General features: G+C 62.3%; 59 protein-coding genes and 2 tRNA genes (1 of these 61 running past the window's edge). 41 read left to right on the top strand and 20 right to left on the bottom strand.

The window, feature by feature from the left end:
- Positions 1-15: 15 nt before the first annotated feature.
- From RR_RS18655 to RR_RS18620, 8 genes are all read left to right on the top strand, one after another.
- The gene (locus tag RR_RS18655; protein ID WP_011224725.1) at positions 16-1056 is read left to right on the top strand and encodes an ABC transporter permease; all 1041 of its coding nucleotides are present in this window, start codon (positions 16-18) and stop codon (positions 1054-1056) included.
- A complete protein-coding gene (locus tag RR_RS18650) occupies positions 1056-2513 on the top strand; it encodes an ABC transporter permease (protein ID WP_079891014.1) in 1458 nt (485 codons plus the stop codon). The genes RR_RS18655 and RR_RS18650 overlap by 1 nt, the downstream gene beginning before the upstream one ends.
- A complete protein-coding gene (locus RR_RS18645; RefSeq protein ID WP_011224723.1) occupies positions 2510-3730 on the top strand; it encodes an ABC transporter ATP-binding protein in 1221 nt (406 codons plus the stop codon). Before RR_RS18650 ends, RR_RS18645 begins: the two co-directional genes overlap by 4 nt.
- Positions 3723-5060, top strand: a complete 1338-nt coding sequence (locus tag RR_RS18640) for an ABC transporter ATP-binding protein (RefSeq protein WP_049939099.1) — start codon at positions 3723-3725, stop codon at positions 5058-5060. The genes RR_RS18645 and RR_RS18640 overlap by 8 nt, the downstream gene beginning before the upstream one ends.
- On the top strand, positions 5053-5460 hold the full coding sequence (locus tag RR_RS18635) for a DUF7555 family protein (protein ID WP_011224721.1): 408 nt from the start codon (positions 5053-5055) through the stop codon (positions 5458-5460). Before RR_RS18640 ends, RR_RS18635 begins: the two co-directional genes overlap by 8 nt.
- A 37-nt stretch (positions 5461-5497) precedes the next feature.
- Positions 5498-6022, top strand: a complete 525-nt coding sequence (locus RR_RS18630) for a DUF7529 family protein (RefSeq protein WP_011224720.1) — start codon at positions 5498-5500, stop codon at positions 6020-6022.
- A gap of 148 nt (positions 6023-6170) precedes the next feature.
- Positions 6171-6255, top strand: a tRNA-Leu gene (locus RR_RS18625).
- A gap of 217 nt (positions 6256-6472) precedes the next feature.
- Positions 6473-6985 (top strand): DUF5813 family protein, encoded by a 513-nt coding sequence (locus tag RR_RS18620; protein ID WP_011224719.1) that lies wholly within the window; start codon positions 6473-6475, stop codon positions 6983-6985.
- 39 nt (positions 6986-7024) lie between these two features.
- Here RR_RS18620 and RR_RS18615 read toward each other — a convergent pair whose 3' ends face one another.
- Positions 7025-7255 (bottom strand): Lrp/AsnC family transcriptional regulator, encoded by a 231-nt coding sequence (locus RR_RS18615; RefSeq protein WP_004593869.1) that lies wholly within the window; start codon positions 7253-7255, stop codon positions 7025-7027.
- Between the two features lie 2 nt (positions 7256-7257).
- Positions 7258-7944 (bottom strand): potassium channel family protein, encoded by a 687-nt coding sequence (locus RR_RS18610; RefSeq protein ID WP_004964130.1) that lies wholly within the window; start codon positions 7942-7944, stop codon positions 7258-7260.
- A 140-nt stretch (positions 7945-8084) separates the two neighbouring features.
- Here RR_RS18610 and RR_RS18605 point away from each other — a divergent pair, with 140 nt between their 5' ends.
- Positions 8085-8315 (top strand): Lrp/AsnC ligand binding domain-containing protein, encoded by a 231-nt coding sequence (locus RR_RS18605; RefSeq protein WP_004964133.1) that lies wholly within the window; start codon positions 8085-8087, stop codon positions 8313-8315.
- Between the two features lie 52 nt (positions 8316-8367).
- Entirely contained in the window at positions 8368-8688 is a 321-nt protein-coding gene (locus RR_RS18600) for a hypothetical protein (protein WP_004964136.1), read from the top strand.
- On the opposite strand, the gene tmk is transcribed toward RR_RS18600, so the two are convergent.
- Complete coding sequence (gene tmk, locus RR_RS18595) at positions 8685-9272, bottom strand: dTMP kinase (RefSeq protein ID WP_011224718.1); 588 nt, start codon at positions 9270-9272, stop codon at positions 8685-8687. The two genes, RR_RS18600 and tmk, sit on opposite strands and share 4 nt — an antisense overlap.
- Before the next feature lie 140 nt (positions 9273-9412).
- Between tmk and RR_RS18590 the strand changes: the two genes are divergently transcribed.
- The 7 genes from RR_RS18590 (at position 9413) to cofG (ending at position 16686) form a co-directional block, all read left to right on the top strand.
- Positions 9413-10312 carry a complex I NDUFA9 subunit family protein gene (locus RR_RS18590; protein WP_011224717.1) on the top strand — a complete coding sequence of 300 codons (900 nt, stop codon included), beginning with the start codon at positions 9413-9415 and terminating at the stop codon, positions 10310-10312.
- 137 nt (positions 10313-10449) lie between these two features.
- Positions 10450-11631 (top strand): tubulin/FtsZ family protein, encoded by a 1182-nt coding sequence (locus tag RR_RS18585; protein ID WP_004593875.1) that lies wholly within the window; start codon positions 10450-10452, stop codon positions 11629-11631.
- A complete protein-coding gene (locus RR_RS18580; protein WP_004964147.1) occupies positions 11609-12385 on the top strand; it encodes a hypothetical protein in 777 nt (258 codons plus the stop codon). Before RR_RS18585 ends, RR_RS18580 begins: the two co-directional genes overlap by 23 nt.
- Positions 12385-13011 carry a 2-phospho-L-lactate guanylyltransferase gene (gene cofC, locus RR_RS18575; RefSeq protein ID WP_011224716.1) on the top strand — a complete coding sequence of 209 codons (627 nt, stop codon included), beginning with the start codon at positions 12385-12387 and terminating at the stop codon, positions 13009-13011. Before RR_RS18580 ends, cofC begins: the two co-directional genes overlap by 1 nt.
- Before the next feature lie 83 nt (positions 13012-13094).
- Entirely contained in the window at positions 13095-14681 is a 1587-nt protein-coding gene (gene htr1 / locus RR_RS18570) for a sensory rhodopsin I transducer Htr1 (protein ID WP_049939098.1), read from the top strand.
- Positions 14681-15391: a sensory rhodopsin I gene (gene sop1, locus RR_RS18565; RefSeq protein WP_004964156.1), complete on the top strand. Its 711-nt coding sequence runs from the start codon at positions 14681-14683 to the stop codon at positions 15389-15391. The genes htr1 and sop1 overlap by 1 nt, the downstream gene beginning before the upstream one ends.
- A gap of 188 nt (positions 15392-15579) precedes the next feature.
- Positions 15580-16686, top strand: a complete 1107-nt coding sequence (cofG, locus tag RR_RS18560; RefSeq protein ID WP_007189144.1) for a 7,8-didemethyl-8-hydroxy-5-deazariboflavin synthase subunit CofG — start codon at positions 15580-15582, stop codon at positions 16684-16686.
- 199 nt (positions 16687-16885) lie between these two features.
- On the opposite strand, the gene cofH is transcribed toward cofG, so the two are convergent.
- Both cofH and RR_RS18550 read right to left on the bottom strand, forming a co-directional pair.
- Positions 16886-18238 carry a 7,8-didemethyl-8-hydroxy-5-deazariboflavin synthase subunit CofH gene (gene cofH, locus RR_RS18555; RefSeq protein WP_011224713.1) on the bottom strand — a complete coding sequence of 451 codons (1353 nt, stop codon included), beginning with the start codon at positions 18236-18238 and terminating at the stop codon, positions 16886-16888.
- 114 nt (positions 18239-18352) lie between these two features.
- A complete protein-coding gene (locus RR_RS18550) occupies positions 18353-19369 on the bottom strand; it encodes a sodium:calcium antiporter (RefSeq protein WP_004964164.1) in 1017 nt (338 codons plus the stop codon).
- 151 nt (positions 19370-19520) lie between these two features.
- Here RR_RS18550 and RR_RS18545 point away from each other — a divergent pair, with 151 nt between their 5' ends.
- Complete coding sequence (locus RR_RS18545) at positions 19521-20555, top strand: phosphoribosylaminoimidazolesuccinocarboxamide synthase (protein ID WP_011224712.1); 1035 nt, start codon at positions 19521-19523, stop codon at positions 20553-20555.
- 82 nt (positions 20556-20637) lie between these two features.
- Positions 20638-21198 carry a phosphatase PAP2 family protein gene (locus RR_RS18540; protein ID WP_011224711.1) on the top strand — a complete coding sequence of 187 codons (561 nt, stop codon included), beginning with the start codon at positions 20638-20640 and terminating at the stop codon, positions 21196-21198.
- A gap of 288 nt (positions 21199-21486) precedes the next feature.
- Here RR_RS18540 and RR_RS18535 read toward each other — a convergent pair whose 3' ends face one another.
- A complete protein-coding gene (locus RR_RS18535) occupies positions 21487-22467 on the bottom strand; it encodes a formyltetrahydrofolate deformylase (protein WP_049939097.1) in 981 nt (326 codons plus the stop codon).
- Positions 22468-22587: 120 nt separating this feature from the next.
- Between RR_RS18535 and RR_RS18530 the strand changes: the two genes are divergently transcribed.
- The 8 genes from RR_RS18530 to RR_RS18495 all read left to right on the top strand — a co-directional run bounded on the left by RR_RS18530 (position 22588) and on the right by RR_RS18495 (position 28859).
- Positions 22588-23463, top strand: coding sequence for a GAF domain-containing protein (locus RR_RS18530; protein WP_011224709.1), 876 nt, complete (start codon positions 22588-22590; stop codon positions 23461-23463).
- Complete coding sequence (locus RR_RS18525; protein WP_011224708.1) at positions 23463-24122, top strand: DUF7504 family protein; 660 nt, start codon at positions 23463-23465, stop codon at positions 24120-24122. Before RR_RS18530 ends, RR_RS18525 begins: the two co-directional genes overlap by 1 nt.
- Positions 24123-24173: 51 nt before the next feature.
- Positions 24174-24428 (top strand): phosphoribosylformylglycinamidine synthase subunit PurS, encoded by a 255-nt coding sequence (purS, locus tag RR_RS18520; protein ID WP_004964181.1) that lies wholly within the window; start codon positions 24174-24176, stop codon positions 24426-24428.
- 52 nt (positions 24429-24480) lie between these two features.
- Positions 24481-25158 carry a phosphoribosylformylglycinamidine synthase I gene (gene purQ / locus RR_RS18515; RefSeq protein ID WP_007189149.1) on the top strand — a complete coding sequence of 226 codons (678 nt, stop codon included), beginning with the start codon at positions 24481-24483 and terminating at the stop codon, positions 25156-25158.
- A 441-nt stretch (positions 25159-25599) separates the two neighbouring features.
- Positions 25600-26562, top strand: coding sequence for a substrate-binding domain-containing protein (locus RR_RS18510; RefSeq protein WP_004964188.1), 963 nt, complete (start codon positions 25600-25602; stop codon positions 26560-26562).
- A 32-nt stretch (positions 26563-26594) separates the two neighbouring features.
- Positions 26595-27281: an ABC transporter permease gene (locus RR_RS18505; protein ID WP_007189150.1), complete on the top strand. Its 687-nt coding sequence runs from the start codon at positions 26595-26597 to the stop codon at positions 27279-27281.
- Positions 27281-28045, top strand: coding sequence for an ABC transporter ATP-binding protein (locus tag RR_RS18500; protein ID WP_004964194.1), 765 nt, complete (start codon positions 27281-27283; stop codon positions 28043-28045). The genes RR_RS18505 and RR_RS18500 overlap by 1 nt, the downstream gene beginning before the upstream one ends.
- An 85-nt stretch (positions 28046-28130) precedes the next feature.
- Positions 28131-28859 (top strand): TOBE domain-containing protein, encoded by a 729-nt coding sequence (locus RR_RS18495; RefSeq protein WP_011224706.1) that lies wholly within the window; start codon positions 28131-28133, stop codon positions 28857-28859.
- Between the two features lie 28 nt (positions 28860-28887).
- Here RR_RS18495 and RR_RS18490 read toward each other — a convergent pair whose 3' ends face one another.
- From RR_RS18490 to arcS, 4 genes are all read right to left on the bottom strand, one after another.
- Entirely contained in the window at positions 28888-29049 is a 162-nt protein-coding gene (locus RR_RS18490; protein ID WP_232508540.1) for a hypothetical protein, read from the bottom strand.
- A gap of 77 nt (positions 29050-29126) precedes the next feature.
- Positions 29127-30203: an archaeosine biosynthesis radical SAM protein RaSEA gene (locus RR_RS18485; protein ID WP_007189154.1), complete on the bottom strand. Its 1077-nt coding sequence runs from the start codon at positions 30201-30203 to the stop codon at positions 29127-29129.
- Positions 30204-30241: 38 nt separating this feature from the next.
- On the bottom strand, positions 30242-30649 hold the full coding sequence (locus tag RR_RS18480) for a VanZ family protein (RefSeq protein WP_011224705.1): 408 nt from the start codon (positions 30647-30649) through the stop codon (positions 30242-30244).
- Positions 30650-30732: 83 nt separating this feature from the next.
- Positions 30733-32520, bottom strand: a complete 1788-nt coding sequence (gene arcS / locus RR_RS18475; protein ID WP_011224704.1) for an archaeosine synthase subunit alpha — start codon at positions 32518-32520, stop codon at positions 30733-30735.
- A 391-nt stretch (positions 32521-32911) separates the two neighbouring features.
- On the opposite strand from arcS, the gene RR_RS18470 reads away from it, so the two are divergent.
- Both RR_RS18470 and RR_RS18465 read left to right on the top strand, forming a co-directional pair.
- Complete coding sequence (locus tag RR_RS18470) at positions 32912-34057, top strand: alginate lyase family protein (RefSeq protein WP_011224703.1); 1146 nt, start codon at positions 32912-32914, stop codon at positions 34055-34057.
- Between the two features lie 65 nt (positions 34058-34122).
- Positions 34123-34998 carry an NAD-dependent epimerase/dehydratase family protein gene (locus RR_RS18465; protein WP_011224702.1) on the top strand — a complete coding sequence of 292 codons (876 nt, stop codon included), beginning with the start codon at positions 34123-34125 and terminating at the stop codon, positions 34996-34998.
- Between the two features lie 25 nt (positions 34999-35023).
- Here RR_RS18465 and tgtA read toward each other — a convergent pair whose 3' ends face one another.
- The 3 genes from tgtA to RR_RS18450 form a co-directional block, all read right to left on the bottom strand.
- A complete protein-coding gene (gene tgtA, locus RR_RS18460; protein ID WP_004964214.1) occupies positions 35024-36496 on the bottom strand; it encodes a tRNA guanosine(15) transglycosylase TgtA in 1473 nt (490 codons plus the stop codon).
- A gap of 120 nt (positions 36497-36616) precedes the next feature.
- Positions 36617-36874: a hypothetical protein gene (locus RR_RS18455; protein WP_007189160.1), complete on the bottom strand. Its 258-nt coding sequence runs from the start codon at positions 36872-36874 to the stop codon at positions 36617-36619.
- A 44-nt stretch (positions 36875-36918) separates the two neighbouring features.
- A complete protein-coding gene (locus RR_RS18450) occupies positions 36919-37464 on the bottom strand; it encodes an NUDIX hydrolase (RefSeq protein WP_007189161.1) in 546 nt (181 codons plus the stop codon).
- Between the two features lie 94 nt (positions 37465-37558).
- On the opposite strand from RR_RS18450, the gene RR_RS23030 reads away from it, so the two are divergent.
- Entirely contained in the window at positions 37559-37684 is a 126-nt protein-coding gene (locus tag RR_RS23030; protein WP_255458677.1) for a hypothetical protein, read from the top strand.
- A 15-nt stretch (positions 37685-37699) separates the two neighbouring features.
- Here RR_RS23030 and RR_RS18445 read toward each other — a convergent pair whose 3' ends face one another.
- The 3 genes from RR_RS18445 to RR_RS18435 form a co-directional block, all read right to left on the bottom strand.
- Positions 37700-39805 (bottom strand): hypothetical protein, encoded by a 2106-nt coding sequence (locus tag RR_RS18445; protein ID WP_049939196.1) that lies wholly within the window; start codon positions 39803-39805, stop codon positions 37700-37702.
- Positions 39806-39934: 129 nt separating this feature from the next.
- Complete coding sequence (gene trmY / locus RR_RS18440; protein WP_004964221.1) at positions 39935-40531, bottom strand: tRNA (pseudouridine(54)-N(1))-methyltransferase TrmY; 597 nt, start codon at positions 40529-40531, stop codon at positions 39935-39937.
- Positions 40532-40621: 90 nt separating this feature from the next.
- Positions 40622-41671, bottom strand: a complete 1050-nt coding sequence (locus RR_RS18435) for a Gfo/Idh/MocA family protein (RefSeq protein WP_049939094.1) — start codon at positions 41669-41671, stop codon at positions 40622-40624.
- Positions 41672-41895: 224 nt separating this feature from the next.
- Between RR_RS18435 and RR_RS18430 the strand changes: the two genes are divergently transcribed.
- The 3 genes from RR_RS18430 (at position 41896) to RR_RS18420 (ending at position 44493) form a co-directional block, all read left to right on the top strand.
- Positions 41896-42360: a nucleoside deaminase gene (locus RR_RS18430; protein ID WP_011224697.1), complete on the top strand. Its 465-nt coding sequence runs from the start codon at positions 41896-41898 to the stop codon at positions 42358-42360.
- Positions 42361-42423: 63 nt separating this feature from the next.
- Entirely contained in the window at positions 42424-42840 is a 417-nt protein-coding gene (locus RR_RS18425; RefSeq protein WP_004964229.1) for a CBS domain-containing protein, read from the top strand.
- 132 nt (positions 42841-42972) lie between these two features.
- Positions 42973-44493 (top strand): hypothetical protein, encoded by a 1521-nt coding sequence (locus RR_RS18420; RefSeq protein WP_011224695.1) that lies wholly within the window; start codon positions 42973-42975, stop codon positions 44491-44493.
- Positions 44494-44545: 52 nt separating this feature from the next.
- On the opposite strand, the gene RR_RS18415 is transcribed toward RR_RS18420, so the two are convergent.
- Positions 44546-44618, bottom strand: a tRNA-Pro gene (locus tag RR_RS18415).
- A gap of 104 nt (positions 44619-44722) precedes the next feature.
- A complete protein-coding gene (locus tag RR_RS18410; protein ID WP_049939093.1) occupies positions 44723-44998 on the bottom strand; it encodes a hypothetical protein in 276 nt (91 codons plus the stop codon).
- An 84-nt stretch (positions 44999-45082) separates the two neighbouring features.
- Here RR_RS18410 and RR_RS18405 point away from each other — a divergent pair, with 84 nt between their 5' ends.
- The 6 genes from RR_RS18405 to RR_RS18380 all read left to right on the top strand — a co-directional run bounded on the left by RR_RS18405 (position 45083) and on the right by RR_RS18380 (position 51590).
- Entirely contained in the window at positions 45083-46255 is a 1173-nt protein-coding gene (locus RR_RS18405; RefSeq protein ID WP_011224693.1) for an NAD-dependent epimerase/dehydratase family protein, read from the top strand.
- A gap of 2 nt (positions 46256-46257) precedes the next feature.
- On the top strand, positions 46258-47190 hold the full coding sequence (locus RR_RS18400) for an NAD-dependent epimerase/dehydratase family protein (RefSeq protein ID WP_011224692.1): 933 nt from the start codon (positions 46258-46260) through the stop codon (positions 47188-47190).
- Positions 47183-48178, top strand: a complete 996-nt coding sequence (locus tag RR_RS18395) for an NAD-dependent epimerase/dehydratase family protein (protein ID WP_011224691.1) — start codon at positions 47183-47185, stop codon at positions 48176-48178. The genes RR_RS18400 and RR_RS18395 overlap by 8 nt, the downstream gene beginning before the upstream one ends.
- A gap of 48 nt (positions 48179-48226) precedes the next feature.
- Entirely contained in the window at positions 48227-50560 is a 2334-nt protein-coding gene (locus RR_RS18390) for an STT3 domain-containing protein (RefSeq protein WP_011224690.1), read from the top strand.
- Positions 50561-50629: 69 nt separating this feature from the next.
- Positions 50630-51103 carry a hypothetical protein gene (locus RR_RS18385; RefSeq protein WP_049939092.1) on the top strand — a complete coding sequence of 158 codons (474 nt, stop codon included), beginning with the start codon at positions 50630-50632 and terminating at the stop codon, positions 51101-51103.
- Complete coding sequence (locus RR_RS18380; RefSeq protein ID WP_011224688.1) at positions 51096-51590, top strand: metal-dependent hydrolase; 495 nt, start codon at positions 51096-51098, stop codon at positions 51588-51590. The genes RR_RS18385 and RR_RS18380 overlap by 8 nt, the downstream gene beginning before the upstream one ends.
- Positions 51591-51595: 5 nt before the next feature.
- On the opposite strand, the gene aglM is transcribed toward RR_RS18380, so the two are convergent.
- Positions 51596-52903, bottom strand: a complete 1308-nt coding sequence (aglM, locus tag RR_RS18375; RefSeq protein WP_011224687.1) for a UDP-glucose 6-dehydrogenase AglM — start codon at positions 52901-52903, stop codon at positions 51596-51598.
- A gap of 88 nt (positions 52904-52991) precedes the next feature.
- Between aglM and aglF the strand changes: the two genes are divergently transcribed.
- The gene (gene aglF / locus RR_RS18370; protein ID WP_004964383.1) at positions 52992-53747 is read left to right on the top strand and encodes a UTP--glucose-1-phosphate uridylyltransferase AglF; all 756 of its coding nucleotides are present in this window, start codon (positions 52992-52994) and stop codon (positions 53745-53747) included.
- A gap of 356 nt (positions 53748-54103) precedes the next feature.
- A complete protein-coding gene (locus RR_RS18365; RefSeq protein WP_049939195.1) occupies positions 54104-55519 on the top strand; it encodes a sugar transferase in 1416 nt (471 codons plus the stop codon).
- Positions 55520-55967: 448 nt separating this feature from the next.
- On the opposite strand, the gene glmS is transcribed toward RR_RS18365, so the two are convergent.
- On the bottom strand, positions 55968-56322 hold the 3' end of the coding sequence (gene glmS, locus RR_RS18360) for a glutamine--fructose-6-phosphate transaminase (isomerizing) (RefSeq protein ID WP_011224685.1). The gene runs 1436 nt beyond the window's last position; 355 of the gene's 1791 nt are visible here — the last part of the coding sequence; its start codon lies off the right edge, out of view; it ends in the stop codon at positions 55968-55970.

Here is a 56322-nt window from a genome sequence, read left to right as displayed (position 1 = left end):
GAGACAAGCTAAGCCATGAGCCGCGCTACGTATATGCTCAAGCGCTTGGTACTGTCAATCCCTGTTATCATTTTCGGGACGACAGTAACGTTTGCAATCATTCGACTGGGGCCGCTCAGCCCCGCAGCGGCGATCCTCGGGCCGCAAGGCGATGCGCGCGCGATTCGACAGATCGAGCAACGATTGGGACTGAACGAACCGCTCTGGGAACAGTACTTCGAGTTTATGAGTGACCTGTTCTTGTTCGATCTGGGCCAGTCGTGGGTGGTCAACTCCGGGACGCCGGCCATCGACCTCATCATTAGCTACGCACCGCGGACGATCTGGCTCGGATTCTGGGCGGTCCTGATCGCCCTTGGAATCGGCATTCCGCTTGGCTTCTACGCCGGCCTGAATCCGAATACGTTCTCGGATTACTTCGCCTCCTTCGGTGGGATTGTCTGGCGAGCGATGCCGAACTTCTGGCTCGCGGTCATTCTGGTGACGGTGCTCTCGCAGTCGGAACAGCTGTTCGGGTTCAGCTGGACCAGCTTCATCGTGGAGACGAACGTCGTGACCTCGCCGAACCTCGCCGTGCTCAAGAATCCCACGAGATTGATAACTGACCCGGGACAGGCATGGACCAACCTCGCGAAAGCGACAAAGCAGATACTGCCGCCCGCACTGGTGCTCGGGTCCGCGTCGATGGGGACAGAGATGCGTATCGGCCGAACTGCCGTGCTCGAAACGATCAACTCGAAGTACGTCGAAACGGCCAAGGCCAAAGGCGTCTCACCGCGAGTACTGGTGTGGAAGCACATCTTCCGAAACGCCCTGATTCCGCTCGTGCCGGTGATCACTGCGGAAGCGTTCATCCTGATTGGCGGGTCAGTACTCGTCGAAACTGTCTTCTCGATTAACGGTATCGGTCTTCTGTTCTTCCGGGCGGCAGAGCAGGGTGACCTCCCGCTTGTTGGAACACTGATGTATCTGTTTATCCTCCTTATCGTCGGGCTGAATATCGTACAGGACTTCGCGTACACAATTATCGACCCACGCGTGGGGTACGACGCATGATGGAGACAGAACTCACCGAAGACATCGATCAACCGTTGCGGGACCGACTCAAGGCCCACCCCAGGCCGGCACTGCTGTGGGGGGCCGGGCTCTGTCTCCTGTTGTTGCTTGAGGGACCGACGTACCTCGATGGGCTGCTCGGCGCGATTGGCTTCGGACTCGGGCTACTTCCGGGCGCGCCCGGTGCCGAGGCGTTCGCCAGTGCGTCGGCGTTCTTCAGCGAACTGCCGCACCTGCTGAGCCGCGAACTGATACCCAACCGAGGATACTACGACGGGAGCGCCTGGCAAGGCACGTTCCTCGGCCTTGAGCCGAAGTACGCATGGCTCATTCGCTTCCTGCTGGTGTACGTATACGTTGCAGTCTTGCTGGGCTGGCTGTGGTACGGGTATGTGACGTTCCGCCGGCACTATCGCGCCGCTGACTGGACGCCGACTGACGACGTCATCGACCGACTCCGAAGCCACTACTGGGGCCTGTTCGGACTTGCGGTCGTCGTCTTCTTCATCACGATGGCCGCGTTCGCGCCCGTTGTCGGCCCAACGACGGCCGAAGAGAATATCGAGGGACCGTACTCCCACGATATGCAGTACTACGACGCGGACACGGAAACAGTCGAAACAATTACGATCGGCGAGGCGAATCTCGGTTCCGCTTCCCGCGGGAGCGGTGACAGCAACGTCGGAATCTGGAGTTACGACGACTTCGGGCGGTTCCATCCCGTCGGAACGCTCGTCAGCGGCAAGGACCTGTTCACCTTCCTCGCCTTTGGTGCACGGGTGTCGCTGTTCATCGGCCTCGGATCGATGGCGATTGCAGGCTTTATTGCGACGACGCTGGCATTAGTTACCGCCTACTACAAGGGGGTGACTGACCTCATCGTGGTACTGACCAGTGACTCCGTGCAGGCAATGCCAGCATTGTTGCTGGTGATTCTTGCGACAGTGGTGTTCAAGAATCACTGGATAGCAGAGCTGTACAACGGGGCGATGCTGTTCATCCTCCTGTTCGCGTTAATACGCTGGCCGGGGCTATGGCGAGCGGTGCGTGGCCCTGCGTTACAGGTCGGGGAACAGGAGTGGGTCGACGCGGCAAAGAGTTACGGCCAGCGACCCACTGTGATCATGCGGAAACATATGGCACCGTATATCCTCGGCTATCTCTTGGTTTATGCCTCGCTAACACTGGGCGGGGTCATTATTTCCGTCTCTGCCCTCTCGTTCCTCGGACTCGGGATTACCGCCCCGACTCCTGAGTGGGGGCGGGCGATCAACATTGGACAGTCGTACATCGCCAGTCAGTCCTGGCACATCTCGCTCATTCCGGGTATCCTGATTACGCTGGTCGTTACCGGGTTCAACGCACTGAGTGATGGGATTCGTGACGCTATCGACCCACAGAGCGAGGGTGCTGAAGGCGGTGCAACTGGCGCGGCCGCCGGGGGTGGTGGCGGATGAGCCACACCGAAGACGGCGAGCCACTGCTGGCCGTAGACAACCTCCGGACAGTGTTCCACAGCGACCGAGAGGAGATCCGCGCTGTCGACGGGGTGTCCTTCGAAATTGCTCGCGGCGAGACACTCGGTATTGTCGGCGAATCCGGCTCCGGCAAGAGTGTCACCGCGCGCTCGATAATGGGACTGGTCGAAAGTCCGGGCGAAATCCGCGAGGAGTCGTCCATACGATTAGACGGGAGAGAGTTGACGGCGCTTTCAGAGAAGGAGTACCGGTCAGTTCGTGGCGGGGACATCGCGATGGTGTTTCAGGACCCGCTGAGCTCACTCAACCCGGTGTACACTGTCGGGAACCAGATCATCGAGGCGCTAGAGCTCCACCGCGATATGGAAGGTGCCGAAGCCAAGTCGGAAGCCATCGAACTGCTGCGTGCAGTCGGCATCCCCGACGCGGCGCGGCGTGTCGATGAGTTCCCACACGAGTTCTCCGGCGGGATGCGCCAGCGAGCCGTCATCGCGATGGCACTGGCCTGTGACCCTGACCTGCTCATCTGTGATGAGCCGACGACAGCGCTCGATGTCACTATTCAGGCCCAGATTCTGGACCTGTTGCAGGAGATTCAGACGGAGCGTGACATCGGCATCATGTTCATTACGCACGACATGGGCGTCATCGCGGAAGTTGCTGACCGCGTCGCCGTGATGTACGCCGGCGAAGTCGTTGAGCAAGCACCCGTCAAGGAACTGTTCGCAAACCCACACCATCCATACACGCAGGGACTTCTGCAGAGTATTCCCGGCCGGAACCCCAGTACGGATCGGCTGCCCACTATCGAAGGGGACGTGCCGACGCCGCACGAATCGGCGTCGTTCTGCCGATTCGTCAGCCGGTGCCCGAAGGGCTTCGACGAGTGTGAGCGGGTCCATCCCGCCCACGTCGAGGTCGGCGACTCAGCAGACCACACCGCCGCCTGTCTCCTGTACCCCGAAGATATGCCTACCGACGACACTGTGACACAGCACGAAGCGAACGCAGACCAGACAGGTGCCGAGGCAGACGAAGCGCTGTCGGCAGACGACTGGCCGGCTGCGAAGCGAAACGCCGGAGAGGATACCAGTCCGGTCGGGTCCGACGACAGCGATGCCCGGGCTGATGGTGGCCACGGCCACAGTGCCGGGGACACCGGCGGACACAGTGAGGGAGGTGACCCAGATGAGTGAATCAGTCGTCGATACCGTGTCGCACCAAGCCGACGAGACGTTGCTCGATGTACAGGACCTGAAGACGTACTACGAAGGCGGTGGACTGCTCGGGGGAGACCCGGTGAAAGCCGTCGACGGCGTGAACTTCGAAATCTCACGCGGCGAAACATTCGGGCTAGTCGGTGAATCCGGCTGTGGCAAGACAACTCTGGGTCGGACGCTCATCCAGTTGGAGACGGCTACGTCTGGGACGGTCTCCTTCGATGGAACCGATATAACCGAGCTCAGCGGCGGCGACCTCAAGCAGTGGCGCCGCAACGCCCAGATGGTGTTTCAGGACCCCGAGTCGAGCCTCAACGACCGGATGACTGTCGGCGAGATTATCCGCGAACCGCTGGACGTTCACGAACAGGGCACGGCCCGCGAGCGTCGGGAGAAAGTGCGGACACTGCTCGATCAGGTCGGGCTCATGCCGGAGCACTACTACCGATATCCCCACCAGTTCTCCGGCGGGCAGCGACAGCGCATCGGCATTGCTCGCGCACTCGCACTCGAACCGGAGTTCGTCGTCCTCGACGAACCCGTTTCGGCACTCGACGTGTCCGTTCAGGCCCAGATACTCAATCTGCTGGAGGAGCTCCAAGAGGAGTTCGGTCTCACGTACCTCTTCATCGCGCACGACCTGAGCGTGGTCCGGCACATCTGTGACCGCGTCGGGGTGATGTATCTCGGGAACCTCATGGAAGTCGGGCCGACGGAACAGTTGTTCCAGAGCCCAGAAAACCCCTACACGCGCGCATTGCTGTCGGCGATTCCAGAACCGGATCCGACGGTTCAGGTGGATCGGATCACCCTGCCGGGCTCACCACCGAGTCCACGGGATCCGCCGCAGGGGTGTCCCTTCGCAACGCGGTGTCCCGTCCGGATCCGCCCGGAAGACATCGAAGCCAGCGACGCAGTGTGGGACCGGATTCGAGAGTTCCGTGATGTCATTCGCGAGCGGTCGCGCGCGGAACAGTCGATCGGTGAGCGGCTCAAGGAACGACTCGGGTTCGACACCGCACTGGCCGACAGTGAGGAAATCGTCGAAGAGGAGTTCAGCGACGTGACCCTTCCGCCGGACGTACAGGAGCACGTCGAGCAGGCGGCGTCGTATCTCAGTGATGGCGACCCCGACGCCGCTCGTGCCTACCTCAGAGAAGTGTTCGGCAGTCAGTGTGACACCGAAACGCCGCAGTACTACGATGTCGACGATGGACGGATGAGCTTCTGTCACCGCCACGCACAGGAGCACGTCTCCCCTGGCGACGAACTCCGCCAACGTGGCTACGACACGCACGATGGATAACCTGGCGGGAAAGATACTCGATCTGCTGTGGTACGCCCTCGGCGTAACGCTCACAGCGACGCTTATCGGTGGCGTGCTCTCGCCGCTCCGTGGCGGTGGCTGGGTGACAGTGAAATTCGCACTGTTTTTTATCGGCTTCGCGCTGTTTGGCTACGCCTCGGTCACACTGTGGCGTGCGCCATCTCTCGATTCCGATGAGTCCGATGAATCAGACGTGTCGTTTGGCGTGTCAGCGCGGGAGCGGACGCCGTTCGAGTCGGTGCTGGCTCGTGCCGTGCCACCCCTCGATACGCTCGCCCCACCCGAAGACCGATTCTCGCCGCCAGTGAAACTCTTTGTTGCGAGCCTGTTCGTCCTCGGGCTCTCTCTGAGCATGGAAGTCGTCTTCGGCGTCCGGTGACACCACCATTTACCTCCCACGGGCGTAACGACTGGATATGGTTAAGACAGGTGGCGAGGGGACGGACGACCTCGAACGGCTTGCCGCTGGTTCGGACGAGCGCAAGGCATCGTGGAAACAGACGCTAGAAGAGACACAGGCACTGGCAGACCAGCGGCGGTCTAACGGCCGCGAGGCCGTCGTCGTCCCGGCCGGGGATGCGGGCCTGCAGACAGTCGACGACGGTGACGGGCTCGAACTCGTGTTCGTCATTCCGGGCAACAAGGCCGAAGACGTGACGCGGCTAGTCGAATCGAACCCCCTCGAAGCGTATGACGTGTATCGGCGGACGGTCGGAGAACAGGTATTTCTGGCTGTCGAGTACTTCGACCCAGACGCCGCCTCGTTGTTCATCGCTGGCGCGTACAAGCTCCAGGATGCCGGGAACACGGTTACCGCTGCGAACGACGGCGCGACGTTCCAGACGATGCTCAGAAAACTGGACGGGACCCCGGTCGCAACGTTCAACCACGCGGACCGGACGAAGTTCCTCCCAACAGACAGGCTCCCTGTCGACGAGTAGGTATCGGCATCGGAGAGAGTGACAGCCACGTCGATGTGTCACGGTCCGTATCCAGTGTCGCCGACGTGACGGCGGTGGGACACGATAAGGCATCTCGCAGCCCGAGACCGAAAGGACCATTCACTAGCCCCCGCAGAGTTCAATCTGCGCGAGGGTAGCCGAGCTTGGCCAAAGGCGGTGGGCTTAAGACCCGCTCCCGTAGGGGTCCGTGGGTTCGAATCCCATCCCTCGCATTCTGCGACGAGTGGACATGAGGAGCGATATTTGCCACAGTAGTCCACAAGAGACAACCCTGACCGCTCGTCTGTGACACACTCGACAGTCCGACTTGGCCCAGATGTGGCACAGCCTGTGTGGGTTAGGGCTTCGGGTACGGCAGTGACAGGCGATTCGACCGGAGAGTGTCCGGACACGACGCGTTTTTGCACCTCTGTGGCCTATACCGGCGTAATGACTGATGTGCCAGATGACGTTGCCGAAGCGTTCGACCGACACGATGCACTCGTCTCGGCTGGAGATAGCTACGCGGTCGAGACGACGAACTTCGACGGCCGCGTGACCGCGTCTGAGGGCGAAGAGTGGCGGACAAACTACGAGGTGACGGTCAGAGCGCCGTCGCTACAGGCCGCGACAAGCGATGAGGTTGGTGACGCCGTCGTCGATGGCTGGCTTGAGACGCTGGAGCGACGGCTTGAGGACGCGCCGAAAGCGACCCGAACCGCTGTCGAGCTGGACGATTACAGCGTCGTTGAGGCCGGCGAGCAGGTCGTGGTCACGTTCCAGTACACAATGGGTGGCGAACGGCAGGCCGCGGACGTCGCCAAAACCTTCGTCGAGTACGTCGAGGGGACGTACGTCGAGGGCGTCATTCCCGGCTACGACTATGTCGGCGTCGTGGCTGACCTGCTCAATTCGGCGAGTACCGGCGGGAGCGAGGGGTCTCGCGGCGGGACACCACTGTAGTTGTACATGTCGAGCACGGAAACAGGGTAACAGCCAGCCTCAGTCCATCGCGATATAGGTCTGTGTCGTTTCGACACCCTGGATTTCCTGGATGTGTGTCGCTGCGACATCCTTGACTTCGGCGGGCGTCTCCACGTTCACTTTTGCGATAAAGTCGACGTCACCAGCGACGATGTGGGCCTCGACAACGCCGTCAACGGCTTCGATGTCATCCTTCAGACGGTCCGCGTCACCAGTGTGGGCTTTGACCATCACGTAGGCAATGACCATGTTCAGGCACCTCCAAGCGCAGTCGCGCGTTCTGATTCACCGACAACGATACTACGAACGTCAGAGAGCGTCCCGAAGTCGGCCAGTATCACGACCCGGTCGCCGGCCTCCAGCGTTTCGTCCGGGTCGGGAATGGCGAGCGGGTCCTCGCCTTTCCCGTGCGCCATTAGCCGGGAATCCGATGGCAGCTCCAGCTCCGACAGCGAGTACCCTTCCATCGGCGATTGTCTCTGAATAGTAAACTCCACGAGCTGGAGGTTCTGTGCGATGTCGGCGACCGCGCGGATGTTGCCGCCAAGCAGCGCGTTCTTTGCGGCGATAGCACCCAGCCGTTCGGGGTAGATGACCTCGTCAACGTCGGAGGCGTAGCGTCGGTAGATCTCCTCGCGGTAGTCCTCGTCGATACGCATAACGGTTCGACAGCCGTGTTCCTTGGCGATCATACAGGCAACGAAATTGTCGTTCAGGTCGCCGGTGAGCGCGCCGAGCGCGTCGGCAGCTTCGAGGTCGGCGTTGCCGAGCGTCTCCTCGATAGCGCCGTCGCCCGCAATTACCTCGAAACCAGCCGTTCGCGCGCGTTCGACGGCGTTCTCATCGCGCTCGATGAGGACAACTTCGTGGCCACTCTCTTGCAGGACGCGAGCCGTCCGCAATCCGACACGACCTGCACCCACGATAACGAATCGCATACACCCTCCTATGGGGCGGGGGTGAATAAAAGTACCCACCCGGTGGAACCACCGGACGCCTTGACCACGATATCAAACAACAAGGCTATTGTTGTCGACTGACGGAAGCTTTTTCGTGCTATGACACGACACACCACAATATGGTTAGCGCGTTTATTATGATCAAGACCGCTGCTGGCAAATCCGAAGAACTCCTTGCGGCAGTTCGTGACGCCGAGGGCATCACCGAGGCACATATCGTCGCCGGGCAGTACGATATCATCGGCGAAGCGACGGGTACGGAAGTGTATGATATCATGCAGTCGGTCTCGGGTCACGTCCGAGACCTCGACGGCGTCGCCGACACGCGCACGTACATCTGTTTGGAGTGAGCGCCCCGCGTTGTTCCGACACGGCAAAGGGACTTGCCACCCTACGGGGAACATGGTCAGTGTCGCCGGTATTATCGGCCTGCTCGTCATCGTGCTGGTCAACAGTGCTGTGACGGCGCTCATGACGCGCTTTTTCCGCGTCCGCTTGAACACGCGGTGGGGGAGCCTCGTTTACTCGCTGCTCCTCTGTCCGGTAGTCATGGTCGTCATTCTCATCGTATTGAGCGGAGTGTTCAAACTCGGTGCAAATCTCGGGAGCCAGACGGCTGTCCTCCTCGTGACTGTCGTTATTCCACTCGCTACCGGGATTACGTTCGATTACTTCTGGATGCCAGCCCCCGACGAGGTCGAACTGCCGGCGTCGATGGATTAATCGAGAATCGCTGCCCGGACCCGTTCGTACACCGTGTCTGGGTCGGCGGTTGCGTCGACGCGAACGAACCGCTCCGGGTCGGCTTCGATAAGTCGCTCGTAGTTGTCACGAACCGTTGTGAGATACTCGGCGGTCTCAAACTTGTTCGTCGCGCCGCTTCGCCGTGCGGCGGTTTCGGGATCGAGGTCGAGATACACGGTCCGGTCCGGCGGGCGGGTCCAGGGGGCATGGACTTCTCGGACGTACGATAGCGGGTCGTCGAACGTCCCACTACCTGCGAGTGTCGCACCCTGATAGGCGTACCGCGAGTCACTGTAGCGGTCGGAGACGACGAGCCGACCCTCGTTGAGTGCCGGTCGGACCGTCTCCGAGAGGTGTGCGGCGTGGTCTGCCGTATAGAGGAACAGTTCGGCCAGCGAGTCCGCGTCGTCGTTGTCGATGGAGCGCTGGACGGCGTCTCCGTACCAGGTATCCGTCGGTTCGCGCGTGAACACAGTTTCGCTGGGGACAGCGTCGTCGCTCCGGAGCCGTTCCCACACGGTCGTCTTGCCGCTCCCGTCCAGTCCTTCGAGCGTGACGAGCATACCTCACAATCTGTGTGGGGGGACGTAAGCGCCCCGACCTGGTCGGTGCATCCGTAGACTGACACAAGTGACCGGACTGCGGGCCGGTCGGGCAAAGAAATACGCCCACCTTTACGGTTCTACCGACCGTATCGGAATCCATGGATGTACTTGTCGTTGGCGGGACCGGATTTATTGGACAGCACCTGTGCCGTGCGCTTGACGAACAGGGACACGCTGTCACTGCGCTGTCCCGGTCTCCGGAGGACGCGACACTCCCAGACGGTGTCGAAACCGTCGCCGGAGATGTCACAGACTACGGTAGCATCGAGAGCGCGTTCGAGGGTCAGGACGCGGTGTATTATCTGGTCGCACTGTCGCCCCTGTTCAAGCCGGATGGCGGCGATAAGATGCACGAACGTATCCATCTCGGCGGGACCGAAAACAGCGTACAGGCCGCAGAAGAGCACGGCGTCAACCGATTCGTCCAGCTGAGCGCACTGGGTGCAGACCCTAATGGCGACACGCATTACATCCGGTCGAAAGGACAGGCCGAGCAAGTCGTTACGGGGTCCTCGCTGGACTGGACCATCTTCCGACCATCAGTCGTCTTCGGCAAGGGCGGGGAGTTCGTCTCCTTCACGAAGCGCCTCAAAGGGATGTTCGCGCCGGGTGTCCCGCTGTATCCGCTTCCCGGCGGCGGTAGTCAGACAAAGTTCCAGCCCATCTGGGTCGGTGACCTCGTGCCGATGCTCGTCGACAGCATCGAATCCGAGGAACACGTCGGCGAGGCCTACGAGATCGGTGGGCCGGAAGTACTGACACTCAGAGACGTGACCAATCAGGTGTACGATGCAGAGGGGTCGTCGGTAAGCATCGTTCCCCTTCCGATGCCGCTCGCGAAGGTCGGCCTCTCTGTCTTGGGAAGCGTTGGCTTCCCGATGGGCGCTGACCAGTACCGTTCGCTCAAATTCGATAACAGTCCGGCAACAAACGATATCGACGCGTTCGGCGTCAGTAGTGGCTCTTTAACGACACTCAGCGGATACCTCCGCGGATAATCACTGGTAGTAGCCTCCACCTATAGGGGTTTGTGTCAGAATAGATTTGTTTTCAAGCGTGGCTTTCAGGACTGAGAGCCGGGCAAAACACTTATACTCGCCATCGCTCTTTGACCCTTTAAGCGGAGAACCATATAATGAAACTGGCGATGATCGGCTTCGGGCAGGCCGGTGGCAAAATTGTGGACAAATTTCTCGAGTACGACAAGGAAACCGGCTCGGGAATCGTCCGCTCGGCTGTTGCGGTTAATACAGCAAAAGCAGACCTGCTTGGGCTAGAACACATTCCGGAAGAGAATCGAGTGCTCATTGGCCAGGCCCGCGTCAAGGGCCACGGCGTGGGCGCGGACAACGAACTCGGCGCGGAAATCGCCGAAGAGGATATCGACGAGGTGCAGGGTGCGATTGACAACATCCCTGTCCACGAAGTCGACGCCTTCCTCATCGTCGCCGGTCTCGGCGGCGGGACCGGATCGGGCGGGTCGCCGGTCGTCGCAAAACACCTCAAGCGCATCTACACCGAACCGGTGTACGGCCTGGGCGTCCTGCCGGGCAGTGACGAGGGTGGCATCTATACCCTCAACGCCGCCCGCTCGTTCCAGACGTTCGTGCGCGAGGTGGACAACCTGATGGTGTTCGACAACGACGCCTGGCGACAGACTGGCGAGTCCGTCGAAGGCGGCTACGACCACATCAACGAGGAGATCGTCCGGCGCTTCGGCGTGCTGTTCGGGGCTGGTGAGATCGAGGCTGGCGATAACGTCGCCGAAAGCGTCGTCGACTCCTCCGAGATCATCAACACGCTCGACGGCGGCGGCGTGTCCACCGTCGGCTACGCCTCCGAGGACGTCGAGGTATCCTCTGGCGGCGGCGGCCTGCTCTCGCGGTTCAAGGGCGACGACTCGTCAGACGATAGCATGGATACGGCTAACACGACGAACCGTATCACGTCGCTCGTTCGGAAAGCCGCGCTCGGCCGGCTGACACTCCCCTGTGAGATCGAAGGTGCAGAGCGTGCCCTGCTCGTGATGGCAGGGCCGCCAGAGCACCTGAACCGGAAGGGGATAGAACGCGGCCGGAAGTGGCTCGAGGAGCAGACCGGTTCGATGGAGGTCCGCGGTGGCGACTATCCGACTAACGCCCCGAAAGTGGCCGCATCCATCCTGCTGGCTGGCGTTCACAACGTTCCACGGATCAAGGAACTCCAGCAGGTCGCCATCGAGGCACAGGACAACATCGACGATATCCGTAACCAAAGCGAAGATAACTTAGAGGACTTGGTCGAAGACGACGAAGATGAACTTGATCCGCTATTCTAATAAGACCGCCGTACTCCTCTGTGTCGTCGCACTGCTCGCGACCGCCGGCACAGCGAGTGCATTCTCTGTCTCTGCCGACGGGGTGCCAACCGAGAGTGCCGTCGGCGAAGAGGTGTCGGTGACGTACACGATAGACGACCCGTTCACCGACGCACCGAACGAGTGGACGCTCGCCGGTTCGACCGAACTTCAGAACGTTAGCTGGACGGTCACTGTGTTGCGTGCGGGGAATCAGGTGAATCAAGAAACCTACGGCGACCAGTCCTTCGAACAGGATCTGGAGATCGATAATAACGGTGACCAAGTTCGCGTCGAACTTGTCGGCACGACGCCGGCCATCTCGAACTACACGTATGAGCCGGCGCAGAACTATCAGGTCGCCGCGCTCAGTCGAGTCAGCGGCAACAACGAAGAGGAGTTCCGCAGCGACACCGCCCACCACTACACCGAAGAGAGTCAGGCGGCCAGGCAGGCAATCGACGACGCACAGGCTGCAATCGACGCGGCCGGTGGGAACGAAGGCGCTGAGGAACTGGTCAGCAGCGCTATCTCCTCATACGAGAACGGGAACTTCCAGAACGCTCAGGACCTCGCCGGGCAGGCCGAGAGCCAAGCACAGCAGGCCCAGCAGAGCGCTCAGACCCAGCAAACGCTGCTGCTGGTCGGTGGCGGACTCATCGTCCTCCTGTTGCTGGTCGGTGGCGGCTACTACGCGTACGCCCAGATGAGTGAGGACGAATACTCCAAGCTGTAATGCGTCTCGCCGTCCCCGTCTCGGGGTCTACCCCTAAAACGCGACTCGCATCCGTTCTTTCTCCCGACGAGCGCCGTGATTTTACCGAAGCGATGCTTGCAGACGTCGTCGACGCAGTGACATCAGCGGGCCACGAACCCGAAGTCATCTCGACAGCGCCCCTCGACTGTGCCGTTCCGGTCACCGTCGACGACCGCGGGCTTGATCCGCTCGTCAACGACCTGCTCGCGTCGACGGTGACTGACGACGAAGGGGCACTTGCCGTCGTGATGGCCGACCTCCCGCTTGTGACCCGGGAAAGCATCGAACGACTGCTTGCTCCCGAAGCCGATGTGGTGCTGGCTCCGGGTCTAGGCGGTGGGACGAACGCCTTCGTCTGTCGGCATCCGGAGTTCAGGGTCGACTACCACGGCGCGTCTATCCGCGACCATCGGGAGACCGCCCGAGACGTGGGAGCCAGCGTTACCGAAGTTGACTCACGGCGGCTTGCGACCGACATCGACGAACCGGACGACCTCGCTGAGGTGCTGCTACACAGCGACGGCGCGGCCGCCGACTGGCTCAAACAGTCAGGATTCGAGCTGACAGCCACCGGTGGACGGGTCGACGTGGAGCGATTTCGGTAGTTTGACCGAGGTCTCAGCCGCCCTAGTATCAATACTGATACTTCCGAGTTTACATTTAGGTAGTTGCAGACTACTATCCATATGTGACTATTTCTAGTGTCAAGCAGAGCTATGGGGCCAAGCTCGGTGTCGGATACATCGCAACGGCTACCCTGCTTATCACTGTCGGGGTGGTAACACAAGATGTTGCATCGACAGTCGTCGCCGGCATCGCCGGTTTACTGACGCTTGGCTCGATCAACGCAGCCGAAACGGTTGCCAGCATCACCGAGTTATCAGCACAGACACAACGGGTGGCAGACGGAGACCTCGATATCGAAATCGACTCGACGCGTACCGACGAGTTCGGGGACCTTGCTGACTCTATCGAGCAGATGCGCGTCTCGTTGCGCGATCGACTGTCAGAGATGGAGGCCGCGAGGGCAGACCTCGAACAGGCACAGACTGACGCAAACGAGGCACAGGCAGAGGCAGAGGCTGCTGAGGAGGAAGCCAAGGAACTCGCCACAGCCTACCAGGACATTGCAACAGAGTACGGGACAGTCATGGCAGCCGCCGCAGACGGCGATCTCACGCAGCGTGTCGATGTGGCCACTGAGTATGACGCTATGGAGACCGTCGGCCAGTCGTTCAATAGGATGATGGATGAGTTACAGGAGACGATCGAGACGGTCACCGCCGTTTCGAAGCGTATCACAACTGAAACTGACGAGATAACCGAAACGAGTCGGCGAGTCCAGCAGGAGGTCGACGCGGCTGTCGAAACGGTCGCCGATATCCAGACGCAAGCAACCGACCAGCAGACAAAACTCGAATCAGCTGCAGTCGATATTCAAGACGTGAGCGCGTCAGCAGAGGAAATTGCCGCAACAATTGACGACCTTGCCGACCGGAGCAGTGAGGTCGAGGAAGCCAGCAGTGACGCTCGGACAGCCTCGGAAACAGCCCTGACGGAGATGGACCAGATACAGGCTGATGCAGCTGACGCTGTCACACAGGTCGAAACCCTCCAGCAGCGAATGGCCGAGATAACGGACATCGCGGATATCATCTCAGAGATCGCGGAGCAGACAAATATGCTGGCACTGAACGCGTCGATAGAGGCCGCTCGCGCTGGTGGACAGGGCAGCGGTGCGGACGGGAACGGGTTCAGCGTCGTTGCAGACGAAGTCAAGTCACTTGCGGAAGAGACGCAGTCGCGGGCTGACGAGATAGCAACGGTCATCGCGGAGGTATCTGAGCAGACAGAGGAGGTGACTGACTCGATACAGGCGACGGAGACGCGAGTCGAAACTGGTACTGAGACCGTCGAATCGGCCCTGTCGGAAATTGCGACAATCGCGGAGGCCGTCGACGACATCTCAGCCTCCATCGAAGAGATGCGAGAAACTACCTCGGAGCAGGCAGACACCGTTCAAGCGACGGCCGACTCGATAGCGGATGTCACCGAAGCAAGCGCGGAGACAGCGACGACTGCGGAAGAAATGTCGACACAGATCCGTCGGCAGCGGGACGTCGTCAAGTCGATTTCCGACTCACTCGATTCCTTCCGTGAAACCGCGGTTGACGACCTCGAATCTCGAGTTCGACTGTTTACCATTAACACAGATACCACAGCGGCAAGCCAGACGCGCGCCGTAGGGTCGCCGTCAATTGGAGGTGACGACTGATGGACGCCGTTTCAGTCGTGTACGGGATAACCGCCGCTGGCTTTGCGGTCGGTGTCGCCATTGTCGGGTTCCTCTATGCGTCGCTTGAGGGGTCCGACGAACGGCCAATTCTGGCGGCACTAGCGCTTATACCCGGGGTTGCAGGTATCTCGTACGTTGCGATGGTGTTCGGTATTGGTACCGTAACCATCGGCGAGACGACGCTTGTCGGGTTCCGATATCTCGACTGGGTGGTGACGACGCCGCTGCTGGTCGGGTTTATCGGGTATACTGCCGGCGCGTCGCGACGCGCGATTTTCGGGGTCATGGCGGCAGACGCCCTGATGATACTTGCAGGCGTCGGGGCGGTCGTCGCCGCCGGGACACTGAAATGGGCACTGTTCGGCGTCTCGGCAGTGTTCCACATCTCGCTATTTGCCTATCTGTACCTCATCTTCCCGCGCTCGGTTCCGGACGACCCACAGCGTATCGGCCTGTTTAGCCTCCTCAAGAACCACGTCGGGCTGCTGTGGATCGCGTATCCGCTCGTCTGGCTTGCTGGCCCCGAGGGACTTGGATTCGCGACCTACGTCGGTGTCAGCATCACCTATGCGTTTCTCGACCTGCTGGCGAAGGTCCCTTACGTGTACTTTTTCTACGCCCGACGGCAGGTGTTCGCCACGAAACTGCTTCGGGATTCGGGTGACACCACAGTGACGCCGGCGGACTAAGCAGTAGCGGGCACCGAGGTGTCGTCGATCACGCGGCACTTCGGAGCTGATAACGGTTCACAAGTAACCGGCGTGTCACGACACACTGATTCTGTTGTCATGTGGCCAGTTTCGACCGTCCACAACTACTGGCACAGGCCATCACACACGACTGAAGGTTTTTGTCCGTGGGGTGCCCACCCCGGGACGTGATACCCGGCACGGACGCGTATGACATCGCTATCGAGATTTCGGACGCCGACATTGAGCGACTGCTGTCGGTGATGCCCGAAGATGTCGAGGCCGCGTCGGCGCTGTCCTACTGCCGGAACGTGTTCTTACCCCTGACGACCGCCTGCCGCTACACCTGCACCTATTGCACGTACTACGACCCGCCGGGGCAGGCAGAGCTGATGGACCGCGAAGAGATCCGGGAGACCTGCCGCCGCGGGGCCGACGCCGGCTGTACCGAGGCGCTGTTTACCTTCGGCGACGACCCGGACGACCGCTACACCGCGGTCCACGACCAGCTCGCCGAGTGGGGCCACGACTCCATCCACGAGTACCTCCGGGAAGCCTGCGAAATCGCGCTGGAGGAGGGGTTGCTCCCGCACGCCAACCCCGGCGACCAGACACGCGAGCAGATGGCCCACGTCGCCGACCTGAACGCCTCGATGGGCGTGATGCTTGAGACGACCACAGAGGTTCAAGCACACGGTGGCCCGCGGGCGAAAAACCCCGGTCAGCGACTCAACACCCTCCGGGTGGCCGGCGAACTCGGCGTTCCGTTCACAACGGGCATTCTCGTCGGCATCGGCGAGGACTGGCACCACCGCGCAGAGAGCTTGCTCGCTATCCGAGAGATGCACGAACGCTACGGCCATATTCAGGAGGTCATCATCCAGCCCGTCGTCGAGAACGAGCGCTGGCAGGGCGGCTCCCCCGACTTGGCGACAATGCGCCGGGTGACAGCAATGGCCCGCGCGGCCCTTCCCGAAGAAGTGTCCGTACAGGTCCCCCCGAACCTCGCGCCCGCCCGGGACCTGACTGACTGTGGTATCGACGACCTGGGCGGCGTTTCTCCGGTCACAGTCGACCACATCAACCCCGAGTACGAGTGGCCCGCGCTGCAGGAACTGACCGCCGTCGCCGAGGCCGCCGAGGTGCCACTGAGCGAGCGGTTGCCGGTCTACGACCACTTCGTCGACGACGGCTGGCTCTCTGCCCCCATCGAGGCGGCTATCGAGGCCGATAATGACGCCGGCGACCGGTTCCGGTCGATACTGGACCGGGGTGTGAATCCAGTGACGCTGTGACTCCGGCGGCCAGTCTGCAGGTGAACGGTCGCCACGGCCAAACAGACACTGGACAGCAATCACCTAGCAGTCTAGGCGGTATCTACACATACGCTGGCGTACCAATATATATCATGCCTGGGCGTGCCTCTGACAGCAGTTCTAGGCGGAATACTCTACCACACCGGCCACGGCCAGTGCCCAGCCGTGGTCCACTAATTCAGTCGAGTAATGGCGTTCCGTCAGCCCGTGGTCCGAGTTGCGGGCCGAGCACGTCGGCGTCGGGGTCGATAACGCGGCGCTGCTCGTAGTCCGTCGAGCGCTCGACGGGCGTCCGGCCGATGGCAGTGATCATGTCGGCGTACTCCTGAAACGACCGGAACTCGCCGTAGTCGCCGCCGGCGCGCTTGGTGATCTCTTCTGAGAGAATCGTCCCCATGAAGTCGTCCGCGCCGCAGGTGAGCATCTTCAACCCCTGCGTGTCACCGTATTTGACCCACGAGGCTTGGATGTGGTCGACGTTGTCGAGGAAGAGCCGTGAGACGGCGATCATCAGTTCGTCCTCGTCGACCGTCGCGCCGCCGTCGACCATGCCACGTTCGTACAGCGGCGTCTCCTCGTGGACAAAGGATAGCGGGACGAACTCTGTGATTGCGCCGGTTCGGTCCTGCAGGTCACGGATGCGCTGCAGGTGCAGCGCACGGTGGTACTCGTTCTCGACGTGGCCGTACATCATCGTCGAGGTCATATCGAGGCCAACCGACGCAGCCGCCGCCATCGCTTCGAGCCACTCGTCAGTGCGGATTTTTCCCGGGCAAATAACGTCACGGACCTCGTCAACGAGGATTTCGGCAGCCGTGCCGGGGACGCTGTCGAGCCCGGCGTCTTGCAGTCGGCTGAACACCTCCTCGTAGGACCAGTCAGTGCCCCGGCGGGCGTGATAGGCTTCCTCCGGCGTCATCGAGTGGAGATGGATGTCGCCGACGTTCATCGCGTCGAGCTGTTCGCAGTATGTGGCCGGGTCCGTCTCGTACTCGTCGGGCGAGCGGTAGTTCAGGTCTCCGCGGTCGCTCGTCTCCAGTATCTCCCGGTGTTCGGTGTCCAGCGCGAGCGCAGGGTGGAGTCCAGACACCGAGCAGACCTCGTAGATGCCCCGGTCAAGAGCGTCCTGTACGATTTGACGGGATTCGCTCGGCGTCTTCGTGAAGCCGCCGTGGTCCTCCTGATAATCGCTCCGGAACTGCTCGGAGCGGTCCTTGAAATTACAGAACAGGCAGCCCGTGTTGCAGGCCGTTGTGACGTTGTTGTTGAGGTTCGCGACGAAGGTGACCTCGTCACCGACGACCTCGGCCCGACGGCGGTCGGCCGCTTCGAGCACCTGCTCTTTCCGGTCGTGGTCGATACCGTCCCGGTCAGTGCCCGTGGTAAAGAGTTCGACGGCGTCGTCAACTGTCAGTCGCGTCCCGTTTCTCGCCTTGGCGAGGGCGTTCTCGAACGACTGGTCAGTCGTCGGACGGTGCTCGAACTCGGTGGAGCCGTCCGGAGTACCGACGGTCTCTGGGACGTCCGGCATTGCTGGACAGGAGGGAAAGAACGGTCAAAAGCGTATGGGTACGCACACGGATCACAAGGTCGACAGGGCCCCGTGTTCCGGGAGACAAGCAGCTGCAATTCCGGGAACACTCCATCAGGTCGGCAATACGCCACCGACCCAGCCCGCAGTCTCGACGATAACCCAGGCAACGAAAGCCGCGTACGCGCCGAGCAACGCATACGATTCGAGTTCGCTCAACACAAGGTCGGTTCGGAGGACGGTGAACAGAAGAATCGTTGCCCCGGTCAGGACGCCGAACATCGGCACGGCCATCGCGAAGTCGACGGTCCACGTGCCGGCAATGAGAACGCCAAGCGGGATAGCGACAAGCAAGTCGAACGTATTCGAGCCGAGAACGTTTGCGAGCGACGTGACCCCGCGGTCGTCGCGGGCTGCTCTAACACTGACGAGCGTGTCGGGGAGACTCGTCGCCGCCGCGAGAATCGTCACACCGAGCAGAAACTCCTGAACGCCGGCGGCCCGACCGATGACTCTGACGGCGTGGACGAGGTTCTCCACGGCCACGAGGATGACAGCCAGGCCCAGCAGAAGAAAGAGCCACTCCCGCCCGACCGAGATGTCGGCAGTCCAGTCCTCTTCGGGGTCGTGGTCGGCCGTATCCTGATACTGGATGAAAACGTACAGTCCGTAGAGCGCGAGCGGAATCGCCGCCAGCGGCCGCGTGATAACGCCAGTGAGTGTGGCCTCACCGGGATAGTAGATGACCGCAAGCGCCATCGTAATAAGCAGGACTGAGACGGCGAGCATGTAGAACTGCGCCTCCTTGTAGACGAGTGTCCGGCTCGATTCGAGTTCGTCGTCCGTGGCAATACCCGCAGCTGCGGGAATAATGAGAATGTTGAAGATTGCCGACCCGACGATTGCGCCGACGCCAAGCGGCATTGACCCGCCAAGCGCCGCGACGACGACCGTCGCGACCTCCGGGAAACTTGACCCGACGGCAACGATGATCGCGCCCTGAACGACGTCTGGGAGGCCGTAGTACGTCGCGAGCCGCTCGCTCGATGATTCGAGCCAGTCGCTCCCTTTCCATATCGCGACCGTCGCGGCGACGATGATCGCAGCCTCGACCAACAGACTGGAAGCCATCAGACAGTCAGTCGACGGCCCGACAGAAAACCTTGCCTTCCGAGCGCGAGTGATACTGTCTGTGAAGAATTTCGCTACCGCGAATATCTTACAATAGTTACAGCCGACAGTATGAGAAACGTCTTTGTCCCCGGCGCAAAAGGCGGGCACAATGACGAGCGTCAAGGAATTTCGCGTGGACGAACCGGCGACGGCCGAGGGGCTTGGCCGCGGCGCGTTCGTGTTCACGGACGACTACTCCGTATTCGACTGGGGGAAGATGCCGGACCAGATCCCCGACAAGGGCGCGTCGCTGTGTACGATGGGCGCGTACAACTTCCAGCTACTCGAGGAGAACCACGTCCCGACCCACTACGAGGGCGTGAGGCTCCCCGACAGCGACGAGGTGCGTGACCTCGGCGAGGCGCTGTCGGCCGACGCCGCCCCCGAGGAGATGGTCATCGAACTCACGCAGGTCCCGGACCTCCCCTTCGAGGACGGGAGCTACGACTACGACGCCTACCACGCGGGGGCCGACGAGAACTACCTCATTCCCCTGGAGATCGTCTTTCGGAACCGGGTCGGCGTCGGGTCGTCACTGCGGTCCCGGACCGAGCCTGCCGACCACGGCCTTGACTACGACACCTGGCCCGAGGAAGTCGTCGACCTCGACGAGCCGATCGTCGAGTTCTCGACGAAATACGAGGAACAGGACCGGTACCTCGACCGCGAGGCGGCCGACCGGATCGCCGGCGCGGCCAGCATCGACCGCCTCGAAGAGCTGGCTCGGGCAGTCAACCACATCGTTACGGAACAGGCCGCCGAGGCCAACCTGATCCACGAGGACGGGAAAATCGAGTGTCTGTACTACGACGGAGAGATCCGCGTGGCCGACGTGGTCGGCACGTTCGACGAGAACCGCTTCTCCTACGAGGGACAGCAGGTCTCGAAGGAGGTCATCCGCCAGTACCACAAGCGAACCCAGCCCGAGTGGGTCGAGGCCGTGGGCGAGGCGAAAAACGAGGCCGATGTAGAGGGCGTCGCCGATTGGAAGGCGCTCTGTGATGAGTCACCGGAACCGCTCGATGACGACGTAATCAAAGTCGCGCGCGACCTCTACTGCGCCGGCACAAACGCCTACGTCGGCGGCGACGTGTTCGACGCGCCGTCACTCGACAATGCTGTCGATGCCGCAAGCGAACTCTGACGCCGGTGTGACACGGCGGCGCTGCCGCCTCGCCGACAATCGCCGGTGCTGATATACCACAGCAGCCCCTCAACTGTGGCACATGGAGGAGGTCGTCAGCGAACTCATCGATATTATCGTCGCTACCGACGACCAGACGGTGTCGCTGATACTCCAACTCCGGAACCCACTTCTCACGAAGGTCCTGACCTCGGTGACCGGGCTAGGTTCGGCGGCGGCGGCAGTCGTGTTTCTCGGTTTCTTCGGTCTGGCCGGCTGGGAAGACGAGCTCCTGATGGCTGCCGTGGCGCTGGTGCTGACTGGCGTCGTTGTCGGGGTGCTTATGCAAACAGTGCAGCGGCCGTTTCCGCCTGCCCCGGTGTGTATGACCGGGGACACCGGCACCGTCGCCACGTCGTTTCCCTCCGGTCACGCGGCCGCCGTCGTCGTCTTTGCAATGACAGCGCGCCAGTCGCCGCGGCTTCCGTTCGGCGTCGTCGCCGGCCTCGCGGCGACGGTGTCGTTCTCGCGGGTCTATCTCGGCACGCACTACCTCTCAGACACCGTGGCTGGCGTGGCTATCGGGGTACTCGCGTTCGCCGCCGCGAAGCGACTCGTCGACCGGTCCGACTTCCTGTCGCGAGCTCGACCGGTTCTGGACTGAACCACGGCATATGTCTGTGCGGCCCGGAGTCCAGTTTTTGTGTCGGCAGGCCTGCTTTGCAACACATAGAGGGAGCCGACCGCTTCATGTTCTGGATGCTCTCCGAGACTGTCGCCACCGCGGGGTGGCGAATCGATTGCCGCAGTTACAGCCAGAAGGATGGCCCGTCAGCAACAAGCAAGGCTGACATGCGAGCACGCACCGTCGCTCGAAGCGTTCGCGGCGTCACGTCCAGAAACAGCCCCGTTGCGCCACCGTTTCCGGAGTGAGACGCCGAGCGGCGGTGTCTCAGTCGTCGGCTTCGAGTTCGTCGTCCCCGGCAACGAACTCGCCAAGGCCGTCGATCGGACGGTCGGGGTTCAGCTGGTCGAGTTTCTCCGGTGCACCAAGCTGGGCCGAGGTTTCCTCGGGGTCCCGCAGTTTCGTCCGGCCACGATGGACGTTCACCTCGTCGTCGAGGTGGAGCTTGATGGCCTCAATGAGTGCCTCGGCTTCGAGCGGCTGGCCGATCTGCTGGAGCTCCTCCTCAGTGGCGTCGTCGGGGACGTTGAACGCGCGCTGGGTGATGATCGGTCCCTGATCCAGATCCGTCGTCACGTAGTGGGCGGTGACGCCAGCGATGCGGACGCCCTCCTCGATAGCCTGCATATATGCCGACGCACCGGGGAAGGCGGGGAGCAGGCTCGGGTGGACGTTGATGATCCGGCTCTCGTACCGGAAGACGACATCGGGCGAGAGGATGCGCATATACCGGGCCAGCGCAATGAGGTCAGCGTCGTACTGTGCGAGCAGATCGAGCAGTTGGTCCTCGTCCGGCGTCCCCTTCTCGTCGCCGATGTCGTGGAACGGAACGTCGTATTTGGCCGCCAGCGGTTCGAGGTCGTCGTGGTTCCCGATGACCACCTCGATGTCGGCCCCGAGGTCGCCGTTGGCCCACGCCTCGAACAGCGCCTCCAGACAGTGAGACTCCTTCGTGACGAGGACGGCGATGGTCTGGGTCTCGCGGTCGGCGGGGAACCGGACCTGCACGTCGACGCCGAGTGCGTCGCCCAGTTCGGTGAGGTCTTCGCGGAGTTTCTCCTCCGTCGTCACCATCCCGGACGTGTCGACGCGCATGGTCATCCGGAAGACCCCTTCTCGGACAGCCTGATCGAGGTCTTCGATGTTGATGCTGCGCTCGAACAGGAGCGAGGTCACTTCGGCGATGAGGCCCGTGTCGTCCTCGCCGACGACCGTAATCTCAGTCAAATCGCGAGTCACGATACCCACCTTCGGACAGCGTCGTCATTCATTTGACGCAGAGTCGGCAGTCCCACGGCAAAAGCCTTCGTTTTCCACCGAGCGTGGCCGCCAACCATTTGTGTGTTAGTCCGTGAACGTCTGGTCGTGATGAGTGATTCGCCGACCGTTCTCTGTGTCCAGCCGGACGCCGACGAGCGCGCCGAGACGGCCGACGCGCTTGCCGACGCCGGACTCGCTGTCGAGGGAGTTGGGTCCCTAGATACGTTGACCGCAGCACTTGACCGGTCGGTCGACTGCGTTGTGACGGCCTTCGACCTTCCAGACGGGGACGGGTTCGACGTGGTAGACGCGGTCCGTGCAGTGAATCCGGCCTGTGTTGTGACTCTCTATACGGAACACGCGCCGTCGGACCTCCCCCGCGGCGGGCCCGAGCAGGTCGTCGAATACGTGCCGCGGACGGTTCCGGAGTCCCGGGAGCGGCTTGCAGATGTGGCTGCCATGGCTGCCGCCGAGGTAACGCAGGCGGCCTACCCGGTTCCGGAGACCGAGACGGAGCGGCTGGCCGCCGTCCAGCAGTACGATGTCGACCAGTTGGCGGCAATCGACGCGTTCGACCGGCTGACGGCGCTTATGACCAGTCACTTCGACATCGACGTGGCCTTTGTCGGCCTCATGGACGAACACGAGGAGCGGTTCGTGGCGTGTGAGGGAGCCAACTGGCGGACCCTCGCCCGCGAGGACACCATCTGCACCCATACGATTCTCTCGGACGAGACGATGGTCGTCGAAGACACCCACGAAGACCCACGCTTTGCCGAGGTCGACGCGCTGAAACGGCTCAATATCAGGTCCTACGCCGGCGGCCGAATTACAGACAGGGAGGGGAACGCAATTGGTGCCGTCTGTTGCACCGACGGCGAACCGCGGCGTTACACGCAGACCGAACGAGACGACCTCCAGCGGTTCGCTGACGAGGTTGAGGAACAACTGCTGCTGCGACGCCGGCTACAGGGGGACCGCTAATGGCACAGCAACAGGACGACCGATACACGTTCGACGACCTACCGCTGAATCCAGTCGAGCCAGGAACGAGCCTGCTCGTGACCGGGCCCGGTCTGAGCGGCGCGCGGGAGATGGGACTGCGACTGCTCTGTAGTCCCGATACCAACGGCGGGACCGTCCTCGTCGCGACAGACAGCGACGCCACAACGATGCTCAAGGACTTCGAGCGCCACGGCGGTGCGCTCGACCGCGAGCGAGTTCGTGTTATCGATTGCGCACAGGAAAGCGGCGACCTGTCGGAGGACAACGTGTCCACGGTCAACACGCCGGCGGACCTGACCGGTATCGGTATCGAGTACTCCGGTCAGTACGAGTCGACGTACGCCAGCGGCTACACGCGAGTCCGCACCGGCATCATCACGCTGACGCCGTTGCTCGTCTACAGCGACGACGTGCGGGCGGTGTACCGGTTCCTCAACACCATCACCGGCCGGATCGGAACTGCGGATGGGCTGGGTATCTGTGTGCTCGACCCGAACGCCCACGAGGAGCAGGTCGTCGAAAGCGTGGCACGGTTTTTCGACGGGCGGGTGGATATTCGTGCTGATCAAGGCGACCTTGATCTCCGAGTGGCCGGCCTGCAAAACCAGCCAACCAACTGGACGCCGGTCGGAACGTGACCTGCCGGGAGAACACAAGCGTTTTCTCCGCTGCCCGCTCGCTTGCCAGTAATGACTGCCTTTACCGCGACCGTCACCGTCCGCCTCAAACGGGGCGTCCTCGACCCCGAGGCAGAGACGACACAGCGCTCGCTGGAACGCCTCGGCTTCGACCTGAACGACCTCCGCTCGGCGGATGTGTTCGAGCTAGATCTCGACGCCGACAGCGCCGACGACGCGGCCGAGCGCGCCGAGGAGATGGCCGAGCGGCTCCTGGCGAACCCCACGATCCACGACTACGACGTCGAGGTGACCGAGACAGAATGACCAGCACCTCGAAACTGACGGCAAAGGTCTGTTCCCACACGGGGTGGGTCGCGTGACCATTGCCGTCATCCAGTTCGGCGGCTCGAACTGCGACCGCGACGCCGTCCAGGCTCTGGAATCGCTGGGCTTCGACGCCGAACTCGTCTGGCACGAGGACGGGCTTCCCGAGGATGTCGAGGGCGTCGTCCTCCCCGGCGGCTTCTCCTACGGCGATTACCTCCGTGCCGGCGCGATGGCCGCCCGCTCGCCAATCATGGCCGACGTCCGCGAAGTCGCAAGCGAGGGAACGCCGGTGCTTGGCATCTGCAACGGCGCGCAGATCGGTTGCGAGTCATCGCTGACCCCCGGCGCGTTCACGACCAACGAGAGCGCCCGCTTCCAGTGTGAGCACGTCCACTTGCGCGTCGAGAACGCCGACACGCCATGGACCAGCCAGTACGAGGACGGCGAGGTCGTCGAACTCCCGATCGCTCACGGTGAGGGCCGCTATGAGATCACCGACGAGCGTCTGGATGAACTCGAAGCCGAGGACCGGATTCTGTTCAAATACTGTGACGAGGACGGGACTGTCACACCCGAAGCGAACCCGAACGGCTCGAAGCACAGCGTGGCCGGCGTCACCGGCGAAGCCGAACACGTCGCCGTCATGATGCCCCACCCGGAGCGGGCGACACTGTCGGACCTCGGTCGGACTGACGGCCGCGGCGTTCTAACGGGCTTCGCTGAGTAACGGTCACAGACGAAACTGTCACTGCGGCGGTTTCATACGCGACTGGGGCATATCCGAACAGCCACGCCGCTATCTGGTTGTGTCTCAAAGGGGAAGGGACCAGCGGAGCGTGTGACATAGTCCGGCGGCCCCTATATTGCCTTGGCGGTCAAGCCGTATAAATACATGCGTACCGGAGTGGAAGTGAAATCGAGGAGGACAAAGCGTTTGGCTGCGGCTGATGGCGATAGAGTACATCAGCCACTCGCATTTGCTCTCGGCAACGAATCATCGCTAACAGGGCGGCCTTCCCCCGCTCGCGTTGTGTCGAGCGCTAGTGCCTCTCAGGACAACGAGCCGCGAGGGTGTCCGCTACCGCTGTCGCCCGTACAGACCTAACAGAATAGATACGTCGGTTTATCCATCATAAATTATATTTGCTGTTGGGTCAACGCTGTATCTATGCCGATACAACGACGAGAGTTCATTGCAGCAATAGGGACAGGCGCGTTAGCAACTACCGCCGGGTGTGCGCAGTCCGGGGAAGGCAGCGGCCAGACCGAAGCGGAAACGGAAGCGGAATCCGGGGGCGGCGGTCAGCCAGGGGTGGCCGGCGAAACCCTGACGCTTACGACAACAACGAGTACGTACGACACGGGCCTGCTCGATGAGATCCACCCCGACTTCGAGGATATGTACGGCGTGTCGGTCGATGCAGTCGCACAGGGGACCGGTGCGGCTCTCGAATCGGCCCGCAACGGTGACTCGGACATCGTGATGGTCCACGCCCGCGGCCTCGAAGACGATTTCATGCGCAACGGATACGGGATCAACCGCCGGGACCTGATGTTCAACGACTTCGTCATCGTCGGCCCCGAAGACGACCCGGCAGGGATTCAGGGCATGGGTTCGGCCACGGAGGCACTGACAACTATCGCCGAGTCGGAGTCCCAGTTCGTCTCACGCGGGGACAACTCCGGTACCCACACCAAGGAACTCAACCTCTGGGAAGCGGCGGGAACTGAACCGGGCGGAAACTGGTATCAGGAGACTGGGACCGGCATGGGTGAGGCGCTGAACATCGCCAACCAGCAGGGCGCGTACACGCTCTCGGATCGCGGGACGTACATCTCCCAGCGCTCAGAGATCGACCTCGTCATTCTGGTGCAGGGGCCGATCGAGGACGGACCAGAGATCCTCGCGAACCCGTACGGGATTATGGCGGTCAATCCCGGCGTCCACGACAACGCGAACTACGATCTGGCAATGGCATACATCGGCTGGATCACCAGCCCCGGAACCCAGGACGCAATTTCGAACTATCAGGTCAACGGCGAACAGTTGTTCTTCCCGGAAGCCGTGTCCGAGGACCCCAACTTCCAGCAGTACGTGCCAGAAGGATGGAGTAGCGACGCAGGCGAGTAAGCGTGTTCCTCGATTCAGTCGGATACCTACCGATGACCGTCGTCGCCCTTCCGTTCCGGGAAGGGTACGTGTCGAGTATCATTTACGTCTCACTATACGTGAGTGTCATAGCCGTGACACTGAGCACGCTGTTCAGCCTCCCGATCGCCGTGGTGATGGGGTTTTCTGACTTTCCCGGCAAGCAGTTCGTGAAGTCAGTCATCAACACTGGGATGGGGTTTCCAAGCGTGGTCGTCGGTCTTCTCGTCCTGTTTACCGTCTCGAACCAGGGACCGCTGGGGGATCTAGAGCTGATATTCACCAAGGAGGCGATGATCATGTCTCAGTTCGTCCTGGCAACGCCGCCGATTACGGCGATCAGCCTCGCGGCTATCAGTGGCGTCGACGACAAGGTCCGCGACGCCGCACACGTTCTCGGCGGAACACGCCTCGACGTGGCGCTAGTCGTACTCAAGGAGGCCAGATACGGTATCGCAACGGCAGTGCTTGCGGGCTTTGGCCGTGCCATCAGCGAAGTCGGGTCCGTGCTCATCGTCGGCGGGAATATCACGAGCGCACGGGGCATCTCGAAAACGCGGACGCTGACAACCGCGATTCAACTCGAAGCCCGACAGGGACAGTACGAGACGGCGATGATTCTCGGGGCCGTGCTGGTCACGCTTGTGTTGACGGTCAACGCTATCGTCATCCGACTGGGGGACCAGGGGGTGCAGCGATAATGCTCGATGTCACGGCGGTATCACACGCCTACGGAGACGACTACGTGTTCCGGGACCTCTCGATCGGGATCGAACCCGGCGAGGTCGTTGCCGTCATCGGTCCATCCGGCGTCGGGAAGACGACGCTGCTCCGACTGCTCGCGTTCTCACTGGAACCGGACGAGGGAACCATCGGCTTCGACGACACGGACGTGTGGGCCGTCGACGAAGCGACACGGCTCTCGCTGCGTCGGCGTATCGGCATGGTGTTTCAGGAAGCGAGTCTGTTCGACGCGCCGGTCGCTCGCAACGTCGAATACGGGCTTCGAATCCGCAGGTCGTGGACAGCCAGACTGCAGCGCGAACTACAGTCCATAGTTCGCTCGAACGGCACCGCGGCGGCCGTTCACGAGGCCCTCGGCGTTGTCGGGCTGACCGAGAAAATGGACCAGCACGCGGATTCGCTCTCGGGCGGCGAGGCCCAGCGGGTGTCGTTCGCCCGCGCGCTGGCCTACGACCCGGACCTGCTGTTACTCGACGAACCGACATCGGATCTGGACCCACGGAACACCGCCGTTATCGAGGATGCGATAGCCGAGGCCCGGAACCGGGGTATCGGTGTCGTGGTGGCGACACACGACATGCATCAGGCGGAGCGGGTGGCAGACCGGGTCGCAGTGCTACTCGACGAGCAAATAACTGAAATAGCCCCGACAGAAGTGATTTTCCAGAACCCATCGGACCACCGCACCCAGAAGTTCATCTCCGGAGAACTGGTCTACTGACCGCTTCATACCCCACTCCGATCACCGGTGGAAGATAGGGCTGGTCGGCGGCAATACCTTTATCGGGGAACGACATTGTCGAGATATGGATGCGACTGCGGACGTCGAAGTGCAACTGGAGCAGGGCGACGTGGCGCTGACCGCCCGCGACCGGACGCTCCTGCAGGCGGTCGCGGCCCACGGGTCGCTGAACGCCGCCGCCGACGCGCTGGGTCGGTCGTACGCCCACGCCCAGCGCCGCATCGTGGAACTGGAAGATGCTTTCGGCCCGCTGGTCGACCGCAGTCGAGGTGGCAGTGGTGGCGGCGGCAGTGAACTCACGGACGCTGCTGAGCAACTACTGGCCCGGTTTCAGCGGCTACAGGCCGATTTCGACGGGGTAGCGACGGCGGAAGAGACAGTCCTGCGAGGGACTGTCGTGGACCGTGACGGGGAACTTGCGACCGTCGAAACCCCGCCGGGGACGGTCCGGGCCATCGTCGACACTGAAGCGTGTCCCGGTGACGCGGTGGAGGTCGGCATCCGCGCCGACACGGTGACGCTGAACGCACCGTCCGAGGCCCCAGAGTCGACGGGGACAAGCGCACGCAACCAGTTCGCGGGCACCGTCGAGCGTATCGACGAGGGAACCTCTATCGCGCTTGTTGCGCTGGCTGTCGACCCGACGACGACGCTGTCAGCGCTCGTGACCGACACAAGCCTCGACAAACTTGATATCACTACGGGCGCGGAACTCGTCGCCTCGTTCAAAGCGACCGCGACCGCCGGCGTCATTCCCGCTCTCGACCGGTCGCTGTCGGATGAGTCATCGTAAGCAAGTGAACGGCGGCGTAAGAGGAGCCTTAGAGACCCCAGCCGGACGGCAGCAGGTCGGACTGGCAGGCACTGCAGGCGACCATTCCGTCGCCGTCGATGCACTGTCGCTGTTCACCGCACAGGTCACACTCCGTGACCGTCCCGCGTTTATTGAAACTTCGGCTGTTCTGGTCACCGTTCGGGGTCATATCGAACAGTATTATGCGCGAAAGACGGATAAGCGTTGGTCGACAGGCCATCACACGGTTTCTGGCGCTCGCAGTGCTTATCGAGCGAGCGGGAGCGAGTAGCTGCGCTCGCGTTCGATGACAGCGTCCCACGTCGCCTCGCACTCGCAGCTCACCTGCTCGAACACCGACGGGTCCTGCCGGAGGTCGAAGTCCTTGATAGCGCGCTGGACCTTGTCGTCACACTCGCCGCAGTTGTGCGGGCCGCGGTCGCTGCCGTGGCCGACCGGGTCCGAGACGACGATGACGTCCTCATCGGCGGTCGACTCCAGCACGTCGGCGACCGACCAGAGCCACGGCGGTCGGTAGCCGCCGTCGTGGTACAGCTCCTCGACCATCGTGTATCGCTGGACGTTACAGGGGTTCATCGAGACGGTGTGACAGCCGTCGACGGCCGCACAGCGTCGCACCGACCGCTTCATATCCTCGACGGCCTCGGCTTCGGAGAGGAACGGCGGCTTCATCAGGAGGTACGCCTTGACGCCGGCACCGGCGGCCTGCGCCGCCTCGGAGGCCGCCTCGAAGTCGGCAAAGTCGAAGTACTTGTTCACGCAATCGTGGCGGACGCGGTCGGTCGCCGTCTCCAGACCCACCGCCACGTCCGTCTCCAGACCTACGTCGACGAAGTCGCCGACGGTCTCCTCGTCGATGAAGTCCGGCAGTGACTCGACGACGATGCGCTCACGGTCGGCGAAGGTTTCGGCGATAGCCTGACGCGTTTCCGCCGGGACTTCGCGCTCGTCGAGGAAGCTCCCGGAGGTGTAAATCTTGATGAGGCCGCTCTGCTCGTCGCTGTTCTCGCTTTCGTGGTCCAGACAGTGCTGAATCTGGGCCATGAGGTCCTCGTGGGCGACGCTGCCGCCCTCGACGCTCTCGGCGACGTAGCCACACATCGTACAGCCGCCGGCACGTGCCCACCGACAGCCGCCGGTGTTCAGGATGATAGTCAGGCTCTGGTAGACGCCGTCCGGGGTGTTGTCCTCGTCGAGCCACACGCGGGTCGGCTCGCGAGGGTCATAGGTCGAGTCGTTGCGCGACCGGATGTCACGCATCACGGAGTTGTGGGCGTCCATGCCCTTGCCCTCCTCGTAGACTTCAGGACTGGGCTTGCTCATTGGGGCGAGGTAGCCGATGAGCGCGTAAAGCCGCTTCGTTACTGCCGGGATTGTGGGTCGGTTCGGTCTGAAAGGGCGTCAGAACGGTGGGCCACGAGCCACGCCAGTCCGGCCAGAACAGCCCCAACAGCGTTGGCCACGAAGTCAGCGCCACTTACACCGCGTGACGGGACGAGCGCCTGCAGGAGTTCGACCCCGGCCCCGTAGCAAAGGGAGACAATCACGAGTGCTGCAACCGTCGTCACATCGCGGGCCTGCCGGCCCCACGCGAGCAGCACCGCCAACGTGCCGTAACTCGCCGCGTGCACCCACTTATCCAGCGCGAAACCGAGAAGTGCGGGGACCTGCTCGCCCGCCCCTTCTGGAACCGGAAGCAGTGATGTGACCAGTACCAAGAGGGAAAACCCGATTGCAGGGAGGTAGCGGCGGAACCCCGACACGTCCATACTGGCGGTTTTCCCGGTGCGCAAATAAGTCGGACGGTCAGGGAAGCCGGTAGCCGATTCGGAACGAATCCCAGCGGACCCTGTTACCGCTCGTCGACGTGTCGCATCTGGACGGCAATACCGCGCGTCGAGGACCGCATCTCCGGGCCGCTCATCTGGGCGCGACCGATGCCGAAGGCCGCATCACCCTTAATCACCACGTCATCGCCGACGCGGATGTCGTCGCTGGCGTCCGTGATCCCCGGCGCAAGCACCGAGCCGTGAGGGACGAACGGCTCGATTTCGACGGTTTTCGTCGGTACGTCGCTCTCGACCCAGCGGCGCGCGCCGGCGGTGGTCAGCGAGAGCACGCCGTACTGCTGGGCGAGCGCCGCCAGTTGCTCCCCGTCGGCGTCATCGGCACGCAGTTGCGGATACCGCCCCTGCGTCGACAGGTCGTCGAACAGTTCGTCGCCCGCGCCTTCGCCGAACTGGTAGTCAGCAACGGCGCGGATAGTGTTGTGTTCGCGCTCGCGTTTCGGATAGCGGTCCCAGCCCTCCAGTTCGGCGGCGAGGTTCCCCAGCGAATCCGCCGTCGTTGGGTGGTCGGTGACCGTGTAGGTAAACTCCCGGTCCAGCGAATCGGCCACGCGCTCGCAGATGTCGCGGTAGCCTTCGCCGGGAACGTGGGCAATAATCTCCGGGTAGTCGGTGCCTTCTAAATAGCGTTCGAGCACGCGGCTGACGAACTCGATTTCAGTGGCGTTCCAGTCGCCCGTGACCACGGAGTCGTAGTGCTGTGCGGGGTAAGTGAGTTCGAGTTCTTGCGGAACAACACCGATGGGCGAGGTCATCGAGACGACGTGGGCGCGCCACTTGATAGCGTCGTGGTACTGTTTGTGGCTCTGTGAGTCGCTGTAGGGTTTCCGTGCCGAGCACGGGACCAGCACGAGCGGGCGGTCGTCAAAGCGGGGGATGTAGCGGTCGGTGACGCGCTCGGCGAAGCGCTGGATTTCGACCCGCCGGAGCGAGTCGTCACTGGCCGCCGAGAGGTCGGCCCGCCGGATGAGCGGCGTTCGCTCCTCCAGATAGCCGTACCCCTGATCCAGCCGTCGGAACGTCGCGGTGAGCCAGTTGTCCTGTCTGGCCTGACCCTCGACGTAGTCACGGAGGCGACCGTCACGAATCCGGCGGCGGACGCGTCGGAGTTCCGCGGCGAGCGCGTTGACGTTGTGTTCAGCGCAGTCCTCGCGGTCGAACTCCGCGCGTGGCTGCTGGCAGGCCGGACACGCACACGGGAGTTCGTCGAGGTCTTCGAGGAAGTACGCCTCGTCGGTCGTGAGATACCGGCCCTCGGTCCCGCGGACGACGGCGCGGTCCGGGTCGACGAGGTCGACGCCAGCGTAGACGAGCGTCGCGACGTTTCGCGGCGTTGCAACGCCGGGCAGATAGAGCGCGGTGTCCGCGGGAATTGCCTCACGGACGGTCGTAACGGCATCGACGAACGCCGACGCGTGCCCGACATAGCCGGGCGCACCAGCGAGAACGTAGGCGTCGCTGCCGTGGTTGGTCGCGGTATCAGGGGAAACAACGGCCGCACTTGGGAACTCGACATCCGGATAGTCGACGGCGAAAGCCTCGGCGACTTCGTCCGGCGTGCCGGCGGGGAGTCCGCGGTGGGGCAAGACAGTGAGCAACGAGTCGTCGCCGTCGGGAGCGTCTCGCTCGGTAGACCAGCGGCTTCCGGCGTCAGCAAGGACGTGTCGGCAGTCGCCCGGCGTCTCAGTGTCCACGTCGTCGACCAGCGCTGGCGTCGTCACGGAGTCGGCGAGGCGCAACTCACCCACTCGCGCGGCGCTGTCGCGCTCGTGGACCTCGAAGTAGTCGGTCATGCAATGGCGTCAGCCGCGCGCGACCAACTATCTTGCCTTTGGGCCAGCACGACCCCGCGAGCAAAAAGCCGTTCAAATCCAGCAAACGGCATCCTGATCGGGAGTTATGTGACCATGATTATCGCAAACAAGCCGCTATTCGCTGATTAGCTAGGTCCTAACTAAATCCATCGGGGATGACAGACGACTCGTGCAGCGACAGACACGACGAGACGTGTTGCTCGCTCTCTCGGGGACAGCCGTAGCGCTGGGGGGCTGTTCGACCGGCCTCTCCTCGGGGGACTCGGGTGCGAGGGCCGTGTCAGATGAGACGGAGCCGACACCAACGGAACAGGTATCGGGGTCACCAACAGAACAGGTATCGGAGCCACCAGGTAAAAACAGGGCCGCAATGTTCGTCCATCTCGATACGCTGGCCGCGATACAGTCACGTGTTGAGAACGGCGACAGCCCGTGGACGGGGGCCCACGAGGCCTTCATGAGTGATGTCCGCGACGCGATGGCAGCGGATTCCGAGAGCGTCACGGACAACGGCGACGGCCACGAGTTCAAAACGAAAGGACCCGAAGACCCCGCGGAACGCAAGGACTACGTTGCCGCCATCAGAACCGGAGACAGAATACGGGATCTGGGCCTCGCCTACCAGTACACCGGTGCGGATCAATACGCCGAGAAGGCCGTCGAACTGCTGGACCACTGGTTCCTGCGGTCGGAGACCTATATGGCTCCTGTAAAAACGAACAGCATTGAGCAGTTCATCACGCTCCCGAAAATGTGGTGGGGCGCGGAACTCGTTCGCGGCCACGAGGCGTGGAGCGACGACAGTGTCGGCGCGGAGGCCGACCTGCAGGAGTGGGTCCGGACGTTCCTCGACGACGTGGGCCACAACATTCCGACCGCGATGGGGCAACAGAACATCTTCAACTGGCAAGAGATGACCCACGCCGCCGGTTCGGTGTACCTCCGGGACTGGGACCGGTTCCAGAAGGCCATGCGACGGAACCGCGAGACGGGCTTCACCCAACTCCGCGAGGACGGCCTACTGGAAAACGAAATCATTCGTGCGTCGAGTCTGGCGTACTCGCTGTATGCGGCGAAGGCACTGATCACCGCCGCGGAACTCAGCCGACTCTACGCCGAGAGACTCGACGGCCCCACACTGTACGAGTACAAGAAATTCGACGGTGACAGGGGTGCTATCGAGCGGATTCTCGACGCCCACGCGCCATACGTGGCCGACCCAGAGGCCTGGGAGGCGATGGGTGAAGGGGACCCCGACCGGTTTGTCAACAGTGACGGCTTCCCCGCCAGAAAGCAGGAAGCCGCGTCCTCGCTGTACGAGGTGGCCTACTCGTACTACGAGAAAGATACGTATCTGAAAGCGCTCAAGCAGAGCGGACAGCCAGTGAAGAACGTCCCGACGTACGTCTCAGCCCAGCAGGCGGCAATTGACAACCCCGACCGGCCACATCGGGACGAACGCATCCTCGGCTGGACAACGTTCACGCACGGCGAGCGGTTCCGGCTTGACCTGTAACAGCGTTGTTTCCGGAGACGCAGTCACACCGCCACGTTTTGGATGCCAGCGGCTCTAAGTCCGGTATGAATGTTGTCGTGACCGGCGGCCGGGGGAGTTCCGGGCGCTGGATCGTCGACCGTCTCGTCGGACCGCACGACGTAACAGTGCTTGACCGCCGTCTCCCCGATGACGAGGGTCATCCGGCTGTTGAGTATCAGGCGCTCGATCTGACAGACGCCGGGGGCGTCTTCGACACGCTCACCGCCATCGACCCGGATGCAGTGGTCCACTGGGCGGCGATTCCGGTAGCTGGGAACCATCCCGGTGTAGACCTGTTCCAGAACAATACGCTGGCGGCACACAACGTCCTCTCGGCGGCTGGCCGTGTCGGCGCTGACGTGGTGCAGGGCTCATCTGATGGTGCGTACGGCTTCTTTTTCGCCGAGGAGACCCCCGTGCCAGATGAACTCCCGATTACGGAAAAGCACGCACGCAGGCCCGAGGACGACTACGGGCTCTCAAAGGTCGTTACCGAGGAAATCGGGAAGACGATTGCCCGCCGGGACGGCATCTCTGTGGCGTCAATCCGCCCGTCGTGGATACAGATTCCCGGGGAGTACCCCTGTCGGTCAGAGGACTACGTTGACGACCTCGCGGCTGGCGCGGGCAACTACTGGTCGTACGTTGACGTACGAGACGTAGCCGACCTCGTCGAGGCCGCGCTCACCGCAGATGTTGCGGGGCATGAGACGTTCAACTGCGTCGGCCCCGACAACGCGCTGGGCCGACCGCTGGTCGAACTTATGCGCGACCACTACGGTCGTGTGCCGGACGACTGTACAGTCGAAGGGGACGCCGCGGCGTACTCGACAGCCAAGGCCACGGAACGGCTGGGTTGGGAGCCGACCCGTTCGTGGCGTGAGGCTGCCGATGTGGACGTGGATGTGCCGACAGTCTGACCCGCGGCGAGAAGATTAAAACGGATCAGTCGCGGGCGTGCAGGTCTCGCAGGCGAACGCCCTCAGGCACGCGGTCAAGTGCCGTTGCTGGCCAGTCGTCGTGGACCAGTGTAAAGGACACGTCGGGGTGGAGTTCGACCAGCCGTCGGACTCCTGTAGCCGCGGCCTCGTAGGCAGCCCGGTCGGTCCGGTCCGGCGTTTCCGCGGTCAGCGGATAGGTGTCAGCGAGTTCGCGCGGGTACGGACCGAACGGGGGCAGGACGCCCCAGCTCTCGTCATACTGTGCACTGGAACTGCCTTCGGTCAGCAGCACTTCCTCGCCCTCGACCGGGAGGCGCTCCAGTCGGTCCTGATGGCGTCGGACCTCGGGCCGGCGGGCGCTTTCAGTCGAGGTGTAGAAGAACGCGTCCTTCGAGACCGGGTCGGTGCGTTCGAGTTGCTCTGAGTGGTCGAGCAAGGCGCGGTAGCCGTCGAGCATCTCCGGATGACCACGGGCGCGGCTGTCGACCAGTTCCATGAGGTTGCCCGAGCGAATCGCTTGCTTGACCGTCCGGATTTCGCCGTAGGTGACGTGGAGGTTGTGTCGGGCGAGCAGTTCCTCGCGTGCGTCGGCGTCCATCGCATCGAGTTCCGCCGGCGTGTGGTCGGTACAGACCGGGCAGTGACACGGGAAGTAGCTCAGTTCGTCGAGCAGTTCCGTCCCCTGCACCGTGAGATAGCGGTCGTCGCGGGCATACAGCGCGTACGCCGCCGAATCGAACAGGTCACAGCCAAGCGCCGCCGCCATCGCGAACATCATCGGGTGGCCCGCGCCGAACAGGTGGACCGGGCCGACCTCCCCCAGCCCGCGCTTGCAGGCCGCGACCACATCCGCGAGGTCAGCGTAGCGGTACTCGTTCATCAGCGGGACGACGGCTCCCAGCGGGAACACGTCAAGTCCGGTCGAGACGGCATCTGCAGCGGCGCGCTCCCGCAGGTCCGGATACGTCGCGCCCTGAACCGGCGCACTGACGAGCATCTCGCCGGTGTCGACGGTAGCAGCGTGTTCGAGCCGTTCCTGTGTCGTTTTGAGTTCCTCGGTCGCCCGCTCGCGGTCCACGTCCGGCGGCGTCGGGATGTCCACCGGCGTGCCGATATCGGAGCCGATCTCGTGTTGGAACTCCAAAATTTCCTCAGTGGTCACGTCGATGTCGCCGTACTCGGCGAGCTGGAAGGACCCGGAGTCGGTCATGATAGCCCCGTCGAACCCAAGCAGGTCGTGGAGGCCTTGCTCTAACACAGGCTCACGGAGGTCATCGGAGCCGTGCAGGATGTAGCTGTTCGTGATGAGTATCTCCGCCCCGAACTCCGACGCCAACGTTGCCGGTGCAACCGTCTGGACGTGGGGATTGACCACCGGCAGAATAGTCGGCGTCTCAACGGTGACGCCGGCCCGTGGCACCGTTAGCTCGCCCAGCCGGCCCGCGGCGTCGTACTGGCGGACCTCGAAATTCGTCATTACACGTCGTCGTCGGTGGGCGCGCCTAAGGGTTGTGTTCCCCCGTGGCTGGCCGTTCGTCACTGGCGGAAGCCGAGAACGACGGTGGGGCCGAACGGCGCGCCGGCCGGCACAGCGCCGCTATTCGTCGGGCTGTTCCGCTCCGCCGGGCACCAGTTTCCGCTCGGGCCGGTGGACGGTCCCGGAGTCCTCGTCAGCGACGTACGTCTGTGAGGTTCGGAACATAGCAACCACCTCGTCGCGGGACCCGTAGGCGTCCTCGACAAGCCGTTCGAGCAGTTCCGCCCGCGAAATCGGCTGACCGGTCCGACGGCGGACAGCCGCGCGCAGTTTATCGAGCCGGCGTTCCGTCTGTTCGTCGAGTGCAATCGGGGCCATGTGTTTGCTGGTACCACTCCACATGATTTCAAGCTGTCGTCAGTTCAGCGCTCGAACAGGGCATAGTACATGATACCTACGGCAGACCGACTGTCACGGAGCGTGCCGTCGCGCACCGACTGGACCAGCGAATCGAAGTCGGCAGTGTCGACCCGAATCGATTCGTTGTGGTCGAGGTTCTGGTCGGCCGCCGCCTCACAGCCGCGTGCGACGTAGTAATGGAACACATAATCAGTGTTGCCGTTAGCCGGTTCACCCGTGTAGAGGTGGTCGAACGTATCGGCCTCGTAGCCCGTCTCCTCGCGGAGTTCGCGGGCGGCGGCGACGGTTGGGTCGTCGTCCTCGTCTTCCATCGTTCCGGCAGGCAGACCGTAGTTGATTCGACGGATTGGTTGTCGCCACTCCTCGATAACGACCACGTCGCCGTCGGCGGTAAACGGGAGCACGATGACGCTCTCACCGTGCTGCACGTAATCGAACGCACCCTCCGTGCCGTCAGGGAAGCGGACATCCTCACGGACGACATCAAACCCCGGACAGGCGTATGCGGTCTCTGCATCAAGCGTCTCCCAGGCGAGTTCCTCGTCCATACTGGGAGTGTGGTCCCCACCGGCAAAGTCAACACGGGTCCACGCAAATGCAGGCACCGGACGGATGCGAGATGGCGCACTCTGTAGAGGTGGAATGAGAGTATCGACAATCGTCATTCTGCTCGGTATTGCATTGTTCGTCCTCCCGGTCCCCGGAACGTTCATCGCTGGGGGACTGGCCCTCGTCGCCGGCGGGTTGGCCCGGTGGGGCGGGCTCTGAGGATAGCACGAGCACTCACAGCTTGTCAGCGGCCTGTGCCTGCTCGGTCCGTCGATCTGCCTGTTCGAGGCGTCGTCGGGCCGCGTTCGACAGCGGGTCCGAGAGAGCGTCGCTTGCATCCTCGATTCTGGTCGCGACGCGCCGGAGCCGGTCAGCGACGGCCTGAAGTTGCTTGTCAGCGTTTCCGCGGTCACCGGCCTCGGCGCGTTCCGTTGCTCGCTCGGCGGCTTCAACGACAGCGGCGAGCGCTCGTTCGAGGCCCTGGATAGCGTTCCCGGAGCCGCCGCTACTCCCGGAAGTACCGTCATCATCGTCAGAATCGCCGTCATCGTCCATTTCGTCGAGCACCGATTGGCGCGTCTCCTCGGCGATGTCGGCGAGGAACGACGCCAGCGAGGCCTTGCCAGTTCGGGGCTCATCGATTGTTGCGGCAGTGTCGGCCTCGGGGTCCGGGTTCACCCGGAATGCACCTATCTCGTCGTCGCGGTCCCGGACCTCCGTCGTATACGCGCCGCCGCCGTGGACGTACACAGCGTCGGGTTCGGCGAGCGGGGCGTCGTACAGTCGACCAGCGAAGTCGTCCTCGACGGCGAGGTCGGTGAGGTCACTATCGGCTCCAGCGGGATCGACTTCGAGACGAGTGGCGTTTTCCCGAGCGACGAGCGGGACCTCGCCGTCGACACCGGCTCTAGTCGGCCCCTCGGCCTCGCTCGTTTCAGGGACCGACACCGTCTCACTGTGTGGCGCGACGCCGGCCCCGTTGACGGTGAACCGGTGTTCGCCCGCTGGCACGTCCTGAACGACAGCCAGACCTGAAAAAGTCGGGACGGCCTCGGGGTCGCTCTCCAGCAGGGCGACAGACTCGACGGTGGTGTCCTCGGTCGTGAGCCCTTCGTTGTCGGGGGCGTCGTCGTTCGAGACAGCTTCCGAAAGGCTGGCAACGATGGTCCGTATCTCCGCCGGCGCGCCGATGGCGTCGTAGCGCTCGGCCAGCGCCGCCCGGTGGTTCGGTTCGGAGATATCCGCGGCGGGGTTCTCGTAGCGGGGCTGGTTCCAGGGCGCACCAGTCGTCGTGATGTGGCCTGAGACGGCGTCCTCGGCGAACTCAGGCACGGCGAACTCGAAGCTCAACTGCGGGCCGGTGAAATCAGCGATATGTTCCAGTTCGCTGCTCGGCACGAGGTCGTACTCGATGTCTGGGTCACCGTCGCCCCGGTCGGTGTGCTGGAAGACGAGCCCCGTCTCCCGCGTCGGCAGGTCCGACGGCGGTTCGGTGAGGCTATCGAACGAACGGACGGTGAGCGGCTCCGAGATGAGGTCCTCACGGCTGACCGACGGGAGCCGCTCGTGTTCGTACAGCGGTGCGCCCTCGTACTCCGGGACGAGATAGGGAAGTCGCGAGCCCTCGTCGCGCGGGAGCCCATAGGCGACAGGAATCTCCGCGAGGTCCTCGATGGTTTCGACCGCGCTGTTCGTGATATCCGCGAACCGGTCTCCCTCCGGCAGCCGAGTGAACCGGTCGCGAACGTCGTTGACCGACAGCGCGCTGGAGTGTGAGCCCAGTTCCGAGAGGATGCGCGGCACCATCTCTGGGTCCGGGTCGAGGAACTCGTTGTTGGGCACCTTCCGGGAGTGGGAGCTGGCGACGTACAGTTGCGGGTCGCCCGTCCCCGTGTCGACGAACACGTGCAGGACCTCCCAGTCGTGCCAGTGGAAGTTCGTTGTGAACTGGTCAAAGGCCGAGTAGAACCAGAACTGGACGACGGCAAGCGGCGAGTTCTCGTACTCGACCACGTTGTAGAACGCCGTCGGGTCCGGCGGCTCTCCGTCGGCCATCCGCTCGTGATACCCGTTGAACGCGTCGAACCCGTCGACGACGGTGTCCCCGTCCTGCTCGCTTGTGTACGGCCGCGGGTCCGTCGGGAACCACGGCTCCGCCCGGTCGAAGTACAGCGTCGGTGCAAACCGTCGGGCGAGTTCTGCGGCGCGTTCGCCCTCAACTGTCGAGGCCGCGTCGTCGCTTTCGCTTTCGAACGCCGAACAGCCGGCGACGGACGCAAGGCCGGTCCCGGCAACCGTCTGCAGAACCGCACGACGGGACAGTCCATCCCGGTCAGTCATCGGTCCCTCATCGCTTCGGTGCGTCGTCGGACAGCGCGACCCGTCGCTGTCTCCGAACCCAATAATTCCATACACCATTTCAGCGAACCGCGGAGGAAAACCCTTCTGGCAGTCTCCAAACGTGCCCCGTCAGTACCGTTCGAACCCCGCTGTGTCCAGATAATTGTGCGCGACCGTGATCGAATGGTCTGCGTGGAGGGCCTTCGGCCCAAGCGAGACGCGCTCGTCCGCACGGTCGGCCAGCAGCGCCGCTTCCTCGTCTCGGAAGTCGTGATGATCCGAGAGGACGAACACCGGGTCCGACGGGGGTGCAACGCCGACGATGGGGTCGCCGTCCTCGTGCAACTGGACGACGGTTCCGCGGCGCGCCACGTCGTCGAGCGTCCCTTCGAATCCCCGTCGCGTGAGCGACACGCCCGGCGAGGTTTCGACCGGGATGTGGCCGATAGCTTCTTCGCGCTCTTCTAGTGCCTTCCGTATCAGTGCCGCTGTGGACCGTTCATCCGGGTTCAGCCGGCGGAGGTCGCTCCCCTCGAACGTAACGGTGTACTCGTCGCCCAGAATCAGGTGGACCCGCACGTCTTCCCGGATGGCATGGCTCAAAAAGAACGCGCTGGTGACACACCGACAGAGCACGTCGAGCCGGCCGGCAGCGCCGGCCAGATCGTCGAGCGAGAACTCCGGCGTCGTCGGGGCGTCGTGACCGATGATGACGAACTGACGCATACCGGTTCGAGGCTGGTCGGCGACTTACGTGCATCGACAGCCGAACGACACGCGGCCAGATCCGGACAATGAACCACCCGGACGCAGGACTCACAGTTCGGCAACCGAGGTGAACAGCCGGTTGGCCCAGTCGGCCTCCGCTCGCGGCGTCGGCCCCTCACCGCCGTGTTCGATTGCCCGTGCTTCGCGACGGACGACCGGCGTATGTGTGTCGTGGGTCGAGTACGACGACGAGAGCCGCGTCTTGACTGTCTCACGGACTGCGCTGGCGGTCGTACGGGCCGCGTTTCGCAGGTCGGTGAGCGCCCCGGCAAGCATCGGCAGGTCGTACGGCGAGTTAGGGCCGTAGCCGTGGCGGTGGTACCGGAGCGATTGTGTCCCGATGTCGACGGTGAGGTGTCCGCACTCCGCGGTAAAAACGACGCGACGGCGGTCAGGCACGTTCGAGTGGTGCTGTATTGTACAGGTGACATCCTCGGCCGTCACGAACGAGACGGCGATGCCATCGAAGGCAACGTCGTCAGCAGTCGTACGACACCGTCGGATGTCGACCGAGGCGTCGTCCGCGGGATTGCCCGCCGCGCGCAACCCCACGTATATCGGATGAACGATGCCCTCACCGAACTCGCCGCCGGGGAGGTCGAGCACCCAGTCCCCGCGGCCCGGAACCGTCGGGTCGATGTCCTCCGCCCAGTGAACGGCGACGCTGTGGAGCCGCCCGAGGTCGCCACGCTTGATACGCTGAAGTGCGGTCTGTAGCGGCCGGTAGTACACCTGGTTGTGGACGACTGTCGCCCGAACGTCGGCCCGGTCTGCAGCAGCGGTAAGCCGTTCGAACTCCGCTCTGGTGGCGACGAAGGGTTTCTCGACCAGCACGTGGACCGACGCGTCGATACAGGCCATCGCGAGGTCGAAGTGGGTCTGCAGCGGCGTACAGACGTGGACCCAGTCGACCGCTTCGGACGCCACCAGCCGCTGCAGGTCGGTGTACCCGGACACGTCCCATGCGGCAGCGACGCGCTCGGCTCGCTGTGAATCGATATCGGCGACCGCAGTCAGAACTGCACCGGGAGTCGTCTCGATTGCGGCCTTATGCCAGTGTGCGACATCGCCCAGGCCGACGATTGCGGTCCGCAGCATAGTTCGTGTTTGTGAGCCGACAGGCATACGCTCTGGCATGTGCCAACGCGGGACAGATGTGACCCTGAGCGACCAGCGTGTCGCAGACTGAACCGTCGCGTGGTCGAGTGTGGGAAACGCGGCGTCGGCAGTGTTGGGAACGGTCTGACCGCCGTCAGTTCGCGGTCACGACCCCAAGCTCTCCCCCGCCGTGCCTACTTCCGACTGCGGGTCAAAGCGATGGTATGCCTATGTCAGAGTTCGACGAATTCGACCACGAAACGCACATACAACGCGCCTTCGAGCTGGCCCGGACCGCTGTCGACCGCGGCGACCGGCCCTTCGGGTCGGTACTCGTTCGTGACAACGAGGTTGTGATGGAGGCATCGAACCGCGTCCTCACTGAATCGGACGTGCGCCGCCATCCGGAACTCCAGCTGGCGCACCGAGCAATGCAGGAGTTTGACCCGGACGAGCGGGCAGAGACAGTGATGTACACGAGCACCGAGCCGTGCCCGATGTGTGCCGGCGGGCTCCGGTACGCCGGCCTCGGCCGAGTCGTGTACAGCGTCGGCAGCGACGAGATGGGTGAGTTCAGCGGCCACGAGGAGTCCGTCCGCTCTGGTGAAATCCTCGCCGGCATCACCGACGTCGCCGGGCCGATATGTCACGAGGAGGGACTGGCGATTCACGAAGACTTTGACTGGTAAGGCCACGTCAGCACCGATTGCGGGAGTCAAATGACTTATTATGTGTGTTTGCTAACTAGTGCTATGAATTCACTTGACACACCGGTCGAGCAGGTGATGACCAAGCCAGTGAAGACCGTCGACCGGGAGCTTGCCGTCCGCGACGTTTCGAAGCTCCTTGCGTCCGAAGCGGTCGGGTCTGTTGTCGTCGAAACCGAGTATGGACGAGGTATACTCACGAAAACGGACATTATCGCCGGCCTCCGCGATGGGATGGACCCAGATACGACGCCAGTTGGTGATCTGATGACGACGCCGGTCAAGACGATTGACCCCGGTGCCCCGCTAGAGGAAGCCATCGATACGATGGTCGAGCACAGCATCAAGCGACTCGTAGTCGACGGACAGGCCGACGGCGTCGGTATTCTCACGACGACAGACGTGATGCAGGAACTGTCGCCCGACCTAGACCGTGTCGTTGAGATGTTCGCGGAAGGATGACAGCCCGAATCCGAAAAGTCGGGGCTATAGAGACGCAGTCAGGCGGCTCCATCTCAAATTGAGTTCCAAGAACGCTACAAACCCCGTCTGAGCGTCCAGAAAGGGTTTACCGAGAGCGACGAATCGCTGCCCATGCGCAGACGTGCCCTCCTCGCGTCAGTCCCAGGTGCGCTGGCCGGGCTCGCCGGCTGTTCGTTCGGGACCCCCGGCTCAGACGAGACTGCCGACGTAACGCCCGCTCCGCGCCCGACGCAGTCAGTAACCGATGCGAACGACAGCGGGACAGAGAGGTCGGCGGACACCGGTAACCCGCTGCGACCAGACAATCCGACGACCGTCATCGAACTGGAAACCGGGCCGCGAACCTACGCCCTCAGTTCGGCAGGACTCCACACCGCCGACAGGGGACATGTCGGACTCTGGTTCGACCAGACGGCGACCGACGCCCATCCGGTCACGGTTCGCGGCTGGCTCCAGAACGGCAACGAGTTCGAGAACACGTTCAGGATCGAGTGGATTCCGGGGGTCGGACGGACACACAGCCGCCAACCCAGCGGCTACGACCACGAAGCACGCCTCCATCTCGCACCCACGGCCAACAACGAACTTGCCGACGAAGTGCCCTCGCTCGGCCGGACAGCCGAGGGGTACTGGCGCGTTGACGACGTCGGTCCGTGGATGCCCGACATCCACCGACTGGCCCCCGGTGAATGGGTCCAACTGGAGTACGCCCTCGTCGGCGAGCCGGGCCAGTCCGGGCGGCCAACCGGGTCCTACGAGTTCCGCGGCCAGGGCGACTCCCTCTCGGTTTCCGTCTGGGATACGCGAAGTCCCGGCCCGGAAACTGAGTCCCGGTTCGCTGGCCGGTCGCTCCCACCGCTTCCTGGCGACGGCGGCGTCCAATGGTTCCACGAAGCAGAGAGGGTGACCCCGGCCTTTGCTCGGCCCAGTACCGAGCGCGCAACGCTTGATACCCAAGTCGGCTTCGAGATGGTCAACAACAGCCACGGGCGACTGCAGTGTGGCCACTGGGACCTCTACAAACTCGTCGGCGGCGAGTGGTTCCACATCGCGCCAGGAGTCCACACCGCCGACTGTCGTATCCTGAAACCGGGCGGCCGGGACCAGTGGGGCCTCCGGGCGTTCAACGGGCAGGCAGTCGGGTGCAGCACCGACGACTGCACCTGCGATGGCCTCACGCAGGGCTACCTCGGCGGCGGCGAATACGCTATCGTTGCCGGCTACGGGCACGCGACGACCGAAAGTGGTGCCCTGGTCAAACTGGTTGGCGACAGCGCTGCGGTGACGCCGATCGACGGGGTGTCGACAGCCCGAGACAGTGATACCGTCACGGTGACGACTGGTCGCCACGGCGACGGCGAACGGCCAGCCGACGCGACGTTCTCGCTGACTCGCACCGACAGCGCGAGCGAGCGGGTTCTCGCCGAACAGGTGATGGCAAGCGCTCGGTTCGCCGGCCGCCCCGGTGGTCTCCGCAATGCCTTGCCGTTCCTGACCGATGATGTCGACCGCGTCGTCGTCGAGACCGACGAGCAAGTCGTGAACAACGGCATTGGCCACAATGTAGACACACGTCGGTTCCGGTTCCGCGGCCAGGCCTATCAGGTATCTCGCGGCCAGACCGACTATTGAGCGGAATCGCAGAGGACGGTACTGTCGTTATTTAGTAATTGCGTTGGAAAAATGGGCCGGCGCGAATTCGAATCGCGGTTACGGCCACCCGAAGGCCGAAGGATACCAGGCTACCCCACCGGCCCGTGCGATAGCGATTGGATAGAGGACAGGGTCAGTTTTAACGGTTGCGAAACAGCGAGATTGGGAGCAGTTTCACTGGTGAACCGAAGGCCGAAGACACGGACCTTCACGACGAACGTATCCCGGCAGAGACGTTCGCCACCTGTCTCGAAAACACACCAAACCCTGTTTTGACATCGACTCCTGACACACGATACCGATCATCTACCGAGTTGAGCCCGAGAGCGAGGCAGAGATAGCAGTCGATGACAAGCATGACGCGTGTCGCGTCGTCACGGAGCCACCGGCGGACGCGAACCAGTGCGTCTTCAAGCACTTCGACCGGTTCGATATCGGCCAGTAGAGGGAGGCTGTCGCTTCCGTGAGCGGGGTCAGGTGTCACACGAGCGGTCGGGCTGGACGAGGCAGGGAGGCAACTAACCAGAAGACTGATTACGCGTCATGGTTACTCATAATCTGAGTAACTATGACTATCCTCATCACTGGCGGCGACGGCTACGTCGGGTGGCCAGCCGCGCTGCGAATCGCAGACCGAACGGACGAGCGAGTGCTGCTTGTCGACAACTTCGCCCGACGAGGGTGGGTTGAAGACGTCGGCGCGACGAGCGCGACACCGGTTGCCAGTATCGACGAGCGTCTCGACGCGGCCCGCGAGGTCCACGGCCTGACGAACCTCTCCTTCGTCGAGGGCGACCTCGCCGAGAAGTCCTTCGTCGATGAACTGCTGGCGGTCCACGAACCAGAAGTCGTGGTCCACACCGCCGCGCAGCCGTCCGCGCCGTACTCCCAGATCAACGGCGAGCGGGCGAACTACACCCAGCACAACAACCTCCAAGCGACGCGGAACCTCCTGTGGGGCCTCGAAGAACACGACCTCACCGACACCCACTTCGTCGAGACGACGACGACGGGCGTCTACGGCGCGCCGGAGTTCCCGATTCCCGAGGGCGGGTCGACGATGGAGAACCAGGGCGAGCGCGACGAGGTACCGTTCCCCAACATGGGCGGGAGCTGGTACCACGCGACGAAGGGTTTCGACGCACAGAACATGCGGCTGGCTCACACGCAGTTCGACATCCCGATCTCGGACGTGCGAACGGCCATCGTCTACGGGACCGAAACCGAGGAAACCCGCGCTGACGACCGGCTCAAGACACGTTTCGACTTCGACTACTACTTCGGGACGGTTACCCACCGCTTCTGCGCGCAGGCCGTCGCAGGCTATCCCGTCACGGTATATGGCAAAGGCGAACAGCGCAAGCCGTTCATCTCGCTGGAGGACGCCGTCGAAGGGCTAGCCGAAGTGGCCCTGACCGACCCCGACGAGCGCCCCGAAGGCCTGACGGTGTACAATCAGGTCACACGCGCCATCAGCATTGTCGAGATCGCCGAGACGATTGCAGATGTGGGCAGCGAGTACGACCTCGATGTTGCTGTCGAGCACTTCGAGAACCCCCGCGACGAGGACGAGACCCACAAGATGGAGATCGAAAACGACCGGTACGCCGACCTCATCGGTGGCCAGTCACAGTCCTTCGAGGACGGCGTCGACGATATCTTCGGGACGCTGACCCGCTACGCCGACACCATCGAGGCCCACGAGGACCGCTTCCTCCCGGGCGTCCTGAGCGAGGACTGACAATGGACGTGCTGGTCACCGGGGCCTGTGGCTACATCGGCAGCGCGCTGATACCGCTGCTCCGTGCGGACGACCGCGTGGACGACGTCGTCGTCTTCGACGACCTCTCCTCAGGATCGCCGCGGGCGCTGCTGGGGACAGTCGGGGACGGGCTCGAATTTCGCCGGGGCGACATCCGCGAGTACGGCGACGTGGAGAGCGCCATGCGCGGCGTCGACCGCGTCATCCACCTCGCTGCCATCACTGGCGCGTCGAGCACACATGAACGCCGCGACGAAACCTTCGCCATCAACTACGACGGCACCGAGAACGTCCTGACTGCGGCCGGCAAGCTCGGTGTCGACCACGTCGTCTTCGCCTCCTCGTGTAACGTTTACGGCCGCGCGACCAGCACCGACATCGACGAGACAGTCGACCCGGACCCGATCAACCCCTACGCGGAGACGAAACTGCAGTCCGAGACGCTACTGCAGGAGTACTGCGAGGAGTTCGATATGACTGGCACCGCCCTGCGAATGGCTACCAACTTCGGCCACTCGCCGGGCATCCGGTTCAACCTCGTCGTGAACTACTTCGTGTTCCGCGCGCTCACCGACCGCCCGCTCACCGTCTACGGCGACGGCTCGAACTGGCGGCCGTTCATCCATGTCCGGGACGCTGCCCGTGCCTACGCGGAGGCGGCGTGCGATCCCGATTCCTGGGACGAACCAGTGTACAACGTCGGGTCGATGGACGCGAACTACCAGATCTCGGAGATCGCCGACATCGTCGCTGACGAGGTCGCCCCGGTCGACGTGACCTACCTCGAAGACGAGCATCCCGGTCCGTCGTATCATGTCAACTTTGACCGACTGAGCGAGACCGGCTTCGAACCATCGTGGACGCTCCGCGAGGGCGTCCGCGACCTCGCGGAGAAATTCACCACCAATGTCTGAGACAGAACCTACAAGCGAACAGCCACACATCGCCATCACCGGCGGTGCAGGCTACATCGGGAGCCGCGTCATCTACGAACTACAGCAGGCCCACCCCGACTGGGAGATCACCGCTATCGACAACTTCTATCTCGGTACCGTGCAGTCCGTCGGCGATGTCGATATCGAACACGTCGACATCCGGAACCGGGACCGTCTGGAAGCGGCGCTAGACGGGGCCGACGTCGTGATGCACCTCGCGGCGGTGTCCGGCGTCGACGACTGCGAGGAGAAACAAGACCTAGCGTACGAAGTGAACGTACAGGGAACGGACAACGTCGCCTGGTTCTGCCGCAAGACAGGCGCAGCGCTGATTTTCCCGTTCTCGATGGCCGTCATCGGCGACCCACAGGAATTCCCCATTACAGTCGACCACCCACGGGACCCGCTGAACTGGTACGGCCGAACGAAACTGCTCAACGAGCGCGATGTCGAGACGTACGCCGACGGCGCGTTCCCTGCCCACCAGTTCATGATATCGAACCTCTATGGGAGCCACGAGATAGACGGCCAGACCGTCTCGAAGGGGACCGTTATCAACTTCTTCGTGAACCGCGCGCTCGCTGGCGAGACGCTGACCGTCTACGAGCCCGGAACGCAGTCCCGGAACTTCATTCACGTCAAGGACGTGGCCCGGGCCTACGTCGATAGCTGCGAACGGCTACTGGAGCAACTGGACCGCGGCGAGACCGGCGTCGAAAAATACGAGATCGCAAGCGACGAGGACCCGAGCGTTCACACCGTCGCCAAACTTGTCAGGGACATCGCCGCCGATATCGCCGACATCGACGCCGACGTGGAGCTGGTCGAGAACCCACGGGGCGACGACGAGACACTCGTCGATTCGTTCACGGTCGATACCGGGCGGACGACCGCCGCTCTGGGCTGGACGCCAGAACACGACGTCGAGTCAGCGATTCGGACGGCGCTGGAGTCGGCGAACACGTAGACGACGAGTCTCGATGGATTTATTCGCCAGACCGGAAAGAGAAGATACATGAGCGATACGCCCGGGGCGGGAGCGGTACTTGATGACCGGCCCGAGCTACGAGATGCGACGGAAGTGGTTCTGGCCGTCGACGACGAGCAGGACGGCTGGACGTTCGACGACATTCCCATCGATTCGGGCCAGTTCGGCGAACTCGTCTCCGCTGGCATCGTCGAGAAGGACGGTGACGAGTACCGCGTCGCCGATCCCGACGCTGTGCGGGCCGCGCTTAACGGCGACTCCGAGGTCAGTAATGACAGCGGGCAGGGGCTAGCGCTCGGTGACGCGCTACGTTTTGATTTCGATACACGAGCAACTGGCCTGCTCGTCGCTGCCCTAGCGGTCGTGTTCGTCGCCCGAACGTACGTCATCGGGTCGATATATCGTGGCGGCGACATCGTCCTCTCGGGCAACGACCCCTACTACTACAGGTATCACGTCGAACAGGTCGCGGCAAACGCCGGCAGCGCGGCCGATTTCGGGGCACTCTCCGTGCTCCCAGGTGGATTAGCCAATGGGGAGCCACTCACGATCGCGACGCTCTGGTGGGTCGCCAGCCTCTTCGGCGGGAGCAACCCAGTTATTGGCCACGTTCTCGCCTGGTATCCGGTCGTGTCAGCACTCGTTACGAGCGTCCTGCTCTATCTGCTCGCAGTTCGGGTGTCAGGCGACCGGCGTGTCGGTCTCGCATCGGTCCTCTTTCTAGCGTTTATTCCCGGCCACGCCTTCCGGACGAGCCTCGGGTTCGCGGACCACCACGCCTTCGACTATCCCTGGCTGGGACTCACTGCCCTTGCACTCGTGGTCGCGCTAACGACAGCCACGAATCGAACATCGCTTCGTCAACCACAGCCGTGGATCGCCGCAGTCGGCATTGGTGTCGGGATTGCCGGCCAAGTGCTTGCGTGGGAGGCCGGACCGTTGCTTGTTCTGCCGGCCAGTCTGGTCGTATTAGGCCAGACACTTCTTGACGTGTCTAACGACCGGTCGGCACTGGTCAGAAACGCACCAGTTCTTGCCGGCGTTAGCCTCGGTGCGCTACTCGCTGGCGGTGTCCATACTATCACCGGCTGGCAAACTGCGCTTGTCGCTAGTGCGCCAGCACTGTTGACGCTGGGCACTGTCGCCGTCATTGCGACGGCAGAAGCAGCCAGACGCTTCGGTGGCACTGCCGGGCAACTAGCTGTGGTCGATATCGGGCTTGGCGTCATCAGCCTGCTTGTCTTCCGCTTTGGCTTCACAGAACAGTGGGGCACGTTCGACAGGCGGCTCGATACGCTGTTTCGGTCCGACGCGATCGCCGAGACGTACGGCCTGTTCAGCGCAGACGCCTTTGGCTTCCTGTTCCTGCTGGGCCTGACGCTGTTCGTGGCGCTTCCAGCGATGGTGTGGGGAATCAACCTCGCTCGGAGCGACCAAAGCGGCTGGCTCGTCGTCAGTAGCTACGCCTGGGTGTTGCTCGTCCTCGCCGTGATTCAAGTCCGTTTCGTCGGCGAGCTGGCCACGTTTCTCGCGCTGTTCGCCGGCCTCGCGTTCGTCTGGGCCGCCTCGTGGGTCGACCTCGCCCGTCCAGTACTAACGACTGGTGACAGGGACTTCCGGGACGTGCTCGTTCCAGACACCCGCGCGGTTGCGTCGCTGTTCGTGCTGTTCCTGTTGTTCGGGTCCCTCGGGATGGTGCAGGTTCCAGTCAAAACGAGTCAGGTACTCGTCGATGACGGGACGTACGACGCGGCGACGGCAATCGAAGCAGACGCCGCCGAGCGCGGTCTCGAATATTCCGAAAACTACGTCCTCAGCCGCTGGGGACAGAACCGCGTGTACAACTACTTCGTCAACGGCGAGTCACGAAGCTACAGCTACGCTCGCCAGACGTACGGACCGTTCATTGCAGCGACGGACCCTGATGAGGCCCATAATCGGATTTCCAACCGAGTCGGATATGTCGTGACGACAGAGGCAGACATTGAGGGACCGACCACGATGTACACTCGGTTACACCAGCGCTTCGGAAGCCGGGGCGATGATGTGGGTGGATTGGCCCACTACCAGCCAATATTCACGAGCGAAGACGGGAGCCACAAGGCGTTCGCGGTCGTCCCCGGTGGGACGGTAAAGGGCTCCGTGGCCCCGAATGCAACCGTTTCGGTCGAAACGACGGTCGCTGTCTCGGACAGAGAGATAGCTTACGAACGCCAGACGACAGCCGACCGGAACGGTGCGTTCACTGTTACCGTCGCAAACCCTGGGACGTACACGGTGACGACCGATAGCGGAAGTGAAACGACCGTCGAAGTCACAGAACAGACGGTGTACGGTGGCGGCAACGTCACTGTCGAGTGAGTTTCTGAGACAGGCACGCCGTAGTTCTGAAGCAAAACGACCATTCTACCCACCGAAAGAACAGAGGATGTGCGCGTCTGGGTCCGTGTCGTCATCATGCTTGTGCTGTGTCTGACACTCGGGGGACTGTGCATCCACGCGGAACTGACAGAGGACGAACGGTCACCGTATCCGGATGCTGCGGACCTTTCGGCCGGATACGAGTCATACGTCGGACAACAGCTCATGGTGTTTGGGACGGTGACAGAGACCAACGAAGGCGAGATGCGAATCAGGGCCGAAAGCGATGGGACGGCAATCACACTCAGGGTCACTGAGACGAGAACAGCCGTCGAACCCGGTGGCGTCGTCCAGGTGTACGGGACGCTCGAACCAGCGCAGACGATAGCGGCCGAGCGCGTCGAAGTTGTCAACAGCAGTCGGTGGGCCGAGTTCTACAAGTACGGTGCCTCGGCTATCGGCGCACTGGGATTCCTGCTGCTGTTCGTCCGGTATTGGCGCATCGACCGAGAGGCGTGGACGCTGGAGGCCCGCGATGGCTGACCTGCTAACACACCTGCTCGCCCCATATATCCTTCTCACGGTAGCGAGCTGGCGCGTCGACTGGCTCGATCAGCGCTGGGTCGTCGTTGGGATGGGCGGTGCGGCGATTCCCGATCTGGTAAAGGTCGGAATCGTGCTAAACGAGAGGGTAGTCGAAGCGTTTCTCGGCGTTCCGTTCACCTATATGCCTGTCTCTACACTCGGCGGAGTCCTGTTGCTCACTGGAGTCATCACCGTCGCATTCGAGCGACGACGCTGGAGACGAGTATTCGGCCTCGTGACGTTCGGCGGCCTCACGTCGTTGCTACTCGATGGGATGCGAGTGTACGCCGACGGACGAGCGAGCGCGTGGCTGTACCCGTTCACGAACTGGCAGCCGCCGACGCCGAGCCTATACGTGTCTTCGGACCCGACCGTGCTCGTGGTGGCAGTACTCGCTGCCGGCACAGTCGCAGTCCTTGACAGACAAATGCGAGTGCGTCGCTAACCGCACTACCAGGTCAATCCTTCGTAAGTGATGCCGTCGCGCCGCTTGATGCTCCGTCGGCCGTCAACAACGACAGGGGCAGCCATCTCATCGAATTCAGCGTCGAGCGCTCCGAACTCGTCCCAGCCAGTGACAACAACAGCGCCGGACGCACCCTCAAGAGCGATCGCAGCTGAGTCGGCGTACTCGATGTCGGGATAGCGCTCGCGCATATTCTCGGTGGCAACAGGGTCGTAGGCGACGATGTCTGCGCCACGCTCCTGCAGTCCCTCGATGACCGGAACAGCTCGCGTGTTTCGGATGTCATCCGTCCCGGGTTTGAATGCCAGCCCGAGAACAGCGATTCGTTTGCCGGATACGTCGACGTGGTCATCGATGAGGGAGAGGAGCCGCTCTGGCTGCGCGTCGTTCAGTTCCACGGCCGCGGAAAGGACAGCGGGGTCGTAGCCCTGCTCCTGCGCCGCGGCGATGATGGCGTCCGTGTCTTTCGGGAAGCAACTGCCACCCCAGCCGACGCCGCTTCGGAGGAACTGCTCGCCGATCCGGTCGTCCAGTCCGATAGCATCGGCGACCTCGTAGGCGTCAACGCCGAACTCCTTGCAAATGTTCCCGATGTCGTTGATGAGGCTGACTTTCGTCGCGAGGAACGTGTTGTTGGCGTACTTTATCATCTCGGCCTCGGCGATACCGGTTTCGACAACCGGCACGTCGCCGTCAGCAGCCTCGCGTAGCGGCGCGTAGAGGTCATTGAGAAGGGCCGTTGCGCGGTCGTCGTCCGTCCCGAAGACGAGTTTGTCAGGATTCAGGAAGTCCGCGACGGCCGTCCCCTCGCGCTGGAACTCAGGATTGGACGCGACGAGGAAGTCCGCCCCGCGTTCGAGACCGGCGTCAGCGATACGTGGTGCGAGCCGATCCTCGGTCGTGTTCGGGACGACAGTCGACTTCGTGACGACGAGATGCGGGTCCGCTGCCGCGTTCTCAGTGCCGGCCAGCGCCTCACCGATAGATGCCGCACCGGCTTCCATGAACTGGAGGTCGATGCTTCCATCGTCGTTCGATGGTGTCGGAAGCGCCAACATCGTCAGTTCAGTGTCGAGTATTTCTTCGTAGTCGGTACTTGCCCGGAGTCGCCCACCACCGTGTTCGGCGACAAGTTCGTCAAGCCCAGGTTCGTGTATCGGCGACTCGCCGTTATTGATTGCGTCAACGATGTCTTCGTCGATGTCTATCGTTACGACTTCGTGCCCGAGATCCGCAAGACACGCGGCGACCGTTGTCCCGACGTATCCACTCCCGACAATGCTGAGGTTCATCGGGCGGCAGTAGTCAAGGAGCGGATATTATAATTCGGATCTTATAATTCGACAAGAGTTTTATCGGACGGCCAACGAATTGAGAGATATGAAAGCTGTCGTACTTGCCGCTGGTGAGGGGACCCGTCTCCGCCCGCTGACCGAAGACAAGCCAAAGGGGATGGTAGAGGTCGCGGGGAAACCGATTCTGACCCACTGCTTCGAGCAGTTGATCGAGCTAGGCGCCGACGAACTGCTGGTAGTTGTCGGCTACAAGAAGCAGGCCATCATTAATCACTACGAGGACGAGTTCGATGGTGTTCCGATTACCTACACCCACCAACGCGAGCAGAACGGCCTTGCCCATGCACTCCTGACCGTCGAGGAACACGTTGACGACGACTTCATGCTGATGCTCGGCGACAACATCTTCGAAGCGAACCTCCAAGACGTCGTCAACCGTCAGGCGGAGGAACGTGCCGACGCCGCCTTCCTCGTTGAGGAAGTCCCGTGGGAAGAAGCCGGGCGGTACGGTGTCTGTGACACCAACAAGTACGGTGAGATCACCGAAGTCGTCGAAAAGCCAGAAGAGCCGCCGTCAAACCTTGTGATGACTGGGTTCTACACGTTCACGCCAGCTATCTTCCACGCCTGCCATCTGGTGCAGCCCTCCAATCGCGGCGAGTACGAGATCAGTGATGCGATTGACCTCCTGTTACACTCCGGGCGAACGATCGACGCGATCCGCATGGACGGCTGGCGGAACGATATCGGCTATCCCGAAGACCGCGATCAGGCCGAGGAACGGCTACAGGGCGAAATTAACCCAGAGATAGCCGCCGAAAACATCGCTGCAAGCGAGTGAGAACTCAGTTCGGGTAGCCTGGTCAGTAACCGGTGAGACCATACAGTCACGTCGGTCGCGTGGTTGTGTGGGTTCTCAATCAGAAGACTGGACCACCACCGTGAGACGATATCTGCCGTACAGCGTCAAATGGAACAGGCACAGAGAGGGTTGGATCAACGCTGCGATAGTCGACACGACTACGCTGGTGCGTACACCGTGGGTCCGTCGGCTCACGAACAGGTCTCGTGCAGCAGTGTCTTTCAGTGGCACTATGACAATGCAGGGCAGTTGGACCGCGTGTCCACGGACAGTAGCTTCAGTATTTGAGTTCCGGGACGCAGGACTTATCCCGGAACTCGGCAATCACACTGATAATTGATAGTGGCTGGCGGTACCGGGTTGCAAGTGTGGCCGGCGTTGTCGTGCTTACAGCGGTCGCCGTCGCACTTGTTAATAACGCGACCATCCAGTCGATAGCGACAACTATCCCGATACTCAGTCGGCTGCCGACTGACCCCCCAACGGGGCCAGAATTCACGATCGAGCTCTTGGTCACAATCGCGGTCGTCGTCAGTGTGTTCCTCCCGTTGTACAAACCTCGCCCACGGAGAATTCTTGATGCGATAGCACTGGCCCAGAAGCGGGTACTCGTGGCGGCTCTCGTCCTGGCGACGATCGGATACTTCGACTATTCGTACAAGCTGCCGCGTTTGACTGTCGTGTTAGTGACTCCCTTATTACTGGTCGCATTGCCCGCGTGGTTTGTGTGGATTCGGAAGCGACCGTCCTCAAACGGCGAGCGAACCATCGTCGTTGGCGATAACCTCCGAGTTATAGACGAAGTAGCAAGCGTAGTCAACGGGACGCTCCTGAGATATCTCTGTCCGACGAGTGTCATTACGACAATCGAACAGACCGAAGCCATCGCTGACGGCGGAACTAACCCCAGTGGGTTGGAACGGTTGGGTGGCCTCTCGCGGATTGAGGACGTGCTCGTCGAGTATGACATCGATACGGTCGTGCTAGCATTTGAACATGCCGACCGGGCGGAGTTCTTCGGCGCTCTCGACGCCTGTTACGAGTACGGTGTCAACGCGAAAGTTCATCGCGACCATGCAGATTCTGTGCTGACCGCCAGCGGTGGAGTCGGAACCCTGGTTGACGTAGAGATCGAGCCCTGGGACATACAGGACTACATTCTCAAGCGCGCGTTCGATATCGCGTTTGCATCGGCTGGGCTGATCGCGCTATCGCCGGTGATCGTTGGGATTGTAGTCGCGATAAAGCTAGAGGACGGCGGCTCGATACTGTACCGACAAGACCGAACAGCGGTGTTCGGCGAAACATTCTCGATCTACAAGTTTCGGTCGATGATCGAGAACGCAGAAGACGAAACCGGTGCGAAGATTAGCGACGAAGATGCGGGTGGAGTCGATCCACGCGTAACCGCGGTCGGGCGAGTGCTGCGACAGACGCATCTGGATGAAATTCCACAACTCTGGTCGATACTGCGGGGTGATATGAGCGTCGTCGGTCCACGGCCAGAACGACCGGTGCTGGATTCGGATATCCAGACTGGTGTCGTTGACTGGCAGAAACGATGGTTCGTCAAACCGGGCCTAACCGGTCCTGCCCAGGTTAATCATGTGACTGGAAAAGAGCCTGGCGAAAAGCTGCGATACGACATAGAATACGTGCGTGACCAGTCGTTTAGCTACAATATGAAACTCGTTTCGAGACAGGTCTGGAGCGTTATTATTGATATTATAATGGTGCACAGGAACCATTGAGAACAGTTAATCATCGACCGCAATACATCGGTCGTAATGAGCCCGTGTATCTCGGTAAGCGCTTCCGTATGGGAGTTGCACTGAATCTGAGAACCGTAATCATCACCCTGGTACACTGTTGTCACCGAGTTTTGATTAACGGTGAGAGGCAGTCACAGCGGCAAGGTAACAGGGCAGCGAGAATCTGCGCCACACAGTAACGTCGGAGTCAGCGCTCATCGTTATCGACCTACGCGAAACGTACACTGTCGGTCCATTACTCGCTGTTCTCGACGCTTTCACTCCCCAGCTTACGCGATTCTGGAAAAATTCTGGCCTCGGCACAGTGACACGGGCTATCGAAAAGATCCTCTCAGGCTCAAAAGCAGTCAAGCTGGCAGCAAAACTCCTCGAACCGCCAAAACCGTCAGAGAACCACGAGCAGCGCGAGTAGCCAGCTACGCGCCGCTCACTCTACCGTCACACTTTTTGCCAGGTTGCGTGGTTTATCGATGTTTCGGCCCAGCAATGCAGCTGTGTGATACGACACCAGCTGCAGGTGCGTATTCGCAAGCACTGCAGCGGCCCGCGGATGCGTCTTCGGAATTTGGAGTACGTGGTCGGCGTACCGTTCAACGTCGCTCTGTCCGTCAGTAATTGCGACCACCGGGGCGTCGCGCGCTTCGACCTCTTTGACGTTTCCGATCGTCTTGCGGGCGCGCTCGTCGTCGCCAGTCACGATAGCGAACACGGGCGTGTTCTCTGTCACCAGAGCAAGTGGGCCGTGTTTTAGCTCACCGGCAGCGAAGCCCTCGGCGTGCTTG

It is taken from the genome of Haloarcula marismortui ATCC 43049 (assembly GCF_000011085.1).
In the GTDB taxonomy this organism is placed as follows: Archaea; Halobacteriota; Halobacteria; order Halobacteriales; family Haloarculaceae; genus Haloarcula; species Haloarcula marismortui.
This window is presented reverse-complemented; position numbering and strand designations above follow the sequence as displayed.

Coding starts and splice junctions, on each gene's coding strand:
- cofC (WP_011224716.1), top strand. CDS start 12,385: ATGCGTCTCGCCGTCCCCGTCTCGGGGTCTACCCCTAAAACGCGACTC.
- aglM (WP_011224687.1), bottom strand. CDS start 52,903: ATGAACCTCAGCATTGTCGGGAGTGGATACGTCGGGACAACGGTCGCC.
- trmY (WP_004964221.1), bottom strand. CDS start 40,531: ATGCGTCAGTTCGTCATCATCGGTCACGACGCCCCGACGACGCCGGAG.
- RR_RS18530 (WP_011224709.1), top strand. CDS start 22,588: ATGAGTGATTCGCCGACCGTTCTCTGTGTCCAGCCGGACGCCGACGAG.
- RR_RS18525 (WP_011224708.1), top strand. CDS start 23,463: ATGGCACAGCAACAGGACGACCGATACACGTTCGACGACCTACCGCTG.
- RR_RS18600 (WP_004964136.1), top strand. CDS start 8,368: ATGGTCAGTGTCGCCGGTATTATCGGCCTGCTCGTCATCGTGCTGGTC.
- RR_RS18610 (WP_004964130.1), bottom strand. CDS start 7,944: ATGCGATTCGTTATCGTGGGTGCAGGTCGTGTCGGATTGCGGACGGCT.
- RR_RS18470 (WP_011224703.1), top strand. CDS start 32,912: ATGTTCGTCCATCTCGATACGCTGGCCGCGATACAGTCACGTGTTGAG.
- RR_RS23030 (WP_255458677.1), top strand. CDS start 37,559: ATGAGAGTATCGACAATCGTCATTCTGCTCGGTATTGCATTGTTCGTC.
- tmk (WP_011224718.1), bottom strand. CDS start 9,272: ATGCTCGTCACGCTCGAAGGACTGGACGGGAGCGGCAAGACGACCGTG.
- RR_RS18655 (WP_011224725.1), top strand. CDS start 16: ATGAGCCGCGCTACGTATATGCTCAAGCGCTTGGTACTGTCAATCCCT.
- RR_RS18420 (WP_011224695.1), top strand. CDS start 42,973: ATGCGCAGACGTGCCCTCCTCGCGTCAGTCCCAGGTGCGCTGGCCGGG.
- RR_RS18510 (WP_004964188.1), top strand. CDS start 25,600: ATGCCGATACAACGACGAGAGTTCATTGCAGCAATAGGGACAGGCGCG.
- RR_RS18645 (WP_011224723.1), top strand. CDS start 2,510: ATGAGCCACACCGAAGACGGCGAGCCACTGCTGGCCGTAGACAACCTC.
- RR_RS18590 (WP_011224717.1), top strand. CDS start 9,413: ATGGATGTACTTGTCGTTGGCGGGACCGGATTTATTGGACAGCACCTG.
- RR_RS18620 (WP_011224719.1), top strand. CDS start 6,473: ATGACTGATGTGCCAGATGACGTTGCCGAAGCGTTCGACCGACACGAT.
- purS (WP_004964181.1), top strand. CDS start 24,174: ATGACTGCCTTTACCGCGACCGTCACCGTCCGCCTCAAACGGGGCGTC.
- RR_RS18605 (WP_004964133.1), top strand. CDS start 8,085: ATGGTTAGCGCGTTTATTATGATCAAGACCGCTGCTGGCAAATCCGAA.
- RR_RS18635 (WP_011224721.1), top strand. CDS start 5,053: ATGGATAACCTGGCGGGAAAGATACTCGATCTGCTGTGGTACGCCCTC.
- RR_RS18495 (WP_011224706.1), top strand. CDS start 28,131: ATGGATGCGACTGCGGACGTCGAAGTGCAACTGGAGCAGGGCGACGTG.
- RR_RS18450 (WP_007189161.1), bottom strand. CDS start 37,464: ATGGACGAGGAACTCGCCTGGGAGACGCTTGATGCAGAGACCGCATAC.
- RR_RS18390 (WP_011224690.1), top strand. CDS start 48,227: ATGAGCGATACGCCCGGGGCGGGAGCGGTACTTGATGACCGGCCCGAG.
- RR_RS18425 (WP_004964229.1), top strand. CDS start 42,424: ATGAATTCACTTGACACACCGGTCGAGCAGGTGATGACCAAGCCAGTG.
- RR_RS18430 (WP_011224697.1), top strand. CDS start 41,896: ATGCCTATGTCAGAGTTCGACGAATTCGACCACGAAACGCACATACAA.
- RR_RS18650 (WP_079891014.1), top strand. CDS start 1,056: ATGGAGACAGAACTCACCGAAGACATCGATCAACCGTTGCGGGACCGA.
- RR_RS18485 (WP_007189154.1), bottom strand. CDS start 30,203: ATGAGCAAGCCCAGTCCTGAAGTCTACGAGGAGGGCAAGGGCATGGAC.
- RR_RS18405 (WP_011224693.1), top strand. CDS start 45,083: ATGACTATCCTCATCACTGGCGGCGACGGCTACGTCGGGTGGCCAGCC.
- cofH (WP_011224713.1), bottom strand. CDS start 18,238: ATGCCGGACGTCCCAGAGACCGTCGGTACTCCGGACGGCTCCACCGAG.
- RR_RS18445 (WP_049939196.1), bottom strand. CDS start 39,805: ATGACTGACCGGGATGGACTGTCCCGTCGTGCGGTTCTGCAGACGGTT.
- RR_RS18500 (WP_004964194.1), top strand. CDS start 27,281: ATGCTCGATGTCACGGCGGTATCACACGCCTACGGAGACGACTACGTG.
- RR_RS18630 (WP_011224720.1), top strand. CDS start 5,498: ATGGTTAAGACAGGTGGCGAGGGGACGGACGACCTCGAACGGCTTGCC.
- RR_RS18400 (WP_011224692.1), top strand. CDS start 46,258: ATGGACGTGCTGGTCACCGGGGCCTGTGGCTACATCGGCAGCGCGCTG.
- RR_RS18380 (WP_011224688.1), top strand. CDS start 51,096: ATGGCTGACCTGCTAACACACCTGCTCGCCCCATATATCCTTCTCACG.
- RR_RS18455 (WP_007189160.1), bottom strand. CDS start 36,874: ATGGCCCCGATTGCACTCGACGAACAGACGGAACGCCGGCTCGATAAA.
- arcS (WP_011224704.1), bottom strand. CDS start 32,520: ATGACCGACTACTTCGAGGTCCACGAGCGCGACAGCGCCGCGCGAGTG.
- RR_RS18490 (WP_232508540.1), bottom strand. CDS start 29,049: ATGACCCCGAACGGTGACCAGAACAGCCGAAGTTTCAATAAACGCGGG.
- RR_RS18550 (WP_004964164.1), bottom strand. CDS start 19,369: ATGGCTTCCAGTCTGTTGGTCGAGGCTGCGATCATCGTCGCCGCGACG.
- RR_RS18640 (WP_049939099.1), top strand. CDS start 3,723: ATGAGTGAATCAGTCGTCGATACCGTGTCGCACCAAGCCGACGAGACG.
- RR_RS18585 (WP_004593875.1), top strand. CDS start 10,450: ATGAAACTGGCGATGATCGGCTTCGGGCAGGCCGGTGGCAAAATTGTG.
- RR_RS18480 (WP_011224705.1), bottom strand. CDS start 30,649: ATGGACGTGTCGGGGTTCCGCCGCTACCTCCCTGCAATCGGGTTTTCC.
- RR_RS18435 (WP_049939094.1), bottom strand. CDS start 41,671: ATGCTGCGGACCGCAATCGTCGGCCTGGGCGATGTCGCACACTGGCAT.
- tgtA (WP_004964214.1), bottom strand. CDS start 36,496: ATGACGAATTTCGAGGTCCGCCAGTACGACGCCGCGGGCCGGCTGGGC.
- RR_RS18615 (WP_004593869.1), bottom strand. CDS start 7,255: ATGGTCATTGCCTACGTGATGGTCAAAGCCCACACTGGTGACGCGGAC.
- RR_RS18465 (WP_011224702.1), top strand. CDS start 34,123: ATGAATGTTGTCGTGACCGGCGGCCGGGGGAGTTCCGGGCGCTGGATC.
- RR_RS18580 (WP_004964147.1), top strand. CDS start 11,609: ATGAACTTGATCCGCTATTCTAATAAGACCGCCGTACTCCTCTGTGTC.
- RR_RS18545 (WP_011224712.1), top strand. CDS start 19,521: ATGACGAGCGTCAAGGAATTTCGCGTGGACGAACCGGCGACGGCCGAG.
- aglF (WP_004964383.1), top strand. CDS start 52,992: ATGAAAGCTGTCGTACTTGCCGCTGGTGAGGGGACCCGTCTCCGCCCG.
- RR_RS18540 (WP_011224711.1), top strand. CDS start 20,638: ATGGAGGAGGTCGTCAGCGAACTCATCGATATTATCGTCGCTACCGAC.
- sop1 (WP_004964156.1), top strand. CDS start 14,681: ATGGACGCCGTTTCAGTCGTGTACGGGATAACCGCCGCTGGCTTTGCG.
- RR_RS18505 (WP_007189150.1), top strand. CDS start 26,595: ATGACCGTCGTCGCCCTTCCGTTCCGGGAAGGGTACGTGTCGAGTATC.
- RR_RS18395 (WP_011224691.1), top strand. CDS start 47,183: ATGTCTGAGACAGAACCTACAAGCGAACAGCCACACATCGCCATCACC.